Source organism: Pseudomonas sp. ASL8, from assembly GCF_056680355.1.
Genome location: NZ_CM155278.1, coordinates 3,434,790 through 3,491,939, shown reverse-complemented (window position 1 = coordinate 3,491,939; position 57,150 = coordinate 3,434,790). Strand labels below are relative to the sequence as shown.

54 protein-coding genes (2 of these 54 running past the window's edge) are annotated in these 57,150 nt (G+C 57.4%); 20 read left to right on the top strand and 34 right to left on the bottom strand.

The window, feature by feature from the left end:
• The 4 genes from AC1MEA_RS16075 to AC1MEA_RS16060 all read right to left on the bottom strand — a co-directional run.
• Positions 1 to 949: the 5' portion of an HPP family protein gene (locus AC1MEA_RS16075; protein WP_480416754.1), read on the bottom strand. It extends 182 nt beyond the left edge of the window; the window shows 949 of its 1,131 coding nt (coding positions 1-949); the start codon lies at positions 947 to 949; its stop codon lies beyond the left edge, outside the window.
• A 119-nt stretch (positions 950 to 1,068) separates the two neighbouring features.
• Positions 1,069 to 2,505, bottom strand: a complete 1,437-nt coding sequence (gene ccoN / locus AC1MEA_RS16070; RefSeq protein WP_219061359.1) for a cytochrome-c oxidase, cbb3-type subunit I — start codon at positions 2,503 to 2,505, stop codon at positions 1,069 to 1,071.
• A 233-nt stretch (positions 2,506 to 2,738) separates the two neighbouring features.
• Positions 2,739 to 3,140, bottom strand: coding sequence for a DUF488 domain-containing protein (locus AC1MEA_RS16065; RefSeq protein ID WP_219061360.1), 402 nt, complete (start codon positions 3,138 to 3,140; stop codon positions 2,739 to 2,741).
• Between the two features lie 120 nt (positions 3,141 to 3,260).
• Positions 3,261 to 4,199, bottom strand: coding sequence for a 2-hydroxyacid dehydrogenase (locus AC1MEA_RS16060; RefSeq protein WP_480416753.1), 939 nt, complete (start codon positions 4,197 to 4,199; stop codon positions 3,261 to 3,263).
• 168 nt (positions 4,200 to 4,367) lie between these two features.
• On the opposite strand from AC1MEA_RS16060, the gene AC1MEA_RS16055 reads away from it, so the two are divergent.
• Positions 4,368 to 4,931 (top strand): histidine phosphatase family protein, encoded by a 564-nt coding sequence (locus AC1MEA_RS16055; RefSeq protein ID WP_480416752.1) that lies wholly within the window; start codon positions 4,368 to 4,370, stop codon positions 4,929 to 4,931.
• A gap of 83 nt (positions 4,932 to 5,014) precedes the next feature.
• On the opposite strand, the gene AC1MEA_RS16050 is transcribed toward AC1MEA_RS16055, so the two are convergent.
• Positions 5,015 to 5,272, bottom strand: a complete 258-nt coding sequence (locus AC1MEA_RS16050) for a hypothetical protein (protein WP_219061363.1) — start codon at positions 5,270 to 5,272, stop codon at positions 5,015 to 5,017.
• Between the two features lie 306 nt (positions 5,273 to 5,578).
• Between AC1MEA_RS16050 and AC1MEA_RS16045 the strand changes: the two genes are divergently transcribed.
• Positions 5,579 to 6,676: a glycerophosphodiester phosphodiesterase gene (locus AC1MEA_RS16045; RefSeq protein WP_480918156.1), complete on the top strand. Its 1,098-nt coding sequence runs from the start codon at positions 5,579 to 5,581 to the stop codon at positions 6,674 to 6,676.
• Positions 6,677 to 6,891: 215 nt separating this feature from the next.
• Here the strand turns inward: AC1MEA_RS16045 and AC1MEA_RS16040 are convergent, their stop codons facing one another.
• Complete coding sequence (locus AC1MEA_RS16040; protein WP_480416751.1) at positions 6,892 to 8,442, bottom strand: sensor domain-containing diguanylate cyclase; 1,551 nt, start codon at positions 8,440 to 8,442, stop codon at positions 6,892 to 6,894.
• 267 nt (positions 8,443 to 8,709) lie between these two features.
• Here AC1MEA_RS16040 and pssA point away from each other — a divergent pair, with 267 nt between their 5' ends.
• On the top strand, positions 8,710 to 10,053 hold the full coding sequence (gene pssA / locus AC1MEA_RS16035) for a CDP-diacylglycerol--serine O-phosphatidyltransferase (RefSeq protein ID WP_219061366.1): 1,344 nt from the start codon (positions 8,710 to 8,712) through the stop codon (positions 10,051 to 10,053).
• 56 nt (positions 10,054 to 10,109) lie between these two features.
• On the opposite strand, the gene AC1MEA_RS16030 is transcribed toward pssA, so the two are convergent.
• The 3 genes from AC1MEA_RS16030 to ampC form a co-directional block, all read right to left on the bottom strand.
• Entirely contained in the window at positions 10,110 to 11,024 is a 915-nt protein-coding gene (locus tag AC1MEA_RS16030) for a hypothetical protein (RefSeq protein ID WP_219061367.1), read from the bottom strand.
• 152 nt (positions 11,025 to 11,176) lie between these two features.
• Positions 11,177 to 11,518, bottom strand: a complete 342-nt coding sequence (locus AC1MEA_RS16025; RefSeq protein WP_449635908.1) for a carboxymuconolactone decarboxylase family protein — start codon at positions 11,516 to 11,518, stop codon at positions 11,177 to 11,179.
• 409 nt (positions 11,519 to 11,927) lie between these two features.
• Positions 11,928 to 13,109, bottom strand: coding sequence for a class C beta-lactamase (ampC, locus tag AC1MEA_RS16020; RefSeq protein WP_480416750.1), 1,182 nt, complete (start codon positions 13,107 to 13,109; stop codon positions 11,928 to 11,930).
• 597 nt (positions 13,110 to 13,706) lie between these two features.
• Between ampC and ssuD the strand changes: the two genes are divergently transcribed.
• The 4 genes from ssuD to AC1MEA_RS16000 all read left to right on the top strand — a co-directional run bounded on the left by ssuD (position 13,707) and on the right by AC1MEA_RS16000 (position 17,967).
• The gene (gene ssuD / locus AC1MEA_RS16015; protein WP_480416749.1) at positions 13,707 to 14,846 is read left to right on the top strand and encodes an FMNH2-dependent alkanesulfonate monooxygenase; all 1,140 of its coding nucleotides are present in this window, start codon (positions 13,707 to 13,709) and stop codon (positions 14,844 to 14,846) included.
• Between the two features lie 72 nt (positions 14,847 to 14,918).
• Entirely contained in the window at positions 14,919 to 16,151 is a 1,233-nt protein-coding gene (locus tag AC1MEA_RS16010; protein ID WP_480416748.1) for an acyl-CoA dehydrogenase family protein, read from the top strand.
• An 8-nt stretch (positions 16,152 to 16,159) separates the two neighbouring features.
• Entirely contained in the window at positions 16,160 to 17,266 is a 1,107-nt protein-coding gene (locus AC1MEA_RS16005) for a sigma-54 interaction domain-containing protein (protein WP_480416747.1), read from the top strand.
• Between the two features lie 266 nt (positions 17,267 to 17,532).
• Positions 17,533 to 17,967, top strand: a complete 435-nt coding sequence (locus AC1MEA_RS16000) for a hypothetical protein (RefSeq protein ID WP_219061372.1) — start codon at positions 17,533 to 17,535, stop codon at positions 17,965 to 17,967.
• An 86-nt stretch (positions 17,968 to 18,053) separates the two neighbouring features.
• On the opposite strand, the gene AC1MEA_RS15995 is transcribed toward AC1MEA_RS16000, so the two are convergent.
• Together AC1MEA_RS15995 and AC1MEA_RS15990 are read right to left on the bottom strand one after the other, a co-directional pair.
• Positions 18,054 to 19,493 carry an FAD/NAD(P)-binding protein gene (locus AC1MEA_RS15995; RefSeq protein WP_480416746.1) on the bottom strand — a complete coding sequence of 480 codons (1,440 nt, stop codon included), beginning with the start codon at positions 19,491 to 19,493 and terminating at the stop codon, positions 18,054 to 18,056.
• A 198-nt stretch (positions 19,494 to 19,691) separates the two neighbouring features.
• Complete coding sequence (locus tag AC1MEA_RS15990; protein ID WP_480416745.1) at positions 19,692 to 20,255, bottom strand: helix-turn-helix domain-containing protein; 564 nt, start codon at positions 20,253 to 20,255, stop codon at positions 19,692 to 19,694.
• A gap of 103 nt (positions 20,256 to 20,358) precedes the next feature.
• Between AC1MEA_RS15990 and AC1MEA_RS15985 the strand changes: the two genes are divergently transcribed.
• From AC1MEA_RS15985 to AC1MEA_RS15955, 7 genes are all read left to right on the top strand, one after another.
• Positions 20,359 to 21,285, top strand: a complete 927-nt coding sequence (locus AC1MEA_RS15985) for a DMT family transporter (protein ID WP_219061375.1) — start codon at positions 20,359 to 20,361, stop codon at positions 21,283 to 21,285.
• Positions 21,286 to 21,478: 193 nt separating this feature from the next.
• Positions 21,479 to 24,397: a monovalent cation/H+ antiporter subunit A gene (locus AC1MEA_RS15980; protein WP_480416744.1), complete on the top strand. Its 2,919-nt coding sequence runs from the start codon at positions 21,479 to 21,481 to the stop codon at positions 24,395 to 24,397.
• Positions 24,397 to 24,741 carry a Na+/H+ antiporter subunit C gene (locus AC1MEA_RS15975; protein WP_219061377.1) on the top strand — a complete coding sequence of 115 codons (345 nt, stop codon included), beginning with the start codon at positions 24,397 to 24,399 and terminating at the stop codon, positions 24,739 to 24,741. Before AC1MEA_RS15980 ends, AC1MEA_RS15975 begins: the two co-directional genes overlap by 1 nt.
• Entirely contained in the window at positions 24,738 to 26,414 is a 1,677-nt protein-coding gene (locus tag AC1MEA_RS15970) for a monovalent cation/H+ antiporter subunit D (protein WP_480416743.1), read from the top strand. The genes AC1MEA_RS15975 and AC1MEA_RS15970 overlap by 4 nt, the downstream gene beginning before the upstream one ends.
• Entirely contained in the window at positions 26,411 to 26,899 is a 489-nt protein-coding gene (locus tag AC1MEA_RS15965) for a Na+/H+ antiporter subunit E (protein ID WP_480416742.1), read from the top strand. Before AC1MEA_RS15970 ends, AC1MEA_RS15965 begins: the two co-directional genes overlap by 4 nt.
• Entirely contained in the window at positions 26,896 to 27,174 is a 279-nt protein-coding gene (locus AC1MEA_RS15960; RefSeq protein ID WP_449635903.1) for a K+/H+ antiporter subunit F, read from the top strand. The genes AC1MEA_RS15965 and AC1MEA_RS15960 overlap by 4 nt, the downstream gene beginning before the upstream one ends.
• Entirely contained in the window at positions 27,171 to 27,548 is a 378-nt protein-coding gene (locus AC1MEA_RS15955; RefSeq protein WP_480416741.1) for a Na+/H+ antiporter subunit G, read from the top strand. The genes AC1MEA_RS15960 and AC1MEA_RS15955 overlap by 4 nt, the downstream gene beginning before the upstream one ends.
• A 328-nt stretch (positions 27,549 to 27,876) precedes the next feature.
• Here AC1MEA_RS15955 and AC1MEA_RS15950 read toward each other — a convergent pair whose 3' ends face one another.
• A complete protein-coding gene (locus tag AC1MEA_RS15950) occupies positions 27,877 to 28,344 on the bottom strand; it encodes a hypothetical protein (protein WP_219061382.1) in 468 nt (155 codons plus the stop codon).
• Between the two features lie 537 nt (positions 28,345 to 28,881).
• Between AC1MEA_RS15950 and AC1MEA_RS15945 the strand changes: the two genes are divergently transcribed.
• A complete protein-coding gene (locus AC1MEA_RS15945) occupies positions 28,882 to 29,112 on the top strand; it encodes a hypothetical protein (RefSeq protein WP_449635902.1) in 231 nt (76 codons plus the stop codon).
• 205 nt (positions 29,113 to 29,317) lie between these two features.
• Positions 29,318 to 29,554 carry a DUF2789 domain-containing protein gene (locus tag AC1MEA_RS15940; protein WP_449635901.1) on the top strand — a complete coding sequence of 79 codons (237 nt, stop codon included), beginning with the start codon at positions 29,318 to 29,320 and terminating at the stop codon, positions 29,552 to 29,554.
• Positions 29,555 to 29,579: 25 nt separating this feature from the next.
• On the opposite strand, the gene AC1MEA_RS15935 is transcribed toward AC1MEA_RS15940, so the two are convergent.
• Positions 29,580 to 29,768: a hypothetical protein gene (locus tag AC1MEA_RS15935; protein ID WP_480416740.1), complete on the bottom strand. Its 189-nt coding sequence runs from the start codon at positions 29,766 to 29,768 to the stop codon at positions 29,580 to 29,582.
• A gap of 166 nt (positions 29,769 to 29,934) precedes the next feature.
• Positions 29,935 to 31,362, bottom strand: coding sequence for a T6SS phospholipase effector Tle1-like catalytic domain-containing protein (locus tag AC1MEA_RS15930; protein WP_480918155.1), 1,428 nt, complete (start codon positions 31,360 to 31,362; stop codon positions 29,935 to 29,937).
• Between AC1MEA_RS15930 and AC1MEA_RS15925 the strand changes: the two genes are divergently transcribed.
• Positions 31,294 to 31,458 carry a hypothetical protein gene (locus AC1MEA_RS15925; RefSeq protein ID WP_480918227.1) on the top strand — a complete coding sequence of 55 codons (165 nt, stop codon included), beginning with the start codon at positions 31,294 to 31,296 and terminating at the stop codon, positions 31,456 to 31,458. The genes AC1MEA_RS15930 and AC1MEA_RS15925 overlap by 69 nt on opposite strands.
• A 276-nt stretch (positions 31,459 to 31,734) precedes the next feature.
• Here the strand turns inward: AC1MEA_RS15925 and AC1MEA_RS15920 are convergent, their stop codons facing one another.
• The 12 genes from AC1MEA_RS15920 to AC1MEA_RS15865 form a co-directional block, all read right to left on the bottom strand.
• Entirely contained in the window at positions 31,735 to 32,973 is a 1,239-nt protein-coding gene (locus AC1MEA_RS15920; protein ID WP_480918154.1) for a methyl-accepting chemotaxis protein, read from the bottom strand.
• A gap of 590 nt (positions 32,974 to 33,563) precedes the next feature.
• Complete coding sequence (locus tag AC1MEA_RS15915) at positions 33,564 to 33,968, bottom strand: TraR/DksA family transcriptional regulator (RefSeq protein ID WP_219061387.1); 405 nt, start codon at positions 33,966 to 33,968, stop codon at positions 33,564 to 33,566.
• A gap of 266 nt (positions 33,969 to 34,234) precedes the next feature.
• Positions 34,235 to 35,257 carry an ABC transporter permease gene (locus tag AC1MEA_RS15910; RefSeq protein WP_219061388.1) on the bottom strand — a complete coding sequence of 341 codons (1,023 nt, stop codon included), beginning with the start codon at positions 35,255 to 35,257 and terminating at the stop codon, positions 34,235 to 34,237.
• A gap of 37 nt (positions 35,258 to 35,294) precedes the next feature.
• Positions 35,295 to 36,866: a sugar ABC transporter ATP-binding protein gene (locus AC1MEA_RS15905; RefSeq protein ID WP_480416739.1), complete on the bottom strand. Its 1,572-nt coding sequence runs from the start codon at positions 36,864 to 36,866 to the stop codon at positions 35,295 to 35,297.
• A 53-nt stretch (positions 36,867 to 36,919) separates the two neighbouring features.
• Positions 36,920 to 37,846 carry a sugar ABC transporter substrate-binding protein gene (locus tag AC1MEA_RS15900; protein WP_480416738.1) on the bottom strand — a complete coding sequence of 309 codons (927 nt, stop codon included), beginning with the start codon at positions 37,844 to 37,846 and terminating at the stop codon, positions 36,920 to 36,922.
• Positions 37,847 to 37,980: 134 nt separating this feature from the next.
• On the bottom strand, positions 37,981 to 39,006 hold the full coding sequence (locus AC1MEA_RS15895) for a Gfo/Idh/MocA family protein (protein ID WP_480416737.1): 1,026 nt from the start codon (positions 39,004 to 39,006) through the stop codon (positions 37,981 to 37,983).
• 76 nt (positions 39,007 to 39,082) lie between these two features.
• Positions 39,083 to 40,093, bottom strand: coding sequence for a bifunctional inositol 2-dehydrogenase/D-chiro-inositol 1-dehydrogenase (iolG, locus tag AC1MEA_RS15890; protein ID WP_480416736.1), 1,011 nt, complete (start codon positions 40,091 to 40,093; stop codon positions 39,083 to 39,085).
• A gap of 43 nt (positions 40,094 to 40,136) precedes the next feature.
• Positions 40,137 to 42,074: a 3D-(3,5/4)-trihydroxycyclohexane-1,2-dione acylhydrolase (decyclizing) gene (gene iolD / locus AC1MEA_RS15885; RefSeq protein WP_480416735.1), complete on the bottom strand. Its 1,938-nt coding sequence runs from the start codon at positions 42,072 to 42,074 to the stop codon at positions 40,137 to 40,139.
• 115 nt (positions 42,075 to 42,189) lie between these two features.
• On the bottom strand, positions 42,190 to 43,692 hold the full coding sequence (locus AC1MEA_RS15880; RefSeq protein ID WP_480416734.1) for a CoA-acylating methylmalonate-semialdehyde dehydrogenase: 1,503 nt from the start codon (positions 43,690 to 43,692) through the stop codon (positions 42,190 to 42,192).
• Positions 43,693 to 43,734: 42 nt separating this feature from the next.
• Entirely contained in the window at positions 43,735 to 44,544 is an 810-nt protein-coding gene (iolB, locus tag AC1MEA_RS15875; protein WP_480416733.1) for a 5-deoxy-glucuronate isomerase, read from the bottom strand.
• Positions 44,541 to 45,476 carry a myo-inosose-2 dehydratase gene (gene iolE / locus AC1MEA_RS15870; RefSeq protein WP_480416732.1) on the bottom strand — a complete coding sequence of 312 codons (936 nt, stop codon included), beginning with the start codon at positions 45,474 to 45,476 and terminating at the stop codon, positions 44,541 to 44,543. The genes iolB and iolE overlap by 4 nt, the downstream gene beginning before the upstream one ends.
• 53 nt (positions 45,477 to 45,529) lie before the next feature.
• Positions 45,530 to 47,467: a bifunctional 5-dehydro-2-deoxygluconokinase/5-dehydro-2-deoxyphosphogluconate aldolase gene (locus tag AC1MEA_RS15865; RefSeq protein WP_480416731.1), complete on the bottom strand. Its 1,938-nt coding sequence runs from the start codon at positions 47,465 to 47,467 to the stop codon at positions 45,530 to 45,532.
• Positions 47,468 to 47,754: 287 nt separating this feature from the next.
• On the opposite strand from AC1MEA_RS15865, the gene AC1MEA_RS15860 reads away from it, so the two are divergent.
• The 3 genes from AC1MEA_RS15860 to AC1MEA_RS15850 all read left to right on the top strand — a co-directional run bounded on the left by AC1MEA_RS15860 (position 47,755) and on the right by AC1MEA_RS15850 (position 50,924).
• Positions 47,755 to 48,663, top strand: a complete 909-nt coding sequence (locus AC1MEA_RS15860; protein WP_480416730.1) for a MurR/RpiR family transcriptional regulator — start codon at positions 47,755 to 47,757, stop codon at positions 48,661 to 48,663.
• A gap of 245 nt (positions 48,664 to 48,908) precedes the next feature.
• Positions 48,909 to 50,228: a methyl-accepting chemotaxis protein gene (locus AC1MEA_RS15855; RefSeq protein ID WP_480416729.1), complete on the top strand. Its 1,320-nt coding sequence runs from the start codon at positions 48,909 to 48,911 to the stop codon at positions 50,226 to 50,228.
• Positions 50,229 to 50,390: 162 nt separating this feature from the next.
• Positions 50,391 to 50,924, top strand: a complete 534-nt coding sequence (locus tag AC1MEA_RS15850) for a DUF4142 domain-containing protein (RefSeq protein ID WP_480416728.1) — start codon at positions 50,391 to 50,393, stop codon at positions 50,922 to 50,924.
• 49 nt (positions 50,925 to 50,973) lie between these two features.
• Here AC1MEA_RS15850 and AC1MEA_RS15845 read toward each other — a convergent pair whose 3' ends face one another.
• The 8 genes from AC1MEA_RS15845 to AC1MEA_RS15810 form a co-directional block, all read right to left on the bottom strand.
• Complete coding sequence (locus AC1MEA_RS15845) at positions 50,974 to 51,621, bottom strand: CGNR zinc finger domain-containing protein (RefSeq protein ID WP_480416727.1); 648 nt, start codon at positions 51,619 to 51,621, stop codon at positions 50,974 to 50,976.
• A 100-nt stretch (positions 51,622 to 51,721) separates the two neighbouring features.
• Positions 51,722 to 52,333, bottom strand: coding sequence for an adenylyl-sulfate kinase (gene cysC, locus AC1MEA_RS15840; protein ID WP_480416726.1), 612 nt, complete (start codon positions 52,331 to 52,333; stop codon positions 51,722 to 51,724).
• A 42-nt stretch (positions 52,334 to 52,375) separates the two neighbouring features.
• Positions 52,376 to 53,584 carry an MFS transporter gene (locus AC1MEA_RS15835; protein WP_449636696.1) on the bottom strand — a complete coding sequence of 403 codons (1,209 nt, stop codon included), beginning with the start codon at positions 53,582 to 53,584 and terminating at the stop codon, positions 52,376 to 52,378.
• A gap of 47 nt (positions 53,585 to 53,631) precedes the next feature.
• Positions 53,632 to 54,447 carry a class I SAM-dependent methyltransferase gene (locus tag AC1MEA_RS15830; protein ID WP_480416725.1) on the bottom strand — a complete coding sequence of 272 codons (816 nt, stop codon included), beginning with the start codon at positions 54,445 to 54,447 and terminating at the stop codon, positions 53,632 to 53,634.
• A gap of 28 nt (positions 54,448 to 54,475) precedes the next feature.
• A complete protein-coding gene (locus tag AC1MEA_RS15825; RefSeq protein WP_480416724.1) occupies positions 54,476 to 55,600 on the bottom strand; it encodes a hypothetical protein in 1,125 nt (374 codons plus the stop codon).
• Positions 55,601 to 55,627: 27 nt separating this feature from the next.
• Positions 55,628 to 56,353, bottom strand: a complete 726-nt coding sequence (locus AC1MEA_RS15820) for an SDR family NAD(P)-dependent oxidoreductase (RefSeq protein WP_480416723.1) — start codon at positions 56,351 to 56,353, stop codon at positions 55,628 to 55,630.
• A gap of 10 nt (positions 56,354 to 56,363) precedes the next feature.
• A complete protein-coding gene (locus tag AC1MEA_RS15815; protein WP_480416722.1) occupies positions 56,364 to 57,092 on the bottom strand; it encodes a sulfotransferase-like domain-containing protein in 729 nt (242 codons plus the stop codon).
• Positions 57,089 to 57,150, bottom strand: partial view of a transaldolase family protein gene (locus AC1MEA_RS15810; RefSeq protein WP_480416721.1) — the final stretch only. The gene runs 1,189 nt beyond the window's last position; only the last 62 of its 1,251 coding nucleotides appear in the window; the start codon falls outside the window, past its right edge — the gene reads right to left on this strand; it ends in the stop codon at positions 57,089 to 57,091. The genes AC1MEA_RS15815 and AC1MEA_RS15810 overlap by 4 nt, the downstream gene beginning before the upstream one ends.

Below are 57,150 nucleotides of genomic sequence, written 5' to 3'. Positions count from 1 at the left end.
CGTGCTCCAGCACCCTGCCGCGGCGCAGGCCCAATCGGCCCAACACCCCCAATCGCCTGGTATTGCGCGAATGCCCAAGCAAATCAATCAAGCTGACAATGCCGACAAGACGCCGCTCCTTATCCAGAACCGGCAACGTCTTGAGGTGTTGCGAAGTCAGCATATTCAGCGCCTGCTCGACCGACGTCTCCGGGGTGGCGCACTGTAAGTCACGCGACATGATCTGAGACGCCGTGATATCGCCCATGCTGCGCCGCAACGCGTACTTTTCAGTGGCACGCACGATCTCTTCGAGTTCTTCATGTGTCACATCGACAAACTCGCCGATGTCGGCCAACGCCAGGTCCAGGTCCGCAGAGGTGATACCGACTCGTTCTTGTGGGGCTGGATCGTCAGTAGCGCGCACAGCCGTCACAACGTGCAGTTTGGGATATCGCACGCCCGTGATGTTGTTGTAGAGCAACGCCGCAATCAGCAGGCAAATCGCATTGAGCATGACAGGGTAAAACACCTGAAGGCCCATCCCGGAGAGCTCGGTATCCGCCAACACCAGACACAAGGCCAACGCAGCGCCCGGGGGGTGCAAGCACCGCAATACACACATCGCGCCCAAGGACAGACCAACGGCCAAGGCGGCGCTTAGCGGCGAGTAGCCGAAATAATGAGTGACGATCAACGCCACAGCCGTTGAGGTCAGATAACCGCCGATCACCGGCCAGGGCTGTGCCAGCGCCCCGGAAGAAACGGCAAACAGGATAACGGCCGACGCCGCCACAGGCCCCATCAAATGCAATGCTACTGAACTGCCAAAAACTTCGCGGCAGATCAGCGTGCAGATCAGCAACCCGAGAAAACTTCCAACGCTTGCCCTCAGCCATTCCTTGGGACGCGTATTCATTGCGGCTGGCGCAAAACGACCAAGCCAACCCATAAAACTGTAACGTTGCATAATCAAAACCAGAATTTAAAAGGCGCCCCCACAAAAGTGAGAGAGCCTCGTATCAGCGCGACGATACTAAAAAATATTCATCCCTGGACAGGGAAACGATTCGCATCTCTTGTCGTCAATCAAACCACGGCCGCAATCGGATACTGGGCGTTGCGCTCGCCTGCTCGCACAGTGCGCCAGGTGTTGTAGGCCATCAGCAGCATCCCGACAGCGAAGGTCGAACCGCCGATAAGCCGCACAACGTAGCCTGGGTGACTGGCTTGTAGCGTTTCGACGAAGGAGTAAGTCAGTGTCCCGTCATCGTTGATCGCACGCCACATCAAGCCCTGAGTGATGCCATTGACCCACATCGACGCGATGTACAGAACGGTACCGATGGTCGCCAGCCAGAAGTGCACGTTGATCAGCCCCACGCTATGCATTTGCTCGCGGCCATACAGTTTGGGGATCATGTGGTACAGCGTCCCGATGCTGATCATGGCAACCCAACCGAGGGCGCCAGCGTGTACGTGGCCGATGGTCCAGTCGGTGTAATGAGAAAGCGCATTGACGGTTTTGATAGCCATCATCGGCCCTTCAAAGGTCGACATGCCGTAGAACGCCAGGGACACCACCAGAAACCGCAGGATCGGGTCGGTACGTAACTTATGCCAGGCGCCCGACAAGGTCATCATGCCGTTGATCATGCCGCCCCAGCTTGGCGCCAGCAGAATCATCGACATCGCCATGCCCAGCGACTGAGCCCAGTCTGGCAGCGCGGTGTAATGCAAATGGTGCGGACCCGCCCAGATGTACAGGGTAATGATCGACCAGAAATGCACGATGGATAACCGATAGGAGTAAATCGGCCGCTCGGCCTGTTTCGGCACGAAGTAATACATCATGCCCAAAAAGCCGACAGACAAAATAAAGCCCACAACACTATGCCCATACCACCACTGGACCATTGCATCAGTCGCGCCGGAATAGACTGAATAGGACTTCAGCAAACTGACCGGAACCGAAAGGTGGTTGATCACATGCACCATGCCCGTCACCACGATGAAAGCACCGTAAAACCAGTTACCGACATAAATATGCTTAACGGTGCGGCGGGCGATAGTGCCGAAAAACAAATAGGCATACGCCACCCAGATGACGGCCACCGCTATCGCAATAGGCCACTCCATCTCAGCGTATTCTTTAGACGTGGTGTATCCCAGCGGGTAAGTAATCAGCAGCGCCACAATAATGGCTTGCCAGCCCCAGAACACAACGTTGGCCAGCCTGTCGGAGATCAATCTAACCCGGCAGGTGCGTTGAACCACATACAATGACGTTGCAAATAATGCACCGCCACCAAATGCAAAAATCACCAGATTGGTATGAACAGGCCGCAAACGACCGAACGTGGTCCATGGCAAATTCAAGTTCAGCTCAGGCCAGACTAACTGCGCCGCCAGAACCACGCCCATCGCCATGCCAAGTATTCCCCAGAGCAGGGTCATTAACGTGAAGCGGCGAACGACGTCGTAATTATAGGAAGCGTTTATATCGGGAGCATTGACACGGGCCATAATTATTCCATTACAAGCACACTGAGTGACTCACACTGATCGCCGAAAAAAAGACACGTGGGTGCCTTGAATTCAAGCGTCAGAACTCAATGAAGCAAGCGCTCAAGACAGCGGGGATGGAGACATTAAGCAGTGAGCGCCAGCAGTTTGCCGATCAGCGGCAGGCTGGGCAATGTCAAATTAATGATGTTTGACTTCACTTTTATTGAGGTTACTTGCGTTACACCTTTTGTTCACTTGAGGTGTGAGCCTGCATAACAGACAGGAGAACTTTGCGGCCCCTGCTTATCCAGTTCTTCTTCAAGCCATTCCATCAGCACGACTGCATTGTTATGCGCAGTGTCTTTCGCCGAATAGACGAGTGTCAGCGTGCCTTGCCGGGCAGGCTCGAGCAATCGCCACCAATGTTCCGGATGCGCCGTCAGTTCCTGGCGATACCCCGTACAAAAATCCGTGAAGTTCATCGCGCCACTTTTGAAGGCTTTTCTCAACGGGGTGGTTGGGCCCGTGTCAGGCAACCACGCGTTGAGGACCAAGTGATCTTTGCGCATGTTTCTTGGCCAAAGGCGATCGACCAATACCCGATAACCATCTGCGGGGGACGCCGGGTCATAAGCGCGTTTGCATTGAATCATGGCCTTCTCCTTTTACCGACGGGCTGAGTATAGTTGGGACTTAACCAAGCCTCTCTGCCGCCGGTGGGCCGCCGCTGGCGAAGGCAGGCCCGTAACAGGGTCACAACGTTAACGCTCGATTCAACTGCGCACTGGCGTCAGCACCGGTTGCCCGGAAAAGTACGCCAGCAGATTGTCCGCCACCAACTGAACAGTACCCTGCAAAGCTTCCGGAGAGAGTCCTGCGACATGAGGGGTGAGCACCACGCTGCTCAACGCCTTGAGCGCGTCCGGCACGTGCGGTTCATCATCGAAGACATCCAGCGCGGCGCCAGCGATACGATTTTGTTCAAGCGCCTCGATCAGGTCCGCCGTCGAGATGACGCTGGCGCGCGCGATGTTGACGATAAAACCGTGAGGCCCCAAGGCGCCCAGCACCTGTTTGTCGACCAACTGCCGAGTCCCTGCACCGCCCGGTGTCGCGACGATAAAAAAGTCCGAGGCGCTCGCCAGTTCGACCGGGCTTGCGCAATAAGCGTAAGGCACATCATTGCGGGGCTGGCGATTGTGATAACTCACGGACATGTCAAAACCCAGGGCGGCACGTTTGGCGATCGCCATACCCACAGCACCCAGCCCAAGAATACCGAGGCGCTTGCCGGCCAGCGAAGGACGCATGACTTTACGCCATTCGCCACGCCGCACCGATGCATCGGCACGCGGGATATCACGCACCAGCGACAGCAACAACGCCAGCGCGTGGTCGGCGACCGAGGGCGCATTGACCCCGGCACCGTTTGTCACCGTAATATTCCGAGCCTTGGCGGCCTCAAGGTCGACATGCTCATAACCGGCACCGATCACGCAGATGATTTCCAGATGCGGCAGCGCGGCGATTTCATCCGCATAAAAACCTAACGGACCGCGGGTCAACACCGCATTGATCTGCGCGCCGTGCGCCTCAATGGCTTTTTTACGTTCGGCCGGGCTCGTCGCCAGAATCAGCTTGAAACCATTGCTTTCGAGTATCGACAAATAGTCGTGAATGGTTTCAACCAGCACCAGAACAGTCGTCGTCATACGCCCCTCCACTCCAGAGTCCAAGGTCAGATCACCCAAAATCAGTCTGATGACTATGCCGTCTATCAGGCCCGCCCGTCACGTGGCAAACGGCGGTCGCCCCCGCAAAATGATACAAGGGCATGGGCCATGTAAACTTGCCCACCCGTAAAGCCCTTAGGGACCCCTGTGATGGCCACTCGTTTGACCTTGATCTGCCATGCCCGGACACTCGCACAGAAGCTCGCACGCTTTCCGCTGGACGAGCCTGTCGAACTGGATTGGCAGGCTGCCGGGCATTCGCTGGCCAACCGTTTCAAGCCTTCCGTGCAGTTAATCAGCGCACCCGAGACCCGCGCCCGGCAAACCGCTCACCTGTTCGGGTCGCAGATGGATATCGTCCGCGAGCTGCGCGATTGTGATTTTGGACGCTGGCAAGGCAAGCGCATCAAAGACCTCCAGGCGCATGAGCCCGAAGCACTCCAGGACTGGTCTGCAGACAGCGCTTCAACTGCGCACGGCGGCGAATCGGTGGCTGAGGTCTGCACCCGCGTCGGCGCATGGCTCGACACCCTGCGCACACCGGGACACTGGGTAGCGATCACCCACCCCTTCGTGATCCGCGCCGCCATCCTGCATGCCCTGCAATGCCCACCGGCAGCGTTTAACGCAATCGACATCGAGCCGTTATCGGCGACCGAGCTACGGTTCAATGGGCGGTGGCGGTTACGGATGCAGGAAGGGGTTTTGTGAGGATTTGAGAGCGGGTGCAAAAGGCGCCTGAGACACCCTTATGCATATGATGTCAGGCCCGAAACCAGACGACTCGATGCGGGTCAGATCTGGTTCCGAGGAACGGAGCGAAGGAACTGTTTGCCGTCTTCGTCGTAAATGAAATAAACACGCTTCTGTGACCACACGTACTTGTCATGCATCGAGTACAGCCCGACATCCACTGTTTCCAGATTCTGATCAACGTTTATTTCGTAAAGCAGCTCGGCATCAGTGAACGTGCGGATACAGCTCGAAAAAAAAACGCCCGGCTCGCGCTTCGCTATGTTGAGCTCCAAAAAAGTCTTTACCGTCATCTCCATGCCGAGATAATCCCTCGTTAAAAAATTGGCGCCATTTTAACCGTGACCGAGCGGTTCCGGGAATACCTGTCAGTCGCCGAATCGCTGCCATAGTGACCGACGGCTCACTCACCATTTCGTCATCGACGACTTGCTACAGTGCAGCAGCGACAGCTTGATTGCTCTCGCTGATGGTTGCTGTTAATGCTTGAGACTTGGGAGGCCTCGATTTTTCGGGGCCGGCATGGCGATCAAGAAGGTCGTGAATGATCCGTGCAGAAAGGAAAATCAGACATGTTGAAAGGTATTCCACGAGCGGTCGGGCTCATGACACTGTTGGCGAGTGCGCTGGTGATGAGTGAATCCACGCTCGCGATTGAACAGCCGGGCAAGGCACTCGCCGCCAAAATCGGTGTGCCCTGGCCTGCGGTCATTGCGCACCGGGGGGCCTCGTTTGATGCGCCAGAGGAAACCATTCCGGCTTACATGCTGGCTCGGGAGTTGGGGGCCGATTATCTGGAAATGGATATTCAGCGCACCAGGGACGGAGTTCTGATCGCCCTGCATGACGACACCCTCAGACGCACTACCAACATCGCGCAGGTCTACCCGGACCGCATCACGCAACCTGTGAGCAGCTTCACGCTGGCGGAGCTCAAACAACTGGACGCTGGTTCCTGGTTCAATACCGCCTTCCCCGCCAGAGCCCGCAGCAGTTACGTCGGTTTGAAAATACTGACCCTGGACGAAGTCATCGATATCGCCGAGGGCGGTGAGAACAAACCGGGGCTGTATATCGAGACCAAGGTTCCCGCCCAGTTTCCCGGCATAGAAGAAGACCTTAAAAATGCCCTGGCCAAACGCGGCTGGCTCGATCAACGACCCGAAGCCGCCAAGGGCCGGGTGAATGTCGCGCACATGCCTGGCCGCGTAGTGTTGCAGACCTTCGAAAAACCGAGCCTCGAACTGCTGCAAAAAAGCATGCCGCAGGTGCCGAAAGTGCTGTTGTTGTGGTTAGGGGATGGCTACATCCAAGCCAGTTCGGACGCCACGTTCAAGACCTCTGGGGCCAAAGACAAGGCCAGCTTCTATGCCGGGCAAGACGTGAAGTCCGAAGCAGAGTTCGCAGCGTGGATGGACTGGGCCAAAGCTCACGGCGCAATCGGCATTGGACCTTCATCAGCGCTCAAAGACGGTGGTGATCAAAGCTACATGGACCTGGTCAAGCCGTGGATGAACCGCATGGCCCATGACAAAGGCCTGATAATCCATCCCTACACCGTTGATGACGAAGTGGATTTCAAAGCGCTCAGCGCCCGCGGAGTCGACGGTTTCTTCACCAACCGCGCGGCACAACTGCTGGCGTTCTACGGGCGTCCGTCGACAGAAAGCCTGGACACCCTTCTCCGTCGAAACGGCTATTGAGCGTATTTCACCCGTGCTGAAAGCAAGGCTTCGTTATCGGCTCAAGGCAGGCGCTAACGAAGCCTTGCTGTACAGCCTGCTTATAGCGGGATCACACAGGACTCATCGCCGCCATACCGCCCTGCCAGATCAGCCGTCCTCAGGTTTTGTTTGAGTACCGTGCTCAATTGAGCTCACGACCTGGCGCGTATCGGTGAGAACGCATCGGGACGGAATTAAACATCCAGCTGAAAAGTCATGGTTTGATTTCTGCCTGCTTTTTTCGCGGCATACAATGCAGAATCAGCTCTTTTTATCAGTGCTTCAATAGTGTTGTATTCACTGGGTACGCAGGAGTAACAGCCAAGGCTGACGGTGACGACACCCGCGGGGTTATCAACATGCGGTATGTGCCTGGCGAGAATCGCGAGCCTTATTTTTTCAGCCAGCGCATAAGCACCTTGAGTGTCATTGTCCGGCAAAAATATCGCCATCTCTTCACCACCATAACGAACAGCCAGGTCACCTGCACGATTCAAACAACTGCGGATCGCGTCAGCAACCGCAGCAATGCAATGGTCACCGGCATAGTGACCATAGGCGTCGTTAAAACTTTTGAAAAAATCGATATCCAGCATGATCAGGCTCAAGGTCGTCTTTTTCCGCCCACTGCGACGAAACTCGGCATTGAGGACTCTTTCGAAATGCCGCCTGTTGGATAACCCGGTCAGGCTGTCCTGCAAGGCCAGCTTCTCCAGGGAATCCTGAGCCACGCGCATCTTCGCTTCGGCTTGCAAGCCAAAGCGAATCTGTCGGACGAGTAGAACGCCGAATAAAATATTGGCCAATACGGCGATGACAATCACGACGACTGATTTAAGCGCGTTCTGTCGCCATTCATCGAACAGTGACTCTTCCGAGATGGCTGCAGCGACGACCAAAGGATATTTCCCCAGCTGCCTGTACCCGTAGAGCCGGGTGACTTTATCCACAATGGACGTCACCATGGCCGTGCCTGAAGTGGATTTTGACAGGTATTCGGTGAACACCTGCCCTTTAGCGATGGACGCTCCAATCACGTCGTCGGTGAAGGGACGTCGAGCTAACAGAGTGCCATCCGTCATTGCCAGAAAAATAGCGCCTTGACGATCAATGTTGAAACCTTCAAAAAACCGGTCGAAATACTTCATGTTCAGCGTGGCCAATACAACGCCGTCGAACTGGCCTTGCTTGTCATTCAACCTTCTTGAAACCGGTATGACCCAATCGTTAGTCGTTCGACTACGAATCGCCTTGCCTATGTGCGGACCCAGATTGTCGTTCTGCTGGTGATACTGGAAGTATTCGCGATCAGCATTATTGGCGTTTTCCGGCTTGGTCGCAAAAGAGGTCAGGCGCCATGCCCCCGTGCGATCATAAAAAAACAAACCCTGTAATTGTTCAGTTTCAATGACGTGCTGCACCAGGAGATGATGAAGGCGATCGATCTGGGCCGGTCCCAAGCCGTCATTCTGCAGACGCTCAACAAGATCGGCCAATATGACGTCCGCTTCATCAAACGTATCTTCAGCTTGCTGAGCCAGTGATTTGGACAGGTTCGATGTCGCGACGCGGGCCTGTTCAAACTCATGGTCTTTGGCATGTTTCAACTGCCATAAATTAAAACCCACAATCGACACGCACACCAAAAAAACAGCAAAGATTGCCAGCCACAATACCGGTACTCTTTTAACCGGTCGTATTAACGCTTCCTCGCCATCGTCATGTTGGGATATCAATAACTTCATCCTGTTTTAGAGGCCGCAAGCGTACACCACCTTATACCGTAATAGCGCTTTTAGACTCTAAAGTGACTAAAACGCGCCCGTTACAGGGCATCGTCATCACCTTTTTGGGTTGACCCCGCACTCCGATTCACGCGATTGGATAACCATTCAGTACTTTTTTTGTGCTCACCCTATCGACCGGCTTTGTGCGCGAGGCAAAGAGCAAACCATTTTCCTGACGCTCTGGTGTAAGCTCCCGGGCTATCTGGCTAACGCTTCGAGAGGCTTATGCGCTCCACTTTCAGACGTTCCACCCTGCCCACGCTTCGTGGTTTTGCCTTGGCAGCCGATGCCATCACGATGTTGCCCCACGCCGCCGACTACCGACGCTGCCTGCTGGAGAAAATCGCTGCAGCGACGCAACGGATCTACGTGGTTGCCCTGTACCTGCAACAGGATGAAGCCGGTCAGGAAATCCTCGACGCCTTGTACGCAGCCAAAGTGGCGCGGCCGACACTGGATGTCGTGGTGCTGGTGGACTGGTTTCGCGCACAACGAGGGTTGATCGGTGCCGGCAAGCAACCCGGTAATTCCGCGTGGTATCAGGCGCAGAACCTGGAGCATGACGTAGAAGTGCCTGTGTATGGCGTGCCAGTGCAGACCCGCGAACTATTCGGGGTGCTGCACCTCAAGGGCATCGTGATTGATGACTGCGTGATCTACAGCGGCGCCAGCATCAACAACGTCTACCTGCACAAGTTCGACAAATACCGCCTTGATCGCTATCACCTGCTGCAGAACAAGGCCCTGGCCGACTCGATGCAACACATGGTGCGTAACGATGTACTCACGTCCAAAGCCGTGCACCGCCTGGACCTGCCCTCGCCCCCCACCTCTCGCAGTTTGCGGGGTGAAATCCGGGCCTTCAGGAGCCATCTCAAACGCACGTCATACGACACCTCAAACGGCAGCGAAGACACCGGAGGCCTGCGCGTCATACCCCTACTGGGTGTAGGCAACAAGAACCCGCTTAGTCGCACTATTTGCGAGTTGATCGCGGCCAGCCAGACACAACTGACGCTGTGCACGCCGTATTTCAATCTGCCAGTGACCGTGACCCGGGAAATCAATCGCGCCCTCAAGCGCGGCGTAACCATCGATATCATCATCGGCGACAAGACGGCCAATGACTTTTTCATCCCGGCCGACGAGCCCTTTAAAGTCATCGCCGCACTGCCTTATCTCTACGAAATCAGCTTGCGCCGCTTCGCACAAAAGCATCAGCAAGCCATCGCCAAGCACCAGTTGAATCTGCACCTGTGGAAAGACGGCGACAACACGTTCCACCTGAAGGGCCTCTGGGCCGACCAGCGTTACACCTTGCTGACGGGCAACAACCTCAACCCACGAGCCTTCCAGCTGGATCTGGAAAATGCCCTGCTGATCGACGATCCCAAGTCCGAGTGGACTGCACGCCGTGACGTAGAAGTTACTCAACTGATGCGCAATACCCTGCGGGTCGGCAAGTACGACGAACTGGACACGCTCAGCGAATACCCGGTCGCCGTGCGCACGTTTCTGCGAAGGGTCAGTCGGGTTCGCATCGAGCGTTTGTTGTACCGCATCCTCTGATTGCAACGTTCGATGATCGCGTCGAGCAGCCAACACCTGTGCGCCCACGACAGGGCTCAGTGACCGAGCAGGGCCGGATCAGTTTCGCTCGGAGGCGCCTCGAAGCGGCTGGCCCACTCACCCAACTGGCTCAAGCGAATATCCAGTTCGTTGAGCAGTCGCGCGGTCGTCTCGCGAACTTCCCGACCATTAAACAAGCCTGGCTCTTTGGTGTAGAGCTTATAACGCTGATTGATCTCGGCCGGACCCAGGACCTTCCACATCGCCTTGGCATTGTGGTTGACCAGTGCCACCAACATCCCGTTGGGGCTGTCGTCAGCGTTGCAGAAGATCAGCGAAACAACCTGGCCCTTGCGCATGGGGATGTTGCTGTCGAACAGATAGATCGGCTTTTCGACCCCGTCCGGCAGTCGTATCCAGAATTCATGGGCCGTATTGGTGGTGGCGTTGACGAAGGAGTGGCTGGACACATTCATGCTCACCGAGCCGGTCCCTTGCCAAAGAAACCCGCCACCTGTGCCACTGAGCGAATGGCTGGCAGACATCCTCACCTCAGAACGCTTGTCAGACGCCAGTACTTCGCCCGTGATGCACATGAAGTTCAACGCGCGACCGTAATGGTTGAATTTCTCGTCGATGAACGCCAGTGACCGCGGGGTAAGGGTCATCAAGTACATGGTCCTTACGTACTCAGCGTGAGCCACCTTGTCGTTTCGGGCTTTCTCTTGCAGAACCGCACGTTGAACCTTGGCTTCTTCGAGCGCCTTGATCGCCTGCGCCTTAATGATCGGCGATTTTTCCTGGGCATAAGCGCTGGCTTTTGCAGACGCCTGCTTGATCACGGGAGCGGCCTTGTCAGCCATTTCAACAGCGGCCTTCTTGCCTTTCTCCATCAACTCGGACGTGCGAGCGAGCAGATCAGGAGAGGCCTCATTGATCTTGTTCTTGATTTTGTCCAGGAAACTGCTCACGTACGTATCCTCTCTTTCCATTGAATGGACCGATGGTATGGCAAATGGCCTGTAGCGAATAGCCGCGATCCGGACAGAAACCGCTGACTGGCAAGACATACCCATGCGCCTGCCAGCCAGCAAGGCATTTCCTGACCGCTCAAGGCAGGACGCTAGCTCTTCAAGGCATCGTAAGCTTCGAGTGCGTGCAGCGAGAAGATGTACGCGGCACCGGCATTCAACGAAATGGCCGTGGCGAGCGCGGCGGCCACTTCCTCGCGACTGGCACCGGCCTTGATCGCCGCTTCAGAGTGCGCACCGATACATCCGTCGCAGCGGGTGGTGATGGCCACGGCCAGGGAAATCAACTCCCGGGTCTTGGCGTCCAGCACGTTGTTCTCAGCGGATGCTTCATCCAGCGCCTGGTAAGCGCTGACCATTTTCGGATTGGATTTAGCTAATAAACCAAAGCTTTTCTTGATGGTGGCAACGAGATCAGACCAATTGAGGAACATGTTGGTATCTCCTTTTTGAGCCGGGCATAGGCTGCGACGGCAACCCAGACAGTATTGACCAACAGCCCTGAGCGAGCGTGGGCGCCACGCTCAACTTCCGCTCCGGCGGTCGCAAACTCCATCGATAAACGCTTCGCGCCACCGGCCTGTCATTGCGTCTGGCAGGGAACGTCTTGCGGTGCCGATTCGAATCCAACCGGCATTCCGACGATAAATCCACCAAACAAGCCCGCAACTATTAACCCGACATTGCCAAAATCCATTACTACGCCCCCACAAAATAAAGCGTGACTCGATGCACATTCGGCGCGGAGCGTAGTAATTTTTTATGACCATTTATCTCAATATGATATTTATTTATATTTTTTTACCCATTCGGATCATACGTCAGCACGCTCTGCACTTGACCTCAGTGCTCTGCTCGCGAGCAGCAATCCAATTTGCTCAGGATTTGATACGCCAAACGAACCCGGTGCTCGTTGGGATAATTTTTGTTGGCCAGGATCACAATGCCGAGCTTCTTCGCCGGAATGAAGGCAACGTAGGCTCCAAACCCGCTGGTTGAGCCCGTCTTGTTTACCCAGACCGCCTGTTGCGGGGGCTGGGGCGGCGTCAGCTCGGTGGCCGCCTGACTCTCATAAGCCATCTTGTCAGAGTTACCTTCCAGTAGCGTATCGAGCTTCACCGGGTAGCCATACTGCTCCCAGATCAGGTCCTGGGTCATCGGCCCAACCTGGAAGTAACCTATATGGGTATCAGCGATCGCGCGCTTAAGCGTGGCGTCTGTCTGGGCAAGGTTCAGGTTAGCCTCGACGAAGCGAATCAAGTCCTGGACGCTGGTTTTCACTCCGTAGGCTTCGTCGGCAAGCACGCCAGGGCTAAGCCTGACTGGAGCGTCCTGTTTGTTATAGCCCTGTGCATAGAGCGACATCTTGTTCGAAGGCACATTGATGTAGCTGCCGTGCATGCCGAGTTTCGGAAAGAGTTGGGTCTCAAGAGCCTCATCGAAGGGAATGTCCATGCTCTTGGCCGCAATCATCCCAAGCAAGCCGATACTGGGGTTGGCGTAAGTCCTGTGGGTGCCAGGGGCGAATGAGGGCTGCCAAGACCTGAAGTAGTCCATCAACTGCTCGTTGTTCTGGACGTCATCAGGGACCTGAAGGGGAAACCCTCCCGCCGTATGAGTCCCCAAGTTGATCAGCGTCACCTTGTCCAACTGGCTGCCCTGGAGCTGCGGCAGATACTTGCCGGGGTTGTCGCTGAGTGCGAGCCGACCGTTGACCTGAGCGTAAGTGGCCAGGGTCGCCGTGAACGTTTTGCTGATCGATCCGATCTCGAACAGCGTATCGCGGGTGACCTTTCGCCCGGTTTCCCTGGAGGCCACCCCGTAGTTGTAGAAGCTTTGCTTACCATTAGCGGTAACTGCAATAGCCAGGCCGGGAATCTTGTACTGCTGCATGACCGACTGGGCGGCGTCTTGCACGAGGTTGTCGATATCTGGCTTTTCCGTATCCGCAGCTGCGGAGGTGCCGAACAAAGCCGCGCAGGCAAGAAAGAGAAACGGTGCGCACAGTCTTCCATTTGAGTGCATTCGATCGTCCTTTGGGAGTTTTTATTGGACGGCGAAAATTATCACAGGGCTGAGTTTCTCCATAACCGCCGTTTGACGACTCTCGGTACTGAAGTACCTTTTTCGATGATCAAACACAAACCATGTCCCATGCCATCAGTTGCATGATGCGTCTACGTGCGCGCCTATGACGGCGCCTTAAGCGTGTCGGGCCTCGCAGCCGATATCCGAAGCCCCGCGTAGCACTGCAAGCCTTGCAGGGCCCTGAGCACAGGACTCACATATATAAAAAAGTTATAAAAATATGGAATTAGGTTCTTTTGCGGAATAACTCAGAGGCTTTATAACTAGCACTGACTCGACGCAGTGTTGGCCCAGCAACTGTTTACCCGGCAACAGTCATTCAACAAAAGCGTTGCCAGTGAACAGGTGACTGACGTTAGCCAGCGCTGCCCAAGGTGTGAATACGAGGGGGTGTTCGTTGGTACAGCTCTTGCTCAGAGCCCGTGAACTTCATCATCGATTGAGACACCGCTTTTTTTGCCCTACTGCATAACGCGCCGTACCGCTGTTCGGCGTCCATAAAAAATTGGCTGCACATTGTTTGAAGGATTTGTCATGGATGTTTTCTGGTTTCTCCCTACTCACGGCGACGGCCATTACCTGGGCACCACCAAAGGCGCCCGCCCCGTCACCCTGAATTACCTCAAACAAGTGGCCCAGGCAGCAGATGACCTGGGTTATCACGGGGTACTGATCCCCACCGGTCGCTCTTGCGAAGACTCCTGGGTCATCGCCTCGGCGCTGGTGCCATTGACCGAGCGCCTGAAGTATCTAGTGGCCATCCGTCCCGGCATCATCTCGCCGACCGTGTCCGCGCGGATGGCAGCAACCCTGGATCGACTGTCCGGTGGCCGACTGTTGATTAACGTGGTGACTGGCGGCGACCCGGATGAAAACCGTGGCGACGGTATCTATCTCGATCACAGCGAGCGCTACGAAGTCACCGACGAGTTTCTGCACATCTGGCGTCGCGTGCTGCAAGGCGAAGCTGTGGATTTTGAAGGCAAGCACTTGCGCGTGCAGAACGCCAAAGCGCTGTACCCACCGATTCAGAAACCTTACCCGCCGCTGTACTTCGGTGGATCTTCCGAGGCCGCTCACGAACTGGCCGCCGACCAGGTGGATGTCTACCTGACATGGGGCGAGCCACCCGCCGCCGTCGCCGAGAAGATCGCTGACGTTCGCGAACGGGCCGCACGCAAGGGACGCACCGTGCGTTTCGGTATTCGTCTGCATGTGATTGTGCGTGAAACCAGCGAAGAGGCCTGGAAAGCCGCCGATACCCTGATCGAACACATCAGTGACGAAACCATCGCGGCCGCGCAGAAGTCGTTTTCACGCTTCGACTCCGAGGGCCAACGGCGCATGGCGGCGCTGCACGACGGGCGCCGGGATAATCTGGAAATCGCACCGAACCTGTGGGCCGGTGTCGGCCTGGTTCGTGGCGGGGCTGGCACCGCGCTGGTGGGCAATCCACAAGAGGTCGCGGTAAGGATCAAAGAGTATGCGGACCTGGGGATCGAGAGTTTCATTTTCTCCGGTTATCCACACCTGGAAGAAGCCTATCGTTTTGCCGAGTTGGTATTCCCGCTGCTGCCCGAACCCTACGCGAGCCTGGCCGGTCGCGGGATCACCAACCTGACCGGTCCGTTTGGCGAAATGATCGCCAATGACTTGCCGCCTCAGGCCAAGTGATCGGTTGCGCCTGACATACCGTTTTCGCGGGTAAGCCTGCTCACACAGCCTGAACAGGATCGGGGGGGGTGCATGACCCGCCCGTCCGACCCTGCATTCATCATTGAGGAAACCCGTGTGACTGCCAAGCCGCCAAGCGCCCCGTCCACGCCCTTGCAGACAGCCCAAAAACTGGCTGCACAATTTGCCGAAACCGCTGCCGAGCGCGATGAACGGGGTGGTACCCCTAAAGTCGAGCGCGACGCGCTGCGCGAAAGCGGTCTGCTGGCGTTAAGCATTCCTCGTCAATATGGCGGACTAGGTGGGCGCTGGAGTGAAACCTTGAACGTCGTTCGCGAGTTCGCCAAGGTCGACAGCTCCATCGCTCACGTCTTCGGTTTCCATCATTTGATGTTGGCCACCGTGCGCCTGTTCGCCAAGCCGGAACAATGGCAGCCCTGGTTCGAGCAAACCGCGCGCAAGAATTGGTTCTGGGGCAACGCCCTCAACCCGCTGGACACGCGCACTGTCGTCAAAACATTCAACGGCTGGCGGGAATTCTCCGGCAAAAAAAGCTTCTGCTCCGGGGCCAGTGATTCACAAATGCTGATCGCTTCGGCCGTGGACGAAACGGCGGGCGGCAAGTTGCTGATCGCCGCCATCCCCAGCGGACGCAGCGGTATCACCCTGCATAAAGACTGGAACAACATGGGCCAGCGTCAGACCGACAGTGGCAGTGCCAGCTTTGAGCGGGTGCGGGTCGACGAGTCGGAATTGCTCCTTGATCCCGGCCCTTTGAGCACGCCCTTCGCCTGCTTGCGTCCGCTGATCGCGCAACTGACGTTCACCCATATGTTTCTCGGTATCGCCGAGGGAGCCTTCAATGAAGCGCGGCAATACACCCTCACCGAAACCCGCACCTGGTTCAAATCCACTGCCGAGGACATCCGCCAGGACCCTTATGTGTTGGCACACTACGGGGAATTCTGGGTAGCGCTGGAAGGTGTGCGGTTGCTGGTAGAACGGGCCGCCGAATTGCTCGATGCCGCTTGGGCCAAAGGCCCGGATCTGAGCAGCGAGGAGCGCGGCAATCTGGCAACAGCGATCGCCACCGCAAAAGTCGCCGCCACCCGCCAAGGCCTTGAGCTGTGTAGCAAGCTGTTCGAGGTAACGGGGGCACGCTCGACCCACGCGTCCCTGCGACTCGACCGGCATTGGCGCAATCTGCGCACTCAGACCTTGCACGATCCTGTGGATTACAAACTCCACGAACTGGGTGACTGGGCATTGAACCGATCTCTGCCTGTCCCGACCTTCTACTCATAGTGATAGAGATGCCCATGCAGCTTCTGACCTTACCCCCATCTCCAGCCTTGGCGACGTCGATACGGGCCACCGCCCAGGTCTTCGAAGATCCAAAATCCCAGGCCCTGTTGGCGCATGTGCAGCAGGTCGCGCCCAGTGAAGCCAGTGTGTTGATCATCGGCGAAACCGGCACCGGCAAGGAGCTGGTCGCGCGCCATATCCATAACCTCAGTGCCCGGCGCAATCGCCCCTTCGTGGCGGTCAACTGCGGGGCCTTTTCCGAATCGCTGGTCGAGGCCGAGTTGTTCGGTCACGAAAAAGGTGCCTTCACCGGCGCCCTCAGCGCTAAAGCCGGCTGGTTTGAAGAGGCCAATGGCGGCACGCTGTTCCTTGATGAGATAGGCGATCTGCCAATGCCTATCCAGGTAAAACTGCTCCGGGTGTTGCAGGAGCGTGAAGTGGTGCGCCTGGGCTCACGCAAAAGCATCCCCATTGATGTGCGGGTCCTGGCGGCCACCAACGTGCAGTTGGAGAAAGCCATCAATGCAGGGCATTTTCGCGAGGATCTGTATTACCGGCTGGACGTGGTCAGCCTGGAGTTGAGTCCGCTGCGCGAGCGTCCCGGCGATATCCTGCCATTGACCCGGCACTTCATCGAGGTCTATAGCAAGCGCTTGGGTTACGGCCCGATCAGCATCAGCGCAGAAGCCGAACACAAACTCAGGAGCTACAGCTGGCCAGGCAATATCCGCGAACTGGAAAACGTCATCCACCACACCCTGCTCATCTGCCGCAACGGGTTGATCCAGCACGACGATCTGCGCCTGTCGAACATGCGCATCGAGCGCCTGGATGATTCGGCGCCTGTCGACGAATCCGCCGAGGCGCTGCTGACGCGAGCGTTCCAGACCCTGTTCGAAGAGCAAGCGGGCGCCCTGCACGAAAAAGTCGAAGACGCCCTCTTGCGCGCGGCCTATCGCTTCAGCCATTACAACCAGGTGCACACCGCCAACCTGCTCGGGTTGAGCCGCAACGTCACGCGGACCCGGTTGATCAAGATTGGCGAGCTGGCAGTGAACAAACGGCGTCCCAGTGAACAGACGACAGGGGATCGTGTGCTCCAGCTGTCCATCTGAACGCCAATCGGGTGTCTGGCACGGAACGGGATTAAAAAGGTGTAGGACCGTAGCGTTTGGATCAGAAAAAAGTCTCTTCAACCGCTCAAACCCAGCATTTCCGGGGAAAAATACTAACTATTTACTACCGTACGAAATTCCCTACTAAACCTAGTCACGAACCCTTCTTCTATGCAGGAAGCGTCTGACAGATTCAGGGATCGACTCCCGTTATGGTTGCGCCGGCTTATTTATGCCCGAGCACTAACCACCAGGAGTCACCAAACATGAAGAAGTTATACCTTGCTGCCGCTGTCGCCACCCTGATCGCAACAACCAGCGGCTGCGTGAGCTATAACATGAGCCAGCCAACCGCGCCGATCGCTGGCTCGGTCACCGCTGACCTGAAAGCCGATGTGAAAGTCGGGGAACAAATCAGCGGCGAATCGTCTACCACGATCCTGTTCGGCTGGCTGAGCGTGGGTGGCGATACCCAGTTCGCTGATGGCGTTACTTACGGTGGTGCGGGCGGTTCCGCAATCGGCCTGCCTGACCCGATCTCCGCAGTGAAAGCTGCCGCCGCGTTCAAAGCTGTGAAAAGCTCCGGTTCCGACCTGATCGTCGCACCTCGCTACGAAGTCAACGTTGAAGACTACTTCCTGTTCAAGAAGGTCAACGTCAAGGTTACTGGCAACAAAGGCAGCATCAACAGCATCCGCTAAGGACTGCTCGCTCGCTCTGGATTGAACCCCAGTGACGTGAACGAACGCCGCTCAGCACATATCCGCTGAGCGGCGTTTTTTATGAGTCAGTGTTTATCCAGCGAAGCCAATCGCTCCGCCAAGGCTTTGGCCTGACTGGCAACGTCGGTCACTGCCGTACTTTCCCACCACATTCCGCGCAGCGGCGGGCCCATGGCGAACAGTCGCGATGAGACGTTCCCTTGCGCATCGAGCAACGCACCACCGGGCTGCGCGGCAATCCCAAGCGCCAGCGGACCTGGGCGGACAAGGCCCCGCGCCAAAAGCTGCCTGGGCAATGCACGGTCCACCCGACGCCAGTCGTATTCGATGCCCGTGGAGTTAATCAAGGCATCGCCAATGACGTGCGACGACTCAGATTCTCCGCGACGACGGATGCGAATCTGTACCTGTCCTGTCGGCAGCACTTCCACCCCCTGCAATGACGCGGCGTGGATGGTCAGCCGTCCCTCCTCCACACGTCGCGCCAGCAATGCTGCACTTGGCGGCGGTGAACGATGGTGATGGCTTTCCCACCAGGGCCGCACATGGCGAACGAATTGTCGACGCTGCACATCGCTGGCCTGGGACCAAAGACGGCCAATGTGCGTGCGAACCGTGTCCAGCGGCGCCTGCCAATCAATCCCGTCAGCAATGGCTTGTTCGCATTGCTCGCGAACCTTGCGCAGTAACTGCCGCGTGCTGCGAATACTGTGATCTTCGTCCAGAAAATCCACCCACACCGGCGGCTGGCGGCGGACGTGGGGCAACAGACCGTGACGGGAAAATACGTCGATCAACCCGCGATGCCCGGCTTGTTGCAAGGACACCAATGCATCGACCATGGTCAGGCCCGAGCCGATGATCAGTACGTTTGCCAGAGGATCGAGCTGGCGCATGGCGTCGACATCCCAAGGATCGACAGACGCTGCATTAAGCCCGCTGGACTCGCGTTGCGGGGTGCGCGCAGCAGGGAACATGCCTGTGGCCAGCACCGCGAACGTGCCCTGCAATTGGCTGCCATCGCTCAGGGTGATACGCACACCCGCGTCACTGCTTTCCAGATCAGTTGCTTCGCTGTGCACATGTTCCAGGCTAGATCCGTATGGCGCTCCGAGCACCCGCGCGTCTGCCAATCGTTGCTGCACATACAGACCAAAAATACCCCGTGGCGGGAACAGCTCTGCCACGGGTACGTGTTGCTCGGCAGACTCCGGCCAGCCGCCAGCCGCAATGTAGTCGCCCAGCCATTGTGTCAGGTCATCAGGGTTGTCGGGATCGACACCCATGCGTGCAGCGTTGCCATTGAGGGTGTGGCCCAATTCAGTCGCGCTGTAGGCCTCGCCACGTCCCAGTTCACTGCGCGACTCGACAATCAAAATCCGTCGTTTACCTGGCAGTCTCAATAATTGCGCGGCCAACATGCTGCCGCTCAGGCCGCCACCTACAATTAAAATATCGGCTGTACGGACGGCAGAAATCGCCTGCCCTGAATGCGACTCGGTCATTCCCCTATCCTTCAAAAAGCGCAGCAAAAAGTGATGTCTGCCACATACCTTGCACAGGGCATGCCTGATCAAAAATGACCGCTTTTCTTGGCCTTGGCTGCAATCAGGCGGTGAAAAAGTCCAGCAAACCTACACAGTGTTCAAACGCTGTTGATGGGCGAACAGTTCGCGAGCCATCACCCCTCCTCCGTGGACGGCTCACAGCACCACGTTGCGCACAAACCGCACAGCCACCGATCCATCGTTTCGGTAGGTATGGGCCTGACTGCTGGCGAACATGTAGAACTCGCCGCGTTCAACGCGGTGGACGCTATCGGTCAGACCGATATTCAAGCAACCTTCGAACACATAGACCTGCTCACTCCAGCCTTCGGGGTCGGCTTCCGACGCATAAACTTCACCCGGCTCCAGGCAAAACTCCCACAATTCGACTTCGCGCTTGGCCACGGCCTTTGCCAGAAGCACTGCTTTGCTGCCGGGGATCAGTCCCGCCCACGCGACCTCGTTGATGCGGCTGGGGTCGCGCACATCCGGGGCCTGGATCAAATCACTGAATGCCACGTCCAGCGCATCGGCTACCCGATCAAGGGTTGCCAGGCTGACGTTTTTCTCGCCCGCCTCTATCGCCACCAGCATTCTGCGGCTCACCCCGGATTTCTCTGCCAAGGCACTCTGACTAAGGTCTGCGGCATTGCGTAAACGGCGCACATTCTGACTGACGTGTTGTAGCACCGGGGCTCTCTGAGCGATGTCTTTGTGCACTATATTGCTCGCCTGATTCGATTTGCGCAGTATACTGCCCACTTTCGACGCATTCTGCGTCTCACCTTTGTCACACGCAAGCCCCAATAGCCCGGTGAACACCATGAAGTCTACCCGCCTGACGCCACGAATCAGTAAAGCAGAAGCTGTATTGATCCTGATCACCGTGATCTGGGGCGGGACGTTTCTGCTGGTGCAGCATGCACTGACTTCCAGTGGACCGCTGTTTTTCGTCGGACTGCGGTTCGCCGCCGCCGCGAGCATCGTGGCCCTTTTTTCCCTGCGAATTCTACGCGACCTGACGCTGCTCGAGTTCAAGGCCGGGGTCTTCATCGGTGTGTCGATCATGCTCGGCTATGGCCTGCAAACCATCGGCCTGCAAACCATTCCAAGCAGCCAGTCTGCCTTTATCACCGCGTTGTATGTGCCTTTCGTACCGTTGTTGCAATGGCTGGTGCTGGGACGTCGTCCGGGTTTGATGCCAAGTCTGGGCATTGGCCTGGCCTTTGCCGGGTTGATGCTGTTGTCCGGGCCTAATGGCGCCTCGCTGAATTTCAGCCCCGGTGAAATAGCCACCGTGGTCAGCGCGGTGGCGATTGCCGGCGAAATTATTCTGATCGGCGCCTACGCCGGCAAAGTCGATGTTCGGCGAGTGACTGTGGTGCAACTGGCAACCGCCTCGGTGTTGTCGTTTCTGATGGTCGTCCCGACCGGAGAGCCGCTCCCACCGTTCTCCTGGTTGTTGGTGATCAGCGCGGTGGGCCTCGGGGCTGCGAGCGCGGCGATTCAAGTCGCAATGAACTGGGCGCAGAAAACCGTTTCGCCCACCCGTGCCACCGTGATCTATGCCGGTGAGCCCGTGTGGGCCGGAATTGCCGGACGTCTGGCCGGCGAACGCTTACCCGCCATCGCCTTGCTCGGTGCGGCGTTAATCGTTGCAGGAGTGATTGTCAGCGAGCTTAAAGTGCGGGCCAAGGCGGCAGTGGAAGAAGAAAAAGGTCGAGGTGAGGCATTGAGCGAGGCGGATTGAGTCCAATAACACCTAGCTAACGGACAGCCTCAGGGCACGAAAACGACCGCCCCGTCACAACAAATCCCTCGCAAAGCCGGGCCCCCAACTACCCTTGCCTGCAGCCTTTGTAGGATTCTGCCACAGCTTGCGGGTTGGTGATCTGGGACCTGCCACGTATGATTCCAGATAATTCCCAGCAGATTAGAAGCCTATGTCCCTGATAGTTCTACTGCTTTTGCCTTTTATCGGCAGCTGTCTCGCGGCCCTTTTGCCGCACAATGCGCGTAACGCTGAATCCATCCTGGCAGGCCTCGTGAGTCTGATAGGCGCGGTCCAGGTCGCCCTGTGGTACCCGCAGATCGCTGACGGCGGCGTGATTCGACAGGAATTCTTCTGGTTACCCAGCCTGGGTCTGAACTTCGTTCTGCGAATGGATGGTTTTGCCTGGCTGTTTTCCATACTGGTGTTGGGCATCGGAGCGCTGGTGTCCTTGTATGCGCGTTATTACATGTCGCCTGATGACCCGGTGCCGCGCTTTTTCGCCTTTTTCCTCGCGTTCATGGGCGCCATGCTGGGCCTGGTGATCTCCGGCAATCTGATCCAGATCGTATTTTTCTGGGAGCTGACCAGTCTTTTCTCTTTCTTGCTGATCGGCTACTGGCACCATCGCGCCGACGCCCGCCGAGGCGCCTACATGGCGCTGGTGGTCACCGGGGCTGGCGGCCTCGCCTTATTGGTGGGGGTCATGCTGCTCGGCCATGTGGTCGGCAGCTATGATCTGGACAAAGTGCTGGCGGCGGGTGACGAAATTCGTGCCCACGCCCTGTACCCGGTGTTGCTGCCGTTGATACTGATTGGCGCCTTGAGCAAGAGCGCGCAGTTCCCTTTTCACTTCTGGCTGCCCCACGCCATGGCCGCACCAACCCCGGTTTCGGCCTACCTGCACTCAGCGACCATGGTCAAGGCCGGGGTATTTTTGCTGGCGCGATTCTGGCCGGTATTGTCGGGCACTGAAGAATGGTTCTGGATCGTCGGCGGGGCCGGCGCCTGCACGTTGCTGTTGGGTGCCTACACAGCGATTTTCCAGACCGACCTCAAAGGCCTGCTGGCCTACTCGACTATCAGCCATCTGGGCCTGATCACCCTGCTACTTGGCCTGAACAGTCCGTTGGCCGCCGTGGCGGCAGTGTTCCATATTCTCAATCACGCCACCTTCAAGGCCTCGCTGTTCATGGCCGCCGGGATCATCGACCATGAAAGCGGTACCCGCGACATTCGGCGGCTCAGCGGCCTGATCAAGATGATGCCGTATACCGCCACCCTGGCCATGGTCGCCAGTGCGTCAATGGCCGGGATTCCGCTGCTGAACGGCTTTCTTTCCAAGGAAATGTTCTTCGCCGAGACCGTGTTCATCTCCTCTACCGCGTGGGTCGAGATGGCTCTGCCTGTCATCGCGACCATTGCCGGGAGCTTCAGCGTTGTCTATGCGCTGCGCTTTACCGTGGATGTATTTTTCGGCCCAAAAGCCACCGACCTGCCCCATACACCTCACGAACCGCCACGCTGGATGCGCGCACCTGTTGAACTACTGGTGCTGGCCTGCCTGATCGTCGGCATCTTCCCCGCGCAGTCCGTGGGCCCGCTGTTGGCCACTGCCGCGCGGCCGGTCGTGGGGGGCACGCTGCCCGAATACAACCTGGCGATCTGGCATGGCTGGAATACGCCGATGATCATGAGCCTGCTGGCCATGGTCGGCGGCATCGTGCTGTATCTGCTGTTGCGCCCGGCCTTCAAACAGGAGCGATTTACCGGTGCGCCCCTGGTCTCCCGCCTCAATGGCAAGCATCTGTTCGAGCGCAGCCTGGTATTGATGGTGCGTTGCGCACGGCGTTTCGAGCGAAAGATCAGCACCCGCCGCCTGCAGGCCCAGCTATTTCTGCTGGTCCTGGTCGCTTTCGTTGGCGGACTGATTCCGCTCTACCACAGTGGCCTGACCTGGGGTGATCGACCAAAGATTCCAGGCTCGGCGGTGTTCGTGACGCTGTGGCTGATTGCGATTGCCTGCGCACTGGGCGCCGCATGGCAGGCCAAATATCACCGTCTCGCGGCATTGACCATGGTCAGCGTCTGCGGATTGATGATCTGCATCACCTTCGTCTGGTTCTCTGCCCCGGACCTGGCCCTGACCCAGTTAGTGGTGGAGGTAGTCACCACCGTGCTGATTCTGCTGGGCCTGCGCTGGCTGCCACGACGCAACGAAAACGTCGCGCCACTGCCGAGCACCCTCAGCCAGGCTCGGGCACGCCGTCTGCGTGACTTGCTGCTGGCAGTGTTGGTCGGTGGCGGCATGGCGCTGCTGTCTTATGCGATGCTGACTCGGCCAACGCCCAATACGATCTCCTCGTTCTATCTCAGCCGCGCCCTGCCTCAAGGTGGCGGCAGCAACGTGGTAAACGTGATGCTGGTGGACTTCCGCGGCTTCGATACCTTGGGCGAAATCACTGTATTGGCGGCCGTCGCCCTGACGATATTCGCGTTGTTAAGACGTTTCCGCCCTCCCAAGGAAAGCATTCCGCTGCCCGCTCAGCAGCGCTTGCTGGCGCGTGACGTGGTCACCGACCTGGTTAATCCGCGTAGCGCCAGTGACACCGCATTGGGCTTCATGATGGTGCCGGCTGTGCTGGTGCGCTTGTTGTTGCCGATTGCCTTCGTGGTGTCGATGTACCTGTTCATGCGCGGGCACAACTTGCCAGGCGGCGGATTCGTCGCCGGACTGGTGATGTCCGTGGCCTTCATTCTTCAATACATGGTGGCAGGAACGCAGTGGGTGGAGGCGCAAATGAGTCTGCGTCCACTGCGCTGGATGGGCACCGGGATGTTTTTTGCGATGTTCACCGGACTGGGTTCGATGGCACTCGGCTACCCGTTCATGACCACCCATACCGCGCACCTGCAATTGCCGCTGCTGGGCGATATCCACTTCGCCAGCGCGCTGTTCTTCGATATCGGCGTGTACGCCGTGGTAGTCGGCTCGACGCTGCTGATCCTCACGGCCTTGGCTCACCAATCGGTGCGAAGCCATCGACCGACCTCGCAGCCCAAACCCATAGCAACGCAAGGAGCCGCCTGATGGAAGAAGTCATCGCAATCGCCATCGGTGTACTGGTGGCCTCAGGCGTCTGGCTGATCCTGCGACCTCGAACCTTTCAAGTGGTGATGGGCCTGTGCTTGCTGTCCTACGGGGTCAACCTGTTCATCTTCAGCATGGGCAGCCTGTTTATCGGCAAGGAACCGATCATCAAGGACGGAGTGCCGCAAGACTTGCTCAATTACACCGACCCCCTGCCGCAAGCCCTGGTCTTGACGGCGATTGTCATCAGCTTCGCCATGACCGCTCTGTTTCTGGTACTGCTACTGGCCTCGCGAGGCCTGACCGGCACCGACCACGTGGATGGTCGGGAGCCTAAAGAATGACGTTGATGAATCAACTGATCGTCGCCCCCATTCTGCTCCCCCTGCTGACCGCCGCCCTGATGTTGATGCTCGGCGAAAAGCATCGTCCGTTGAAAGCCCGAATCAACCTGCTCTCCACCTTACTTGGGCTGGCGATCTCGATCAGTTTGTTGATAGGGGTCCAGCAGGCAGGTACCACGGGCTCCATCGGCGTATACCTGCCGGGTAACTGGGAAGCGCCTTTTGGCATCGTGCTGGTGGTCGATCATCTTTCCGCGCTGATGCTGGTGCTGACCGGGATCATCGGTGTCTGTGCCCTGCTCTTCGCCCTGGCCCGCTGGGACCGGGCCGGCGCCAGCTTTCATGCCTTGTTCCAGATCCAGCTGTTGGGCCTTTATGGCGCCTTCCTGACCGCCGACCTGTTCAACCTGTTTGTGTTCTTCGAGGTGCTGCTGGCCGCGTCTTATGGGCTGATGCTCCACGGTTCGGGACGCGCACGCGTCTCGACAGGGCTGCATTACATCACCATCAATCTGGTGGCCTCGTCGTTGTTCCTGATTGGAGCGGCGCTGATTTATGGCGTCACCGGCACCCTGAACATGGCCGATCTGGCGATAAAGATCCCGTTAGTGCCCGAATCCGATCGCGGCCTATTGCATGCCGGCGCCGCTATTCTTGCCACGGCGTTCCTGGCCAAGGCTGGCATGTGGCCGCTGAACTTCTGGCTGGTGCCGGCCTACTCGGCAGCCAGCGCGCCCGTGGCAGCGATGTTCGCGATCATGACCAAAGTCGGTGTCTACACCGTGCTGCGGCTCTGGACCCTGCTATTTTCCGGGCAAGCAGGCGCCTCAGCGTTTTTTGGCGGTGACTGGCTGATCTATGGCGGCATGGCGACAATTTTCACGGCCGCCGTAGCGATTCTTGCCGCACAACGTCTGGAGCGCCTGGGCAGTCTGAGCATTCTGGTGTCGGCAGGTATCCTGCTGTCGGCCATCGGCTTTGCCCAACCCAGCCTGACCGCTGGCGCCCTGTTCTATCTGGTCAGTTCGACCCTGACCCTAAGTGCCCTGTTTCTGCTGGCCGAACTGATAGAACGCTCGCGTTCAGACAAAGAAATCCCCCTCTTCGAAGACGCGGAGCGGCCTCGCCCGGTGCAATCGGTGCAACCACTGCCGGGTATAAACCTCGATGAGGAACAGAAAGCCGTGGTCGGTCAGGTGATTCCTAGAACCATGGCCTTCCTTGGACTGAGCTTCATTGCTTGCGCCTTATTGATCATTGGCATGCCGCCTCTGTCCGGTTTTATTGGCAAGCTGACGTTGCTCAGTGCCTTGCTCAATCCACTGGGGCTGGATGTGGCCAAGGACGAATCGGTTTCAGGTCCCAGTTGGGCGCTGATTAGCCTGTTGATCTTCTCCGGGCTGGCCTCGCTGATCGCCTTTTCTCGCGTCGGCATTCAGCGTTTCTGGGCTCCGAGAGAGCGACCTTCGCCCACGCTGCGGCGCAATGAGTGCCTGCCCATCCTGATCCTGTTGGGCTTGTGCATTGCGCTCACGTTCAAAGCCGAGCCGCTGCTGCGCTACACCCAAGACACTGCGGCGGCCCTGCATGACCCGCAGCAATACGTGCTGTCAGTCATGGCCACCCGCCCACTGCCCGGTCCAACCACCGCCGCCCAGCAGGTGCAGCCATGAAGCGTCTGTTCCCGGCCCCGTGGCTATCGCTGGCGCTCTGGTCGCTATGGCTGGTGCTGAATCTGTCCTTCAGCCCCGGCAATCTGTTGCTCGGCGCACTGCTTGGGGTTTTCGCACCCCTACTGATGAAGCCGTTGCGCCCCCTGCCGGTACGGATTCGCAGGCCAGGCGTGATGCTGAAATTGTTCCTGCGGGTGGGATGCGACGTGGTGTCATCGAACATTGCCGTGAGCTGGACGGTATGGAACGCTAAACGGCGACCACCCCGCTCAGCGTTCGTCAAAGTGCCGCTTGACCTGCGTGATGCCAATGGCCTGGCGGCCTTGTCGATGATCACTACGGTCATTCCGGGCACGGTGTGGTCCGAACTGGCGCTGGACCGTAGCGTGTTGCTGATGCATGTGTTCGATCTGAACGATGAGGCGCAGTTCATCGAGCACTTTAAGCACTGTTACGAACGCCCGCTGATGGAGATTTTCCAATGAGTGCCCTGCTCTCCAACGCCATTTTGCTCAGCCTGTTCATCTTCGTGCTGGCGATGGTGCTGACCTTTATTCGGCTGTTCAAGGGCCCGTCCGCACAGGATCGGGTCCTCGCTCTGGACTACCTGTACATCATCGCCATGTTGATGATGCTGGTGCTGGGCATCCGCTACGCCAGCGACATGTACTTCGAGGCCGCGCTGTTGATTGCCCTGTTCGGCTTCGTCGCCTCCTTCGCGCTGGCGAAGTTCCTGCTGCGCGGCGAGGTGATCGAATGAATTCGCTCAGCGTGCTGCCGTTCTGGGTCGAGATCATCACTGCGGCGCTATTAGTCGCCAGCAGCCTGTTCGCCCTGACCGGCGCCCTCGGTCTGCTGCGCATGAAAGACTTCTTTCAGCGCATGCACCCACCCGCATTGGCGTCCACCTTGGGCGCATGGTGCGTAGCGCTGGCGTCGATCATCTATTTTTCGGCGCTTAAATCCGAACCGGTGATTCATGCCTGGTTGATCCCGGTACTGCTGTCTATCACCGTGCCGGTCACTACCCTGCTGCTGGCCCGTACCGGACTGTTCCGCAAACGCATGGCGGGGGATGACGTACCGCCAGAGGTCAGTGGCGATCGTAGCGAAGGTGATTCGGGCGGCAGCTGATTCGCGGCATGTCAGCTGCACCGCCTCATTTCAAGCTGGCGCTGACCTTGGTCGCAATGTCTGCGGGCAGCCACCAGCCTTCAGTCGCGCCCTTTACGATATCGCCGAGGCTGACCAATAGCGCACGAATTCCTCTCATGCTTGTGCAGCTCGAATCAATCTTTTCCGGAAACAGCTTCGCCTGAGCACGAGAAGCCAAGGCTTCAAAATACTCTGTCAGCAGATCGGAGTAGAGGTTCCTTTTCGTCGGAACCCGGCTTCGAGTGGTTGCCTTAACAAGGTGTACGCGCGTTCACGCTCGGGCAAACCGTAGCGTCTTGTTCTCGTGTTATTCACTGGCCTTGAATGTCAGCTCACCCTTGCGCCATTTCGCGGCTTTGCCGGTAACGGCTTTCAAGGTCTTGCTCAACGTACCTTGCAACTGCTCGTTGGCGGCAAAGACCGTGACCACGGCATGACCTTCCTTGAACACAATACCGTGGCCGTCGGGTGTATTAACGTAGGCGTAATCACCCAGGCCATAGACGGTCAACTTGATATCGCGAAACTTCAGTTCGAACTTGCCACCTTCACGGCTGGGCAATACGGCTGCACGAAAGTGATCGCCTACTTTGAGTTCCAGACGCGGTTTGTCGTCTACCACCAACGCGGTTTCGGTATCAATTTCAGCGATGTAAATGCCTTCGGCGGTTTGCTCGGTGACATAGACAAAACGGGATTGGAACTGCTTGACCAGCTTGGCACGAAGATCGCCAAGCACGAATAATGCGTGCATATCCAGATTACTTACTGCCAATGAAGAGTCCTCTAACTTGAAAATGATCTTGCCCGACAACGTTCGAGCACCACACAAAACGGGGTGGATACAGCTATTTATCGTCCCTGTTCGTCGCACAAAAATTATTGACTGACCTTGATCCAGCATCCCTGACGTTTCGAAGAGGATCGTCAACTTATAGCCCGGATGCCTGCCAACAACCCCGCACAGAATATTAATGGATAACCGACTCGGCGTCTCGCCACCCGGGCGTCCAGCCTTGCAGGAAATCACGCTTTCGGTTGCCAGAGGATAGCAGGCAACGAAGTCAGGAATAAAAACGCGATTCTACCGGCTAGCCCCCCCTACAGGGTATATACCTTTCGTCCGGCGACGACGCGAAAAACAGAAATCCACTCGTTAGGACCCGGCCCCGATAACCTGTCATTCGTCATCATAAGTACTAAACCCCGCCTGTCTACCTCAACAACTGCCATACTCGCCAACATCAAAAAAAGACAGACGATACGCCTGCGTGCCGTAGAGTAGTAACTCGTCATCCATGGGAAGGTAATAGTGATTGAATTTGATATTGGCGAGTTCTTCATCTGGGGCGAAGCCAAGGAAGTCGACGGCGAGTTCCAGGCTGTAATCGTGATGCGCGCCAAAGAAGCAAAAAACGCAATCAGCTACCACCAAGTCGAAAAAGACCGGTGGTTCAAAACAGCGGATGTCGCTGCGACTGCCGCAAAAGAAGCTGCCAAAGCCTTGAAAGAAGCGGTCGATGCAGGTGCTTTGAGCCTCTAGTTCACTGCCGTCGGAAGGGGCCAGTACTCGCCGGTTACCGTTACTGGTCATCGGCGCTCAGGATCAAGTACGAGAAGAATCTGTCACTGCCCGCTTATCCCGTCGAACTCTTGCCGGGCGCTGGCCTCTGATACGTTGCCACCGTTTTATTAACGACATTAACGGCGCCCACCACCGCACGGGGTTTTCCCGTCAAGGAGATCACATGGAATTGACTACGCCTACGCTGGCCACCCTCTTCGAACAACTGGGCCTTGAGTCAGACCCGGCCAGTATCGATGCATTCGTCTCCAGCCACTTTCTGCCAGAAAACATCAAGCTCTCCGAGGCCGACTTCTGGACACCGCAACAGGCGCGATTCCTGAAAGAAGAATTGCGCGAAGACGCCGAATGGGCGCTCGTTGTAGATGAACTCAATGAGCGGCTGCATCAGGCCAAGTAGTACCAACGCCGCATCGACCGCTCGATCAGGCCGCTATCGACAATTGAGCGGCCCATGCAGCGCGGCACTCTTCGGCTTCGCTGCGGGTGGAAAAAGCGGTTCCTCGGCGCTCTCCGTTGAGCAAGACCACCCAACAAACGCGACGCCCCTGAGCACGCATTGAAAGGGGAACCCCTGTACCTATCATCACGGCGACATCGACTTTGCTGTGCATGAGCATTCTCCCCGGACTTCACAAGCAACCTAACGATGGCGCCATCATAGAGACTTGCCCAGCCGGGAAAAAGCTATCGCCCGCATAGCTTCGTTACATAACCTGTAACAAAACCCCAGGACTGGCTCTTCGCCCAACCCTTTGCTGATACTTCATCGGGGACACCTTATCGGGGATAACCGGGCTGGCTGACGTGGGGGTGATGAACACGTCCGCCAGGCTGAGGCGCATGGACGAAAACGGCGTCACTCAGACTGCCACCACTAACGACTGCGGCGTTCCAGTGAGCGGAGCGATGGATATAGCGCTGGCGCAACATGCGCCGCTCACTTTCATCGAGCGTGTCGGGGCCGCCCTTGGCGTAGGCAATCAGCTTTTGCGCAACCACTTGCAACTCGGGTACAAGCCTCAACTCGGGGGTGTCCGGTATCGGCCCCAGAGGCACCCCCTCGGCACAGGCCAGCGCGTGCATCACGCGCAAATAGACCCTGGAAAGATGGCCGAATACACGACGTTCCAGACTCACAGCGGCCAGGACAGCTTTAACGCCGACCTTGTTGCTGCCTGCGCCGGGATAGTTCTCACAACATTCGACGCACAACGAAGCCCCCACATCCAGAGGATCGAGCCATTGACTGGCATCAATCGCCTGCAGATCCAACTCACTTTCCAGCCAGGCAGCGCTGGCGTGACAGTTCGTATCGAGGCTTACGATGCTTCGGCGCGGTCGGGTCAGAAATAGCTTTTCCCACACCTGCGGATGATAGCCACCGCCAACGTCCGAGTGCGCCCCTGGCACCACGACCTCCCTCGGCCAGTCCGGGGCGATGCTGTTCAAGGCGAAGTTACGCCGCAACTCATCGCCAGCGACCAAGTGCAACACCTGTTGTGCCGACCCTGGAGGCAGGTAGAGGTTGATCCCCCGGTTCGCGGCGTCCCGAACATTACCCCAATCTTTGAGACTACCCATGGCCGCGACGGTGTCGAACAAGCCGATCACTTTCAATCTCACGCTTGCGTTATGCCAGGCGAAATCTGGACTCCATGGGATTTGCTTCTGGTCGAGTAAGGGGCCAAGGGCACCTTTTGCCTGCTTCAACACTTCATTGGCAAAGTGCCGGGCGGCTGCAGCACCGCGACTGAAGCCGAAAAGATCGAGCTCCAGCCCCTCGATAACGCACCCTGGGTTCTCGGCCTTGAAAGCGTCGAGCACGGCACCCAGCTTTTTAACGCCCCTGGCAACCTTGGCGATGACACCCGTGCTGCCACGTCCGAAACTTTGGCCAGCCCACACTGAATCGCACTTCCCGGACGTTGTGCCGATGCCGCTTATATAAATCGGCCAGCACGCGCACCCTCCATTCTTCGTAGCCCTTACTTTGGACTGCCGAGAATAAAGCTCATACAACCTGGCCACATTGCTTAGATCATTACTGTAGCTACTGGCAGGCTGGGTATGGCGCCCCGCGCACTCCCTGATGTGTGCGTTATTTATCACGACCTGCGCACGGCAACGAGCCGCGATGTGGCTATTGATCCGATTGTTGCCTGTCCCGTCGAAAAACAGACCGATGCGCAGCGTAACACGGCGCATTTCCGGGGCACCGCTGCCCGCAGCCTGCTGGGTTGTTTCTATCACGCTCATGGTATTTTCGCCCTGTATGACACCGCTGAAAATCAGCCGGCTTAAATCAATAAACACTTCTGATTTAAAACAGCTTGCTCAGCCATACACAGGCGTCAAGGCACTCAAGACGATTTCAGAATCGTCCCACACACAACAAAGAAGTTAGAGAGTCAATTAACTAATAAGTCTTGCAAGGCAGACGAATAAAGCCGATTAAACGACGTAACGACTGCATTCATTTGAATGAAGCCATCAAAAACCCATCATCGGCGGCAGACATATTTCGAGGGCGATTCCCGGCCCTTGGGAGGTGGAATCGCCTGAACATTCAGAAAGGCCCTACCCGCGCTTGGGTTGCGGCAGACCTTCGGGCTTGTAGCCCAGGCGCAGGCCGCCCCAATGGCGCCCCTTGACCATGATCGGCACCGACAAGTCGTGCATCAGTTCGCCGGTATCGCGGGTGTAGGTTTGCAGCAGTACCGGCTGTTGATGGCTGCCACAACGAATGCCCGTGCGGTCATCGAACTTGCGCTTGGTGCGGTTCTGCACCGTGTCGAGCTTGATGTCACCGGTCAACGGCTGGCTGAACACCTTGTTATGCGTCGGTACGTAGCCTTGCTGCGTACAGGCAATGGCAAAGACCAGACCCTCGTGGCTCGGCAAAATCGGCTCTTGGATCGACGGAAGCACCTGATCGGTATAACGATCAAATCGCGTCTGGAACTTGCTCGGCGACGTCTTGGGAATCAATTGATAACTGCGATCGAACAGGTCCTCGACGCTGATGCGGTTCTGCTCGATATCGGCTTCGAATTGCGCGGCTATCTGGCGGGCACCTTCGCGGGCGAGGTCATAGATACGCTGGTGATAATCGTCCAGCCCGACCTGGGCCAGGCGCTCACTGATGCTCTCTGCCTGCCCCTCCATCTGCACCGCGGCGCTGGCCAGTTGCCGCGTCTGCTCGTCACTGATCGCCAAATCACTGCGCATTTGCTCTACAGCGGTAAACAATCCGCTCAGTTGCTCCTGATTGTTCTGTGCACCCGCAGCAATCCCGTTGACTTGTGCCTCTACACCGGCCGCCAGGCGAGCAATGTTTTCCAAATGCTTGCCGGTGTGTTCGACCTGCTCCACGCCGCTGTCCAGATCAGTGGACAGCTGTCGGATCTGCTCGACCACTTGTCCGGTGCGCTGCTGAATGTCAGCCACCATCTGCCCGACTTCCTCAGTGGCACTGGCGGTACGACCGGCCAGACCGCGCACCTCATCAGCGACCACGGCAAAGCCACGCCCGTGCTCGCCCGCACGGGCAGCTTCGATGGCGGCATTGAGCGCGAGCAGATTGGTCTGACTGGCAATCGACTGAATAACCAGGGTGACACGTTGAATTTCTTCGCTGCGCTGGCTGAGGGCTTCGATCAGCTCACGGCTGCCAATGGCACGCTTGCTCAGTTGGTGCATACGGGTGATGGATTCAGCCAGTACGGTGCGTCCGGCATCACTGCTCTGCCTGGCCTCGCTGGCCGCCGTGAGCGCTTGCTGGCTGAGCTGGGAGGTCGCCTGCTCGGTAGTGATCATCACGTCGGCGCTGCTGACAATCTGCTCGGCGGCATCGAGCTGCGACTGAATCCTGGCCGCCAGCTGGCGTACGGAAAAGGCCACGCCTGCCGCAGAGAGCGCGTTATGGCTGGTGGTACGGGACAAGTCGCGGGTCAGCTGGGCGATATCGGTGCCGCTGCTCTGGGCCACGACCGAAGAAGGCTGACGGGTCAGCAAGCGCGGCAGCCAGATCAGCAACACCGCCACTGGCAAGCACACGTAGACCGACAAACCGCTAAAGGCCATCGCCAGCAATAACAGGCACAGCGCCAGACTCTGCAATAACGGTGCGAGCCAGGGCGATTTTTTAAGGGGGGTCAGTTCAGGGGACTGAGCCTGCGACGCAAGCGTCCCTACGAGAAGTCCGTCTCCAGCCATGTTTATCACCCACCTGTACTTATCGTTATTTGTCTGCATTAAACGCCAGACAACAACCATTAGCCATGAGTCGTTAGTGCTAGATCGACAGGTAATATTTAACGGGTGAAGACGTGCTCAGACGGATAGAACAACAGGCGCAACTCTACCGGGGCATTTGAATGCCCCTATAAAGCAAACGCCAGAGCCGATCAGGCCTGACGCTGGTGCTTGTCGATTTGCTCGTGACGTTCTTGAGCTTCGATGCAGTACTTAGTGGTCGGGCTGATCAGCAGGCGCTTGAGGCCAATCGCCTCGCCGCTGTCTTCGCACCAGCCAAAGCTGTCGTTGCCAATTCGTTCAAGGGCCATCTCCAGCTGAGGAAGCATGCGCTGATCACGATCAATCACGTTGACCAACCAGTGGCGCTCTTCTTCGACCGACGCCGCATCAGCAGGGTCGGAAGGCGTGTCCAGGCTTTCGATAGCGATACGACTCTGCTCGATTCGCGCATGGATCTCGACTTTCATGCCTTGCAGCAGCTCGACGAAGAAAGCGTGCTGCTCGGCATTCATGTAGTCATCGGCCGGCATCGCCAGCAACTTGTCCTTTGTCATTGATTTCTCTATAAAAAATACGTGCATTAAGGCGAATTAAGGAGCGGTTCAGCGTTGCCGAAAAAGCGCCATCGTCTCCAAGGGCCACCTGACACTCAATTTATGAGGGGCGGCAGTCTAAGGCCGGCGTGTTGACTCAGCAACATAATTGACGCGGATTTGCTCAACTAGTCGCGTAAGGAAACAGAAAAGGGCCCAGAAGGGCCCGTTCGTCGGCGAAAGCACTGTCCCTGACACGCCGCAGCGCCCCATTCGTCGGCACTGACTCAGCGTTTTATTTTGCGTTTGTTGCGGTATTGGTCGATCACCACCGCGACCACGATGATCAATCCCTTGATGATGTCCTGGATATAAGCGTCGACGCCGACGAACGTGAATCCGCTGGCCATGACCCCCAGGATCAACGCACCGATCACGGTTCCGGTGATGCGCCCCACGCCCCCGGCCAGGCTGGTGCCGCCGATCACCGCAGCAGCGATCGCGTCCAGCTCGTAAGACATGCCCATACCGGCCTGCCCCGTTGCCGCCCGCGCCGAAGCCACCACCCCCGCCAGCCCGGCCAACAAGCCCGCGATGCTGTAGACGATGATCAAGTGCCGTTTGACGTTGATCCCCGACGTTCGCGCCGCCTGCATGTTGCCACCGATGGCGTAGGTATATTTACCGTATTTGGTATAACGCAGGGCGATGTGAAAAATCACCGCGACTACCAGGAAAATGATGACCGGCATCGCCCCCTGACCGATGGCGGTGTACGAATCCGACAGCATGCTCACCGGCTGGCCTGACGTGTAGAAACGCGCCACCCCGCGCGCCGACACCATCATGCCCAGGGTCGCAATGAACGGCGGAATCCCGGTGATGGCAATGATGCTGCCGTTGATCGCCCCTGCCAGCAGCCCCACCCCCAGCCCCGCGACTATCGGAATCCACACTGGCAGATCGGTGAGCGATGGGAACACGGCCCGGGTAAAGTCCGAGGTTTGCGCCAGACTGGCAGCGATCATTGCCGACAGCGCCAGCACCGAACCCGAGGATAAATCGATACCGGTGGTAATGATGACCTGGGTCACGCCGATGGCCAGCAGACCAATGATCGACACTTGCAGGACCATCAACACCAGACGCTGAGAGTTAAAGAGAAAGCTCTGATCGCGAACGATCCAGCCAAATACTTCGAAGACCAGACCGATACCGATCAGCACCAGAAAAATGCTCAATTCAGTGGGCAAGCGTCGCTTCGATTTGACCGCCGCTACGGTGGGTTTATTTTCCAGAATCGCGTTCATTGCGGTTAATCCTCATGGTCTGCTGCGTGCTGACCCGCTAGTGAACAGAATGACCAGAGGCGAGGTGCATCACTCGCTCCTGGGTCGCTTCGCTACGGTCGAGCATGCCCATCATCTCGCCCTCATGCATGACCATGACCCGGTCACTCATGCCCAGAACTTCGGGCAACTCCGAGGAAATCATGATGACCGCCATGCCTTCGCTGGCCAGATAGGAAATCAATCGATAGATCTCCACTTTGGCGCCGACATCGATGCCACGGGTCGGCTCATCAAGGATCAGCACCCGTGGATTGGTCATCAGCCAGCGTGCAAGCAGAGCCTTTTGCTGGTTGCCACCGGACAAGGTGTCAATGCACTGTTCCAGCGACGGGGTTTTCACCCGCAGTTTCTTGCACATGTCCTCGCACAACGTGCGCAGGGCTTTTTGCTGGATAAACCCGCCATCGGCGTAGTGCGGTAACACCGCCATTTCCATGTTTTCCAGCACTGACAAGCAGGGAAACAGGCCGCTGAGCTTGCGATCCTCGGTTAGCAGGCCGAAGCCTTTTTCGATGGCCAGGTGCGGGTCACTGATACGCACGCTGACGCCGTCTAGCTGAATATCACCACCGTCACTGGGGGTGATACCAAAAATGGTTTCCGCGATATTGGTCCGCCCGGAACCCATCAGCCCGGCGATCCCCAGAATTTCGCCCGCGTGCAGATCAAACGAAACGCCCTGGAACACCCCATCCAGACGCAGATCGCGCACTGACATCAGCAGGTCGCCAATCGGCTTTTCACGTACTGGGAACAACTGTGTCAGCTCACGACCGACCATCATTGAAATCAGGCTGTCACCATCCATGCTGTCAGCACGCTGCAGGCCGATATAAGCACCATCGCGAAACACCGCCACTTCATCGGCGATGCTGAAGACCTCGTTCATTTTATGGGTGATATAGATGATGCCTTTACCCTGCGCCTTGAGGTCGGCAATGATCGAGAACAGGTGGGCGACTTCCTTGTCGGTAATGGCCGACGTCGGTTCATCCATGATCAGAATGTCGGAGTCGTAAGACACCGCCTTGGCGATCTCCACCATCTGCCGCTCGGCGATGCTCAGGTTGCCCACCAACTCCTCCGGATCGAGATTGATGCGCAAACGCTCGAGCAACGCGGCGGTGCAGCGGAACATTTCCCGGTGATCAATCATGTGCAGGCCATTGAGTTGCTCACGGCCGATCCAGATGTTTTCGGCGATGCTCATGTGCGGCATCAGGTTGAGTTCCTGATGGATCATCGCGATCCCGGCCTGCAACGCGGCTAGCGGTGTGTCGAAGCTGACGGGTTTGCCACGCAGGCGCAGCTCGCCGTTGTCGGGCTGGTAGATCCCGGCGATGATCTTCATCAAGGTGGATTTACCGGCGCCGTTTTCGCCCATCAACGCCAGCACCGAACCGGGGCGCACGCGCAGTTGCACATTGGACAGGGCCAACACGCCGGGGAAGCTTTTGCTGACGTTGATGATTTCCAACAGATAGGGCACATCGGCAGTATCGGTCGCAGCAGCGCCAGCCGATCGATCGGCCCTGGCGGTACTCGAAGCAGTAGCTGAAGCAAACATGTGACAGGCTCCTCAAGCGACATTCTTATTTTTGGGAAGAGGCAAAAGAGCTGCTATTTGAACGAATCGACATTTTCCGGGGTGATCAAGCGATAGGGCACCCAGACGGCTTGTTCCACGGGCTCGTGCCTGGCCATTTTCACCGCGGTGTCGATCGAGCCATCGGCCTGGCCCTTGGCATCCTGGAACACCGACATGGTCAGCGTCCCTTTCTTCACCGCGTGCAAGCCATCAGGCGCGCCGTCGATACCCGCGATCAAGACCGAGCCCTGTTCAACGCCCGCCTGTTTGAGTGCCATGGAAGCGCCAATCGCCATTTCGTCATTGTTGGCGACAACCGCGTCGAACTTTTTGCCCTGGGTAATCCAGTCGTTGGTCAGGTCCATGCCCTTCTGACGCAGCCACGTGCCGGTCTGCTCTTGGGTAATCTTGATGTCCGGATAATTGGCGAGCACCTCTTTAACGCCTTTGGTGCGGTTCTGGGTGGAGTTGTTCGCCAGATCCCCCAGCAGGATCACAATATTGCCTTTGCCCCCCATCTTGTCGGCCAGGTACTGCATCTGCATCTGACCGGCCTCCAGGTCATTGGAGGCGACCGTGACCACGCCCTTGGGCAGGTTCAGATCATCGGGTCTGCGGTTGACATAAACCAGCGGGATACCGGCCTTGACCGCAGCGGCGGTAATTTTTTGGGTGGCGGCGGTGTCCACCGGGTTGACCACAATGGCGTCGACTTTCTGGCTGATGAAGTTCTCGACCTGACTCAACTGTTTGACCACGTCGCTGCGGGCGTCTTCGAATTGCAGACTGACGCCGTCCGGCATCGACTTGGCTTTTTTATCCATGAATTCGCGCAAGTAGGTGAGCCAGGTATCGTCGAACTGCGACATGCTCACGCCAATTTTCAAATCGGCCAGAGCGGCCCCGCTACTGAACATCAGGGCCAAGGCAAGAGAGGTGAAGCGAATCCTGGTTTTCATGATCGGTCTGTCTCCAAGTGTTGGTTTTGTTGTATGGATAACCTGGAAACGACTCTATTGGAAAATAATTTCTATATCAATAAATTTTAGAATATTTTTATATTTTCATTTTGACTGCAGAAACAACCGGGCCATCAAACCGATAGATCCACCACCCGCCCCTGTTCAGCACTTAAACGGGCTGCATCCAGTACCACTGCCGACGCCACCGCATCACGCGGATCGACCGGGTTTGCCCCCCTGCCCTCAACCGCGTCCTGTAACTGGCGATAAAACGCGTCCCAGCAACCGCGCTCGGAGGGGATGCGCTCGCGCTGCGCGCCTTGCTCGAACCAGCCCCAGCGTCGATGTTCCTCGACGCCCCAGCTGTCGCCTTCGCTTTTGGGTGACAAACCGGCCAGCGAGGCCGCTTCCTGCCCGTCCAGACCTTCGACGCTGTAACAGCCCGCTGATCCGCTGACCCGAAAGCGCGGCCCAGGGCAGTTCTGCAAACAGCTGCCCCACAGGTGCGAAACCACACCGCTGGCATGGGTTAGAGAAACAAAAAAGGCGTGATCGAGCAGTGTGTCCTGGGTGGCGAAATCCAGCTCGGCATAGACCCGTGATACCGGCCCAAACAACAACAGCGCCTGATCCACCAGATGGCTACCCAAATCACGCAGCATCCCGCCGCCGCTCACCTTGCCCACCGATTTAGGCGAGTAGCGTTCGACCCTGGATTCGAATCGGCTAATGTCGCCCAACACGCCGTTGTCGATCAGTTTGCGCACCGTCAGGAAGTCGGAATCCCAGCGCCGGTTCTGATAGACGCTGAGCAACACGCCCTTCTGCTCTGCGGCCTGGACCAACTCACGGGCCTGCGCCGCATCGCTGGCAAAGGGTTTGTCGCTGACCACCGCCACGCCCAGCCCGATCGCCTCGAGGATCAGCGCCCTGCGCGATGCCAATGGCGTGGAAATCACCACGGCATCGATGCCGCTGGCAACCAGCTCGGCGAGCGTATCGAACGCCGCCACTTTGGGGTGGTCCTGCGCCAGCTCCCGACGCCGCTCCGGCGAACGGGTCACCACGCCGACGAACGTCGCACCGGGCAAACTGGCGATCAAAGGCGCGTGAAAATAGCGCCCACCCTTGCCATATCCCACTAATCCAATGCGCATCGGGTTCTCCTGTTGATGGCGGCTTCTATTTCAAATACTGCGGTGTTTGAGGCACCGCTTTCGCGAAGGCGATCTATCAGACATAAAAAGCTGGACGATCCGCCAAGCTCACCGGGACGATAGCACCGCTGTTCTGTGCTTCGATGCAGGCATCCGCGGTGACTGCCGCCGCATAGCCATCCCAGGCCGAAGGACCGCCAACCTGGCCTGCCCGGACGCCATCAATAAACGCCTGCAATTCGACGTCATAGGCCGCGATGAAGCGGTCCTTCCAGTCCATCAGGATCGCATTGGACAGCTTCGCCCCGCTGCGCAGTTGCACTTGCGAAGGCTCCGGCAGTCGAGCGATGCCGGTCTCACCTACCACTTCGCACTGAATGTCATAACCGTATTGGCAATTAACGAACACTTCGACATCGATGCGCGTGCCTTTGGCGGTTTCCAGCAGAACGATCTGCGGGTCCTTGAGGTGAGCGAAGGCCTTGCCGGACTTGCGCGGAAACACCACCTGCACCGACACATAGTCATCATCGAGCAACCAGCGCAGCACATCGATCTCATGGATCAAGGTGTCGGTGATCGCCATGTCGGTCTTGTAGTTTTCGCCGACGGTCGGGTTGCGATGGGCGCAGTGCAGCATCAAGGGTTCGCCGATCTGACCACTGTCGATCACTGCTTTGAGGGCGCGATAGCCTTCATCGTAAGGACGCATGAAGCCAACCTGAACCAGCCGTTTGCCGTGAGTAATTTCGGCCTCGACGATCCGCCGACAGCCCTCAGCGGTCACTGCTAAAGGCTTCTCGCAGAATACCGGCTTGCCCGCAGCAATTGCGGCAAGCACGAACGCTTCATGGCTCGGCCCCCAGGAGGTAACCAGCACCGCCTCGACTTCCGGCGACTGGATCAGTGCGTGCCCGTCGGCATACACCTCGACCGTCAGGTTCAGGTCGCGGGCGACCTTGGCGGCCTGCTCCAGATTGATATCGGTCAGGGCCACGACCTGACTGCCCAGCAGGGTCTGGCTGCAGCGCCGGATATGGTCCTGGCCGATTGCCCCGGTCCCGATTACGCCTAATTTCAATGCCATGTCAGTACTCCCTTGGATGTGTTTCAGGTCGCTGGAGGGGTTCTCAGTATTTGCGGGCTTTCGCCAATTCTTTATTCAGCTTCTCGAAGACCTGGGCCGTCGTGCCTTTGGTCGAGACTTCGGCCACCCCCACCCGCCACCAGGACAGGTATTTGTGGATCATGGTCTTGGGCAGAACCTTGATGTCGATCAGCGTCGACACGCTTTGTTTCTGCGCATCGATCAGTGCCGCTTCCAGCTCAGGAAGGGTATTCACCTTGTAGGTCTTGCAGCCGTAGGCGGCCGCGCTCATGGCGAAATCCACCGGCACGAAGTCGCCATCCAGCTTGCGGGTTTCCGGGTTACGGAAGCGGAATTCGGTGCCAAAGCTGTCCATCCCGTGCCCCATTTGCAGGTTGTTGATGCAGCCGAAGGTCATGTTGTCGAGCAGGATGACGTTGACCTTGCACCGCTCCTGAATAGACGTGGCCAACTCTGAGTGGAGCATCATGTAAGAGCCGTCGCCGACCAGCGCATAGACCTCTCGCTGCGGCTCGGCCAGCTTGACCCCCAACGCGGCATTGACCTCGTAACCCATACACGAATAGCCGTATTCGACGTGGTAGGTGTTAACCCCGGTGCTGCGCCAGGCGCGCTGCAAATCCCCCGGTAAACTGCCCGCTGCGGCAACGATCACCGCGTCGCTGGGCAGGCTCTGGTTGAGCACACCCAGAACCCTGCTTTGGGTCAGGCAGGAGCCGGTTAACTCGATGAATTCGCGTAACACCGCGGGGTCGAGGTGGTCGTTGATTTCCGGGACAAAATCCTGAGTCTGGTATTCGACCGCGTAGAGACGGTCCACTTCAGCCTCCAACTGCGCCCGAGCCCGTTGTGGCTGGTCACCCCAGGCCGAGCGATAGCCGCTTTCTTCCAGCGCTTCGGTCAACGCCTCCAATGCCACTTTGGCGTCGGCCAGCACTTGCACCCCGTCAAGTTTCTGCGCATCAAACGCACTGACGTTGAGGTTGAGAAACTGCACGTCAGGATTCTGGAACAACCATTTGGATGCGGTGGTGAAATCGCTGTAACGGGTGCCGACGCCGATGATCAAATCTGCTTCCCTGGCCAACAGGTTAGCGGCTAACGAGCCGGTTTCACCTAAGCCACCGAGGTTCAGCGGATGCGCCGAGACGATGGCGCTTTTACCGGCCTGGGTTTCGGCGAACGGAATGTCGAAGCGCTCGGCAAACGCCTGCAACGCGTCCGCCGCACCTGAGTAACGCACCCCGCCGCCACACACCAGCAACGGTTTGCGTTTGCCTTTGAGTAATGCCAATGCATCGCCGAGCATGGCTCCGCTGGCAGGGCGACGGTCGATGCGGTGCACACGTTTTTGCAGGAAGCTGTCGGGGTAGTCATAGGCTTCTGCCTGTACATCCTGAGGCAGCGCCAGGGTTACGGCGCCGGTATCAGCAGGATCAGTCAGCACGCGCATAGCGTTGAGCGCCGCGCTCATCAATTGCTCGGGACGGTTGATCCGGTCCCAATACTTGCTCACAGCCTTGAATGCATCGTTGGTACTGATGCTCAGGTCGTGAAATTGCTCGATCTGTTGCAGGACCGGGTCTGGCTGACGGCTGGCATAGACATCGCCTGGCAATAGCAGCAGCGGGATGCGGTTGGCGGTGGCCGTGGCAGCCGCTGTCAGCATGTTCGCGGCCCCCGGCCCGACCGATGACGAACAGGCGTAGATCTTGCGCCGCAGGTTCTGCTTGGCGAAACCGATGGCGGCGTGGCACATGCCCTGTTCATTGCGGCCCTGATGGACAATCAACTGGCCGCTGTCCTGCTCCAGCGCCTGGCCGATGCCCAACACATTGCCGTGTCCAAAAATGGTGAAAATCCCGGCGACGAATTTACTCTGAACCCCGTCGACTTCGACGTACTGGTTATCGAGAAACTTCACCAGTGCCTGGGCCATGGTTAAACGTGTGGTTTTCATGTTCGCACCTTGTTACTTAGGTGATGTTGACGTGTAGGAGCGCGCTTGCCCGCGATCGCGACTTATGGGGCGAAGAGAGGTGCCGAATGTGCCGACGCCATCGCGCACACACGATTTATTGAGCGGTCGGCATACTGAATTCGGGGCCGTTGGCGATGCTGTCGGGCCAGCGCTGCATCACGCTTTTGTAGCGGCTATAGAAACGCATGCCTTCTTCGCCATAGGCGTGGTGATCGCCAAACAGCGAGCGCTTCCAGCCACCAAACGAATGCCAGGCCATCGGTACCGGAATGGGCACGTTGATCCCGACCATGCCGACCTTGATCGTGCGGGCAAAAGCACGAGCAATGCCGCCGTCACGGGTGAAGCACGACACGCCGTTGCCAAATTCATGGGCATTGATCAGCGCCACCGCGCTGGCGAAATCTGCTACGCGGACGATGCCCAGCACCGGACCGAAAATTTCTTCTTTATAGATGCTCATTTCCGGCGTGACGTTATCGAACAGCGTGGCGCCGACAAAAAAGCCCTGTTCGGCGCCCGGCACCGTGAAGTGGCGTCCATCGACGAGCAGTTGCGCGCCCTGCGCCACACCCTGATCGATGAAGCCCTCGACCTTGGCCTTGTGCACGTCGGTCACCAGCGGGCCCATGTCGATGTCGCTCTGCATGCCGTTGCCGACCTTGAGCTGATCAATCCGTGGCAGCAGCTTTTCAATCAGACGGTCACCCACATCACCCACCGCCACCGCGATGGAAATCGCCATGCAGCGCTCGCCCGCCGAACCGTAAGCCGCGCCGATCAGCGCGTCGGCCGCTTGATCCAGGTCGGCGTCAGGCATGACGATCATGTGGTTTTTGGCGCCGCCCAAGGCTTGTACACGCTTGCCCTGGGAAGTCCCTTGTTGGTAGATGTACTCGGCAATCGGCGTCGAGCCGACGAAAGAAATCGCCTCGATGTCCGGGTGTTGCAGCAAGCCGTCAACCGCCACCTTGTCGCCCTGCACCACGTTGAACACACCATCGGGCAGGCCCGCTTCGGTGAGCAAACGCGCCATCAACAGGCTGGCCGACGGATCGCGTTCGGAAGGTTTTAGAATGAAAGCGTTGCCGGTGACCAGCGCCATGGGAATCATCCACAGTGGCACCATCACCGGAAAGTTGAACGGTGTGACCCCGGCACAGACACCCAGTGGCTGACGCAGGTTCCAGTTGTCGATGCCGCCACCGATGTTGTCACTGAAATCGGTTTTCAACAGGCTCGGTGCACCGCAGGCGAACTCGACGATTTCGATCCCGCGCGTCACTTCGCCCTTGGCGTCGGAGAACACCTTGCCGTGTTCGCGGCTGATGATTTCCGCCAGTTCGTCGTGGTGCTGATCAAGCAGCTCCTTGAACTTGAACATCACCCGCGCACGGCGCAGGGACGACTGATCGGCCCAGGCCGGGAACGCCGCCAGCGCAGCAGCGACGGCCTCGTCCACGGTTTTCAAGGTTGCCAGTGCAACCCGTGCCTGCACGCTGCCGGTCGCTGGGTTGAACACGTTACTGTATCGCTCGCTGGCGCCGTCTTGGACCTTGCCATTGATGTAATGGCCGATAACCGGGGACTCGCTCATGCCGCTGCTCCTCGCACTCAATTCAATCAATAGAAAACAGGATCAAAGATCCAGCAGCCAGCTGTGCTGAGGATCGTTATGGAATTGCCAGGCGCGCTTCGGCCCGGCCATGACGTTCAGGTAATAGGACTCGTAGCCATACGGCACGCTGACCGGGTGATAGCCCTTGGGCACGGTCACCAGATCGTTGTTTTCCACGGCCATCGCCTGATCGATGCTGCGATCGTCGGTGTACACGCGTTGGAACACGAAACCCTGGGGTGGGTTGATCTGGTGGTAATAGGTTTCTTCCAGAAAGCTTTCGTGCGGCAGGTCGTCCTGATCGTGTTTATGCGGTGGATAACTCGACGAATGCCCGGATGGCGTGCGCACCTCCACTACCAGCAACGAATGCGCTGGCTCGGTATCGGGAAGGATGTCGCAGACATAACGGGTGTTGGCCGCCTTGCCACGCGTGCTGCGTTTCATGCTGTCTGGGGTGATCAAGCGTGCAGACAGATTTTTCGTCACATCGCCAGGGGCCGCGCAGACCGCGACTTGTGCGGCGCTGAGCGCGGTGATCTGCGCTTGGCTATGGGGCGGCAAGTACACCGCGAACGGCGATTTGTCTTCGAAGACCGACTTGCGATCTCCGATATTCTCCCACTGGAAACCGCCCTGCCCCGACGCCTCACCCTTGACGCTGACCCGCCCACTGAGCAGGACCAGACACAGCTCCTTGTCCCCGGCACTCACCGGTAGACTTTCGCCGACCGTCAGACGATAGGCGGCGAAGCCCACGTACTCCAAAACGCCGGTACCGAGTTCAACCATGGTGCGGCCTTCACGCTTGCTTTTGACCAACAGGCTCATTGTCCGGCGCTCCTTTTCTGAGCACTGGTCAGCAGACCGCGCAACGTCTCGTAGCCTTTTTTGGCGTAGACGTAACAGGGTGCGACAACCGGATCCTGCTCGGCCTCGACCACCAGCCAGCCGCTGTAGTCCGCAGCCAACAGCACGTCGAGCAGCGCAGCAAAGTCGATATCGCCATCACCAGGCACGGTAAAGGTGCCGTTGATGATGCAGTCGGGGAAGCTCCACAGGTTGTTGCGCACCAGTTGCACCACCGGCTTGCGCACGTCCTTGAAGTGCACATGGCAAACGCGCTGGATGTGCGTTGTCAGCACCTGCAGCGGCTCGCCGCCGCCCATGTAGCAATGGCCCGAATCAAACAACAGCCCAACTTCATTGCCCGTCAGGGCCATCAACCGATCGATGTCCTGCGGCGATTCGACGTAGGCACCCATGTGGTGGTGATAGGCCAGACGTACGCCTTGAGACAAGGTGAAACGTGCCAGCTCGGTGAGTTTGTCGGCGTACTCCTGCCAGGCCTGATCGCTGTGAAAGCGTGGCCGTTCAACCAGAGGGATGCGCTGGCCTTGAATCGAGTCAGCCACCTCGCCGTACACTAAAACGTTGGCGCCGTTTTCGGCGAGCAACTGAACGTGACCGGCGATGGACTCGATTTCCTCCGCAACGGAACGCTGGGCCAGGCGGCTGGAGTACCAGCCAGACACCAGCGCCAGATCGTAAGGGCGCAACACGTCGCCGACACCCTTGGCGTCCTTGGGGAACTTGCCGTTGAGTTCGAAACCTTCGTAGCCGATCTCCTTGCCTTCGCTCAGGGCCGTGCTCAAGGGTGTTTCGCCGCCGAGGGCAGGCAGGTCGTCGTTGCTCCAGGAGATGGGATTGATGCCAATCCGGATCGCCGAAGAGCCAGAGGGAGAGCGCGTGGAAGCGGGCATGGCTGCACCTTTTTTTGTTTTCAACTGACAGATTTCAGATCACAGCGACGGCGTCAGACTCGTGCCTCACGCCAGGACTCGATCAAGAGCACAAAGGTGCCTTGCACGCGGCTGATCAAGGTTGCATCGTCGATTTCGCCGGCCATCCAGGCCCGACTGGGTTCCTGAAAAATTGTCCGGCCCACGGCAAAACCACGGCAGCTGCTGCTGTGGCGAGCTTGTTTGAAGCCATTGGCCAACGCTTCGACAGGCGCGTTCAGGCCCAGCAGCACCACCCCTCGACAATAAGGATCACGCTCGCGGATCAACTCATCGAGTTGCTGCCAGACCTCGGCGGTCTGTGCTTCGATCTTCCACCAGGCCGGGAAAATCCCCAGGTTGTACAGGCGCTTCAGCGCGCGATAGAGCACGTCGGGATAGCTGGACGGATGATCTTTGGGTGGAATTATTTCCAATAGCAGTTCGTGCCCGCTGACCTGTGCGGCCTGGTACAGCCCCATGAGCTGCGCCTCCTGCTCCAGACGCAACAGCGGTTCGTCATCGGGATGGAATTGCACCAGGCATTTGATGATGTGTTCCTGAGGCCAATTCTGCAGATTGCTGCCTATCGAACGACCATGTTCAAACATCAGCGGCCGTGAGCCCTGCACCTCCACTGGGCGGGCGACCCACCAGCCACGGCCGGTCGCGGCGTTCAGTGAGTCCTGACCAAAACGCTGATCAGCCAACAGCCCGACATCGGCTTCAATGCCCCGCGCTTTCAAATCGATGTCGACCCGCTCCACGGCCTGAATGAATAGCTGCTTGAGCTGACCAATGCTGCTCAGGTCACGACCGGCTTTCTGCGCCAGCTCCACCAGTTGCCCACGATGATCGAAGGCGAAAATAAACAGCTGCTTCCATTGCTTACGCGGCACGCTGACCTGATGCAGGCGTTGCAACACCGGGTCCTGATCCGGGCGAGTAATCGGCACCGGGCTGTTGAACAGATAATCGAGTTCCGCCACGGTCGGCATGGCGGGCGCGCAGGCATGCCGGGACACCACCAGACCACCGCAGGCATTGGCCAACTGGCAGCAACGCTCGTCGCTGGCATCGTTCAGCCAACCTTTCAGGTAGCCCGACATAAAGGCATCGCCGGCACCGAGAACGTTCAGTACTTCAACCCGCACGCCGGGGTAGATCGCGCCGTCTTCCAGACGGGCCGGAATCACCCCGTGAATCACCGTGCAGCCTTGCGGGCCGAGCTTGACCACCAGTGTCGCGGCAGTCAGGCCACGCACCGTGCGCAGAGCACTGAGCAAGTCGCTGGAACCACCCGCCATCAAAAACTCTTCTTCGGTACCCACGATCAGGTCGAAGCGCGGCAGAATGCGCTGCACATGCTGGCTGACTTTTTTATCGGCAACGAACCGGGTTTCGCCGTCGGACTTGCCTGCCAAACCCCACAGCACCGGGCGGTAGTCAATATCGAGGATGCGTTTGACGTTGTGTTTTTCGGCGTAATCCAGTGCCTGGCTACTGGCCTTGAACACCTGATCAGTGGAGAAATGGGTACCGGTGATCAACAGGGCTTTGCTGGAGGCGATCAGCGCTTCACTGACGTCTTCGCTGCGCAGCGCCATGTCCGCGCAGTTTTCGCGGTAGAACACCAAAGGGAAGGTTTCGCGGTCCTTGAGGCCCAGCAGAACCAGGGCAGTCAAGCGCTCAGGATCGACCTTGACCCCGCTGACGTCACACCCTTCCCGGACCAGGGATTCGAGAAGGAAGCGGCCCATATGGTCGTCGCCGACCCGGCTGAGCATGGCGGATTTGAGCCCCAAACGAGCCGTGCCGAAGGCGATGTTCGCCGACGAGCCACCGAGGTATTTGGCAAAACTGCTGACATCCTCCAGCCGCGCACCGACCTGCTGTGCGTAAAGATCGACGCCGAGGCGTCCGAGGCAAATCAGATCCAATTGACGCCCACTGGCAAAACGAGTCTGGCCCATGCTGGCTCCTGTTATTTTTATCAGCCTGCGTTGCGCGCCGAGGTTGCGCGAAACGCTCTTGGTGGGTGCAGACTAGAACGTCTACCGACGCCGATCAATATTTATTCTATAAAATATTTATGTGGAATATTTTTTCCAATATGCTTTGGTGTAATGGCACTTCGTGCTAAACAGGCGAGGATATAACTCACAACCCCTGTAAACTGCGCAGTCTATTGTCAGGGGCGCAGAGCCGGTTCTTTCGGCGCGCAATGCCTTATAAGAGCAAGCCAGAAGGATTGAATCGTATGCCCAGCACTGATCAGCACCCGTTGCCCGAAAACAGCGCCGACACGCCTCCAGCGAACGCCGAAGGTCTGCTCAAGCTGATCACCGCTGAATACGAAAACCTGCCGCGCCAGCTCAAGCGCATCGCGACCTACATGAGCCAGCAAAGCGACCGGATCATGGTCGACCGCATCAGCGACATCGCCCGCGAATGCGAAGTGCATCCATCGGCCATCGTGCGGTTTTCCCAGCGGTTCGGTTTCAGTGGCTTCAGCGAAATGCAGGCACTGTTTCGCGAGGCCTATACCCACAAGACCACCCCGGTTCAGAACTACCAGCAGCGCATTCGCAGCATGATCGCCAACAAGTCGCAGAAAGCCAGCGGCGGCGACCTGGCACGTGACTGTGTGAATGCCACGCTGTCCGGGCTGGAGCGCCTGGGCGCAGAACTGGATGACGAAGCCTTCGACGAAGCGGTTGATCTGGTGGTCAACGCCGACAATATCTATGTGGTCGGTGTACGCCGGTCCTTCGCGGTCGCCGACTACCTGGTGTACAACCTGCAGCACACCGACAAGCGTATCCACCTGATCTCAGGCCTGGGCGGCAGCTATCGCGAACAAATGCGCAGCGTGCGCGCCAACGACCTGGTCATCGCCATCAGCTTCACGCCCTATGGCAAAGAAACCCAACACTGCCTGCGTATCGCCCAGCACAATCAAGCCAAGACCCTGATCATCACCGACAGCAACCTATCCCCCTTGGCCAAACGCGCCAACGCAATATTGCTGGTCAACGAAGGCAGCTCCTTCGCCTTTCGCTCCCTGAGCGCAACGCTGTGCCTGTGCCAGGCGTTGTTCATCGCCGTGGCTTATCGGCTGGAGCTGAAAGTCGATCAGATACATGAACAGGTAGGGTTTGAGGATTAGGGTCGAGCAACGGCCGACAGGTTCAGGGCGCCCGCTATTCGCAACCTATCCAAAACAACAGCATGCAATTCAAACGAATATAAGTTGTACAAAAACAAAATTATGTACAACTAATTACAGCTTTTTAGACCAAAATACGTATGATGGCCTTCTAGCATAACCCCATGTAAGAGGGCATCTGTTCGCCACATTGGCTACGGACCAGGCGCTTTTACTCATGCCTTTTTTCCTGAGCCAGGTGCAGCATGCTATTTTCGTCACGTAAAAAAGCTATACAGGACTTGCAACAAACCGTTGCCCAGCAAGCCAGTCTGCTGCAGGCCATCGACCGCTCCATGGCGATCATCGAGTTCGACTTGAACGGCATCGTGCTCAGCGCCAACGACAATTTTCTCAGCACCCTGCGTTATCGACGAGAGGGTGTGATCGGTAAAGAACACCGATTGTTCTGCACTTACGAATACGGTCAAAGCGACGAATACACGCAGCTGTGGTCACGTCTGCGGGCGGGGGATTTTGTGTCCTCGACCTTTCGCCGCGTCGCAGGCGATGGGCAACCGGTCTGGCTCGAAGCCAGTTATAACCCGGTCAAGGACGCCACGGGCAAGGTGGTGAAAGTCGTCAAATATGCCCTGGACGTCACTCAGAAAGTCCAATTGGAAGCTGAAGCGCGCAACAAGCTTCAGGCCATCGATCGCGCCATGGCAGTGATCGAGTTCGATCTGGATGGACGCGTTCTCGCCGCCAATGGAAACTTCCTGAAACTGGTGGGCTACACCCTGACTGAACTACTAGGCAAGCATCACCGAATGCTATGCCCGCCCGAAATGATCAACAGTGATGAGTACGCGGATTTCTGGCGACGCTTGAACACCGGTGAATTTTTCAGCGGCCAATTCAAACGGGTTGGCAGGCACGGCCAGACCCTCTGGATGGAGGCCAGTTACAACCCGGTGTACGACGCCAGCGGCAAATTGTGGAAGGTGGTCAAATTTGCCTCCGATATCACCGCACGCATCGAACAACATGAACAGGATGCCCGTAGCGCCGCGCAGGCGTTTCACATCTCGGTCGAGACACAAAAAGTTACCGAGCAAGGCTCACAAGTGATTCAGCAGGCCGCCAGTGAAATGCGCCAGATATCCCTGAACATCGAGGACTCCTCCCGGATCATCACCCAGCTGGGCGAACGCTCGGACCAGATCAGCGCCGTCGTCAATACCATCCGCAGCATCGCCGACCAAACCAATTTACTGGCCCTCAACGCAGCCATTGAAGCCGCGCGGGCCGGGGATCAGGGGCGAGGATTCGCGGTGGTTGCCGACGAAGTCCGGCAACTGGCAGGACGTACAAGTCGCTCCACCGCAGAAATATCAGACATGATTCAGGTGATCCAGAGCGAGACCCAACGGGCCATCGACAGCATGAACAATACCCGGGCCACCGCCACCAAAGGTGTTGAACTGGCCGATCAGGCTGGCGCGGTCATTGTGCAAATCAGCGACGGTACAAGCCATGCCGTGGATGCGGTGAGGATGTTTGCTCATCAGGATGTGACGCGCTGATAAAAGAGCGATTCAGCACCGCTGACCCGCCCCGCTCATCGGTTGCTTATCTTATTCGTTAAACCTTTTCGGGCGCATGACTTCCAATACTTTGCGAGCCATCAAGACCTCGCCACAGCACGCATCCATAGATGCGTGATCGTTTAGCCTTTCTGAGCCTTGTTGTTTATCCGTCTGAGGTATTCAAGCATGAAGCTCTCTTCTTCTATCTTTCGAGTCACCAGTTTTGCGCTGGTACTCGGCATGGCCTGCGTGCCTGCCTATGCGGCTTCCCCGGCAGTCTTCGTTGACCACGCCTCGGCCAAAAGCATGGCGGAAATCCAGACCAGCCAACTGGCGCTGGAAAAGAGCCAATCCGAAGACGTGAAAAACTTTGCTCAACAGATGATTAAGGACCACACCGACGCCAACCAGAGACTGGCCACCGTTGCTAAAGCGTTGAAGGTACCGCTGGCGCGCGAAACCGATTTGATGGATCGGGCCAAGAACATGGCTCTTCAATACCGCGGCGCATCGTTCGACAACGCCTACGCCAACAACCAAGTGAAGGCGCATGAGGTCATTATCCAGTTGTTTGAAGATGAAATAAGGACGTCGCAGACACCAGCACTCTCTGCCTTCGCCAAAGAGACATTACTCATGTTGCAGGAGCACCTGAAAATGGCGAAACAGCTCCAGGCTAAATACAACCAGTGAACTAGACCCGGCGCGCCCCTCACAGGCAAACCGTGCACGCCATATGGTCCTATTCAACAGGGTCAAGCGCGGTCGAAGCCCTCTTCGCCTTCTCTCGACTGCCGCAGATACTCATCTGGCACCAGCGTCGACGACCATTTTTCGAGGTGTCGAGAAACAGCCAGTCGCAGGCGTGGGTTGAACAGAGTTTGAGCCGGGCCAACTCCGGAGATGTCAATAATGAAGCCGCCTGCACCGCTAAGCGACCGATCAGGCTTGCCATCATTTCTTCCAGCGTATTGCTACGACACCACCCCCATATCGTAGCGCCCTCCACTGACTCCAATTGATGGTAAGGCGCTGCATCCACCAAGGCTTTATTGAGGGAAGCAAGGGCTGCGGGAGTTATCCGGTGCCCCTCGGCAATAGGGAAGAATAATCCATACAGCTGTTCGCGAAACGCGATCAGCTGCTGATAAGCACCGTTCTGCTCATAAGACGAAGCCGGCATCAATGTCAGAAGATGGTCGCGTTCGGCCGTACTGATCAAGTTCGCATGTTGAAACCAATAGATGATGTCTTCCAGGGTCAACAAGCTTTCGGCAACTTCGCTCAATGACGTTCCTGGTCGGCGACCATTGCAACTGTTTAAAAAATCCAGCACCGCCATACCCCCCACCAAGCGAAGCGACTGTATCCTCATGAGACGAAGAGGCATGGCGAACTCCTGTCACTATTAAAAAAACAATAATGACAGAGAATAACGGCTTGCCAATTATTTTAGACGGAGCGTTCTAATGTTATGCCGAACGGCTCGATCAGCCCCGCAGACGCGTGCACATCCATGACACGATGATATCCACTGCCTCCTCGACGGTCACACAATCAGACGGTATATACAGTTCAGGGCATACCGGCGCCTCATAAGGCGAGTCGATCCCTGTGAAGTCACGGAGCTGTCCGTTCCTGGCTTTGCGATACAGCCCTTTGGGGTCTCGCGCCTCGACCACGCTCAAGGGCGCATCGACAAACACTTCGACGAATCGATCATTGCCAATGATCGAGCGAGCGTGATGACGTGAGGCCGAGGTCGGTGAAACCAGCGCCACAATAACCAGTAATCCCGCATTGACCATGAGTGCCGCAACTTCGGCAACACGACGAATATTCTCAAAGCGGTCATCCAGGGTAAATCCCAAATCTTTGCACAGACCGGTCCTGAGCGAGTCACCGTCGAGAACGCAAGAGGGACAACCGGCGGACTGGAGCACGCTGTACAACGCACCTGCAATAGTCGATTTCCCTGAAGCCGACAAGCCGGTTAACCACACGACAACGGAGGCCTGTTTGAAGTCGGTAATGTCCGGCTCGCTAACGGTGGAGGAAAAAAAGTTAAAGGTCGAAGTTGAGCCCACGCACTGAGTTTTCATGACGCACCGTCCCTGGTTTAGAGGTCAATCATTCGTAATGGATCAGTCGTTTTGGCGCACGTCAGGCAGCATGGCGACCACCACCAGTTGCACCAGCAGTAATATCGAAATGAACATGTAAAGGGGGGCGAACGAGCCCAGTACATCTTTGCAAACTCCCCCCAGAAAGTTGCCGCACACCCCGCCTAGTCCAATCAGCACATTGGCGATACCGAACGCTTGGGTCAGACGACTGACACCCACGATCTGGCCGATATACGTCGGCACCAGGCCGAAAACCGGATAGAACGCCAGGGCAAAAAGAAAGCCGGCAACATAAAAATAGCCCTCACTGTCGAAGTGATAGACGCACAGGCTCGCCACACAGGCGCTGGTGAAACACAGGATCAACGCCAGACGAGCGCCGACTCGATCAGCGATCCAGCCCACCAGAAAGCCGGCCGCCATACCCACCGCTCCAATGGTCGACCAGACCAGCCCTGCGGTGGAGGCGGAGAGGCCGAGCTCCTCGCGCATGAACGGGGCCAGGTAGGTTTGAAAGGGCAGCAGAGTCAGGCCATTGAGAAAAGCCACCAGCCACATCATATAGAGGGGGCCGCTCAGCCATTTCTGATCGCCCTGCTCGACAACCGATTGCTCGCTCGCCGGGATGGCCGGTGACGGCGTGTTGCGCAGTAAAAAGTAAGCCAGGACGCATAATGCCAAGGACACCAGACCGGCAGTCAGCCAGATATTTCGCCAACCACCCAGCAAGGTGAGTGAGCTGACCAACAAACCATTGATGAACACCCCGTAACTGGTACCACTGGAAATCAACCCCATGACGCGTGCGCGCTTGTTCGCCGCGAAGCTTTTGGTCACGATCTCTGCCAGCGGGATATAGGCCGATGCTGAACAGCCGCCGAGCAGTATCAACAATGCACCCGACAACCAGATGTTGTTGCTCACGGCCAAACCCAATAGCGACAGGGCTGTGACGAGGGTCGAATAGAGGCTTATTTTCCACCCCTGAAAAAATCTCCCGAGGTAGCTGGTCAGAACCGAAAAGCTCAAAAACCCTAACTGCGCGCCCCCGGTTATCAGGCCCACGGCGGTATAGCCGAAACCCAGATCACGGCGCATATCGACCACCAGACTGGCGAACAGGTACACGCCAAAACCATAGGTGCTGGCGACAAAACCTGTCAGCACGATTGCCAGAACAACCCCATTAACGCCCGGAGCCCGCGCACCTATCGCGTAAGTTGTCATTGAACGTTCCTTTCGATGTTGATGTTCTGCCAACGATTGAATACCTGTTACAGCGCGATGGCCGTATGAACAATGAAGTCACTGTTCATGGTGTCGTAAATCGGTTTGAAATCACCATAGGATCGGGGCTGACTGAACGCGGCCTGCTCTATTTCATCGCTTAGTTGTTGGGGAAGAATGGGGTACACCCGTAATCGGAAAGTGGCGTTATCACTGAAGGTGTACACGAACTCGCAAACATGCGGATTCACCTCACCGATGCTCACATGAGCGGTTTTACCGCAGTAGTAATACCGACCGGACGCCTTGAATTTACCGGCCCGTATCGCCTGAAAGTTGCGCTGATCAATGATCAGCAAACCACCCGGATTCAATAGACTTCTGAAACGCTGGAGCACCTGATGTCGCGCCTTTTCATCGAACACGTGACACAGCGAGCTCCCCAGACAGACCACCGCATCGAATTTACCCAGGGCCTGAGTGTCCAGCTCCAGCCAATCGGATTGGCGGATGGGAATATTCAAACCATGCCGACGAAAATTGACTTCAGCGCGCTTGACCATCGTCGGGCTGCCGTCACAGGCCACCACATGAAACCCCGCCTTGCGCAACCGCACCGCGTGAAAGCCGCTCCCGGTGGAGACATCCAACACCTTGAAAGCGCCCGCCTTGCGCAGCAGATCGATGAAAAAAGTGCCCTCGCCTTCGGATCGCTTTTGCCAATCGATCAACTCGTCCCAACGACTGACAAAGTCATCGTCGTATTGATGAGCATAATCGGCGTCGGGATAGGCGCCGGAACCTGCTTTGGCTTCGGCAGCGTTAGTGTCGGCAGCATCATTTGTCACGGTAAACGTGGACATGGCTTGATTCCTTTCAAGGGGGGGGCGGTTACCAGGCGCTATCAGCGTAGGCTTTGTATTTGTGTGCCAGTTCGACTGACCACTGGCGTGCATCGTGAAGTTTCATTTTGGGCATGGAGAAACCCAACAGCGTCTCCATAACAGCCATCTGCTCCGACTCGAACGTCACACTGGCGTCGGCGTCTATCGAGTGGATACCGTCCTGGCGCTGACAGCGTTGGTTGATGGCAATGGCATCAGCCCGCGACACGCCACGGGGCAATGAAAGCAGCACCCGACCCTGGCCAATTTTTACCGGATACCCACCCGGCAGACCGTGCGGGCCGGGGGCGTGTGCTTCCACCTCCTCCGGGGAGAGAATATTGCTGATCACAGTGACTGCCGACGCGGCAGTCAGGAACTGTCCCGCCACCCCTCCCAAGCGCCGAAAATCCGTACGGACACACCGGAAAATTTCGGCATCCTGAAATTTTCCCGTCTGATCGGCACCCTTGATGCTGTAGGACAGCCTGTAGTTGGCCTCACTCGGTAACCCGCCGCGGGGGACGAAATGGCTGAAGTAATGCTGTGCGATAAGTTTGACCTGGACCTGATCCGGCGTGCACTCGTCGAGTTTGGCGATCGCTGAACGTATCGCCGGGACAAGATTGGCTACATTGCCGATGCCGACATCAGGCGCCATGCCGACCTTGTCCAGCACGACGTTGACGGTATCGGGAAACGCAGCATTGATGGTCACTGACCTGACACCGGATTGCTTCACTGCGCGCATCAGGTCGTAAGCGGGCACGAGGTGCATCGGTAGCCAGGGGCCAAACTGCGCTTGATCCAGAGCAACGAAAAAAGGCGTAGGCAGCTCGGTAATGATTCGCCATGACTGCAAGGTCGCGCAGTTGACGATGATATCGGGCCTGATCCGAGCGATGGATGCGGCCGTCCTGGAGATATCGCTCAGTTCCATCTCGATGGGGGTAATCGAACTGACCACCCCGAGTTGCAATGCCCCGAGACGCACCAAGTTGCACAACCCCGTGGTTTTCTCCAGGTTTCGGCTAGCAACGTAAAAGTGAAACGTGTCACGCGGGGCCAGAATTTGCAGGATCTGCAGACACAAATTGCCACCCCCGACGATGAGTAATTTTTTCCTGTGCATGGCCGTCTCCTGTTGTCTTTCTATTCGCTATCGGGGGTAGGCGCCGTTATCCACTGCAACGATTTTCCCGGTCAGGTGACTGCTCTTTTCTGACAGCAAAAAAACGATCACATCGGCCACACCAGCGGGTGTGATCGGGTCTTTAATCACCTCTTGGCGCTCGTACTCTTCTCGTCGGTAATCGGGAATCATGGCGTGAATTGCGGTCTCGCGAACCAGGGCCGGCGAGACGGCATTCACCCGGATGTAAGGGGCGAAGTTCCAGGCATTGGCTTTGGTCAAGCCGATCACCCCTGCTTTGGTAGCGCCGTACAACGCATCACAACTGCCGACCTCTCCCGCCACCGAGGTGATGTTGACGATGCTGCGAAAGGCTTTGGATTCCATTTCCCCTTCTGCAAAGTCTTTGGACAGGTACACCAGGGCTTTAAGGTTGACGGTCCAGATTTCGTCGATTTCTTTATCGGTATAGCGATAAACACTTTTGCCGTGATAAACACCGGCGTTATTGACCAGTGCGTACAGCGAGTCGTGTTTCTCATACAGTCCAGGAATGAACGACTTGATTGTGGAAAAATCGGAAAAATCCGCGAACTGAATCTCCAACTGTTCACACCCGACTTCCGCGGCCAGGCATTTAAGCCCGACGCGGTCCTTGTCTGCGGCAATCACATAGAACCCTTCGGTAATGCATGCCTTGACCGTCGCTTTGCCAATGCCGTTGGCGGCACCGGTGATCACTACCTTTTTCATCAGGATTACCTCAGTGGGTGAACTGATTCATGCGTTCATAAAAGGGCCGGCGATAGTCGTAATACGCCATTAACCGAGGGATACGTTTTAGCGCGTCAGCATCAAAGGCCGAGGCCAGGGTTGCGGTTATCCCCGTGCTGTTTTCCGCGTCTTCATGCCAGCGCCTCCACGGTAGCCATTGCGGCGGGCAGGCCTTATTCCAGTTAAGGGCCTGAGGCAAATACTCGATCTTCAGGTGCTCGCATAACCGGCGCACTGTCGTCTCGGGGTTGCGGGCCAAGTCATCGGCATTGATAACGTAGGGGATTTTTCCGGTGAGTCTGGTCACCTCACAGAACACTTCATAAAGGGCTTTATGCCCAATGGCACTGAGGGGCATCTCGGGGAAAATAGCGAAATGTGAAAGGATGGAACGACCCGGCTCACGAATAATGAATATGTTCTCTTGCTCGATCAAAAACTCCCGGTCTGCCTTGAGCTCACTGAGGCAGTGGTAGCACATGTCTTTATGGAAGACGTGGCTGCGCTCGCGTGCCGAACGCAATAGCGCTTTGATCGCGACGTAGGTTGTGGGTAGCCCGCAATCAAGGTTGTCCGAAGGGATCGCGGAGTTGTCATCGAAAGCCATGTGCGCAAAGGGTTCGTGAAACACTTCAAAATCCCTGCGTTCGATAAACACACGCTCCAGCACAGTCGAGCGTGATCGAGGGTGAGCCCAGAGCGCGATCATTTTGTTCATGCTGACGCTCGCAACAAAACAGCCTGATTGACGGTCTGTCCGGGCCGAGACACGGCGC

Coding starts and splice junctions, on each gene's coding strand:
- AC1MEA_RS15860 (WP_480416730.1), top strand. CDS start 47,755: ATGCCCAGCACTGATCAGCACCCGTTGCCCGAAAACAGCGCCGACACG.
- AC1MEA_RS15930 (WP_480918155.1), bottom strand. CDS start 31,362: ATGCGCCGTGTTACGCTGCGCATCGGTCTGTTTTTCGACGGGACAGGC.
- AC1MEA_RS15995 (WP_480416746.1), bottom strand. CDS start 19,493: ATGACCGAGTCGCATTCAGGGCAGGCGATTTCTGCCGTCCGTACAGCC.
- iolB (WP_480416733.1), bottom strand. CDS start 44,544: ATGAGCCTGTTGGTCAAAAGCAAGCGTGAAGGCCGCACCATGGTTGAA.
- AC1MEA_RS16025 (WP_449635908.1), bottom strand. CDS start 11,518: ATGTTCCTCAATTGGTCTGATCTCGTTGCCACCATCAAGAAAAGCTTT.
- ampC (WP_480416750.1), bottom strand. CDS start 13,109: ATGCACTCAAATGGAAGACTGTGCGCACCGTTTCTCTTTCTTGCCTGC.
- AC1MEA_RS15835 (WP_449636696.1), bottom strand. CDS start 53,584: ATGACAACTTACGCGATAGGTGCGCGGGCTCCGGGCGTTAATGGGGTT.
- AC1MEA_RS15980 (WP_480416744.1), top strand. CDS start 21,479: ATGTCCCTGATAGTTCTACTGCTTTTGCCTTTTATCGGCAGCTGTCTC.
- AC1MEA_RS15915 (WP_219061387.1), bottom strand. CDS start 33,968: ATGACAAAGGACAAGTTGCTGGCGATGCCGGCCGATGACTACATGAAT.
- AC1MEA_RS16040 (WP_480416751.1), bottom strand. CDS start 8,442: ATGAAGTTATTGATATCCCAACATGACGATGGCGAGGAAGCGTTAATA.
- AC1MEA_RS15965 (WP_480416742.1), top strand. CDS start 26,411: ATGAAGCGTCTGTTCCCGGCCCCGTGGCTATCGCTGGCGCTCTGGTCG.
- AC1MEA_RS15910 (WP_219061388.1), bottom strand. CDS start 35,257: ATGAACGCGATTCTGGAAAATAAACCCACCGTAGCGGCGGTCAAATCG.
- AC1MEA_RS15970 (WP_480416743.1), top strand. CDS start 24,738: ATGACGTTGATGAATCAACTGATCGTCGCCCCCATTCTGCTCCCCCTG.
- AC1MEA_RS15900 (WP_480416738.1), bottom strand. CDS start 37,846: ATGAAAACCAGGATTCGCTTCACCTCTCTTGCCTTGGCCCTGATGTTC.
- AC1MEA_RS15865 (WP_480416731.1), bottom strand. CDS start 47,467: ATGGGCCAGACTCGTTTTGCCAGTGGGCGTCAATTGGATCTGATTTGC.
- AC1MEA_RS16000 (WP_219061372.1), top strand. CDS start 17,533: ATGAAGAAGTTATACCTTGCTGCCGCTGTCGCCACCCTGATCGCAACA.
- ssuD (WP_480416749.1), top strand. CDS start 13,707: ATGGATGTTTTCTGGTTTCTCCCTACTCACGGCGACGGCCATTACCTG.
- AC1MEA_RS15975 (WP_219061377.1), top strand. CDS start 24,397: ATGGAAGAAGTCATCGCAATCGCCATCGGTGTACTGGTGGCCTCAGGC.
- AC1MEA_RS15920 (WP_480918154.1), bottom strand. CDS start 32,973: ATGATCACTACCGAGCAGGCGACCTCCCAGCTCAGCCAGCAAGCGCTC.
- iolE (WP_480416732.1), bottom strand. CDS start 45,476: ATGCCCGCTTCCACGCGCTCTCCCTCTGGCTCTTCGGCGATCCGGATT.
- AC1MEA_RS15960 (WP_449635903.1), top strand. CDS start 26,896: ATGAGTGCCCTGCTCTCCAACGCCATTTTGCTCAGCCTGTTCATCTTC.
- AC1MEA_RS15820 (WP_480416723.1), bottom strand. CDS start 56,353: ATGAAAAAGGTAGTGATCACCGGTGCCGCCAACGGCATTGGCAAAGCG.
- AC1MEA_RS15895 (WP_480416737.1), bottom strand. CDS start 39,006: ATGCGCATTGGATTAGTGGGATATGGCAAGGGTGGGCGCTATTTTCAC.
- AC1MEA_RS15985 (WP_219061375.1), top strand. CDS start 20,359: ATGAAGTCTACCCGCCTGACGCCACGAATCAGTAAAGCAGAAGCTGTA.
- AC1MEA_RS15880 (WP_480416734.1), bottom strand. CDS start 43,692: ATGAGCGAGTCCCCGGTTATCGGCCATTACATCAATGGCAAGGTCCAA.
- AC1MEA_RS16065 (WP_219061360.1), bottom strand. CDS start 3,140: ATGATTCAATGCAAACGCGCTTATGACCCGGCGTCCCCCGCAGATGGT.
- AC1MEA_RS16060 (WP_480416753.1), bottom strand. CDS start 4,199: ATGACGACGACTGTTCTGGTGCTGGTTGAAACCATTCACGACTATTTG.
- cysC (WP_480416726.1), bottom strand. CDS start 52,333: ATGAAAACTCAGTGCGTGGGCTCAACTTCGACCTTTAACTTTTTTTCC.
- AC1MEA_RS16005 (WP_480416747.1), top strand. CDS start 16,160: ATGCCCATGCAGCTTCTGACCTTACCCCCATCTCCAGCCTTGGCGACG.
- AC1MEA_RS15955 (WP_480416741.1), top strand. CDS start 27,171: ATGAATTCGCTCAGCGTGCTGCCGTTCTGGGTCGAGATCATCACTGCG.
- AC1MEA_RS16010 (WP_480416748.1), top strand. CDS start 14,919: ATGACCCGCCCGTCCGACCCTGCATTCATCATTGAGGAAACCCGTGTG.
- AC1MEA_RS15830 (WP_480416725.1), bottom strand. CDS start 54,447: ATGTCCACGTTTACCGTGACAAATGATGCTGCCGACACTAACGCTGCC.
- AC1MEA_RS15845 (WP_480416727.1), bottom strand. CDS start 51,621: ATGCCTCTTCGTCTCATGAGGATACAGTCGCTTCGCTTGGTGGGGGGT.
- AC1MEA_RS15935 (WP_480416740.1), bottom strand. CDS start 29,768: ATGCACAGCAAAGTCGATGTCGCCGTGATGATAGGTACAGGGGTTCCC.
- AC1MEA_RS15905 (WP_480416739.1), bottom strand. CDS start 36,866: ATGTTTGCTTCAGCTACTGCTTCGAGTACCGCCAGGGCCGATCGATCG.
- AC1MEA_RS15825 (WP_480416724.1), bottom strand. CDS start 55,600: ATGCACAGGAAAAAATTACTCATCGTCGGGGGTGGCAATTTGTGTCTG.
- iolD (WP_480416735.1), bottom strand. CDS start 42,074: ATGAAAACCACACGTTTAACCATGGCCCAGGCACTGGTGAAGTTTCTC.
- pssA (WP_219061366.1), top strand. CDS start 8,710: ATGCGCTCCACTTTCAGACGTTCCACCCTGCCCACGCTTCGTGGTTTT.
- AC1MEA_RS16050 (WP_219061363.1), bottom strand. CDS start 5,272: ATGGAGATGACGGTAAAGACTTTTTTGGAGCTCAACATAGCGAAGCGC.
- AC1MEA_RS15940 (WP_449635901.1), top strand. CDS start 29,318: ATGGAATTGACTACGCCTACGCTGGCCACCCTCTTCGAACAACTGGGC.
- iolG (WP_480416736.1), bottom strand. CDS start 40,093: ATGGCATTGAAATTAGGCGTAATCGGGACCGGGGCAATCGGCCAGGAC.
- ccoN (WP_219061359.1), bottom strand. CDS start 2,505: ATGGCCCGTGTCAATGCTCCCGATATAAACGCTTCCTATAATTACGAC.
- AC1MEA_RS15815 (WP_480416722.1), bottom strand. CDS start 57,092: ATGAACAAAATGATCGCGCTCTGGGCTCACCCTCGATCACGCTCGACT.
- AC1MEA_RS15855 (WP_480416729.1), top strand. CDS start 48,909: ATGCTATTTTCGTCACGTAAAAAAGCTATACAGGACTTGCAACAAACC.
- AC1MEA_RS16045 (WP_480918156.1), top strand. CDS start 5,579: ATGACACTGTTGGCGAGTGCGCTGGTGATGAGTGAATCCACGCTCGCG.